This is a genomic window from Amycolatopsis camponoti, assembly GCF_902497555.1.
GTDB lineage: Bacteria > Actinomycetota > Actinomycetes > Mycobacteriales > Pseudonocardiaceae > Amycolatopsis > Amycolatopsis camponoti.
In genome coordinates this window covers 502,512-559,284 of record NZ_CABVGP010000001.1, presented here as the reverse complement: position 1 = coordinate 559,284, position 56,773 = coordinate 502,512, and the positions used below count along the sequence as shown (strand labels likewise).

Here is a 56,773-nt window from a genome sequence, read left to right as displayed (position 1 = left end):
GACTGACAGCCAGTGCCCGGCGAACCGCGGCACCCGGCCTGCCAGCACCCCGACCCGCCGCAGCGCCTGCTCGGCCGCCTCGCGATAGCGCGTCGCGGAGTCGTGCCCGGCCAGCGCGGACGCCGTCAGCAAGGCCCCGGCCAGCGCGGACGCTCCCGCCGGGCTCGCGTTGTCGCCCGGGTCGGCCGGACGCTGGACCAGCGCCTCGGCGTCGTCCGCGGTGTCGAAGTACGCGCCCGGGACGTCCGGGGACGCGAAGTGCGTCAACGCCAGGTCGAGCAGCCGGGTCGCTTCGGTCAGCCACTTCGCCGAGCCGGTCGCCTGGTGCAGGGCCAGGAACCCGTCGGCGACGCAGGCGTAGTCCTCCAGCACCCCGGCCGACTCCCCGACGACGCCGTCGCGCGAGCTGCGGCGCAACCGGCCGTCGACGACGTGGACGCGCAGCAGCAACTCGGCCGCGGAGACCGCCCGCTCGATCCACTGTGGACGATCGAACGCGACCCCGGCCTCGGCCAGCGCCGTGATCGCCAGGCCGTTCCAGGACGCGATCACCTTGTCGTCCCGGCCCGGCTGCGGCCGCTTCGCGCGAGCCTCCAGCAACTTGACCCGGAGCGGTTCCGGCAGGTCCCCGAACAGCCGCAACGTCGACGCGCCCTCCTCGAAGGTCCCCTCCTCGGTGACGCCGAACAACGCGGCCGCGGAGTCGTCGCCGAGCACCTCACGCAGCTGCGCCGGCGTCCAGACGTACGTCAGGCCTTCGACGCCGTCGGTGTCCGCGTCCAGCGAGGACGCGAAGCCGCCTTCGGCCGTCCGCAAGTATCCGAAAAGGAACTCCGCGGTCCCGGAAGTGACGCGCGACGCCGTCGCCGAGCCGGTGCGCCGCCACAGGTGAGCGTAGAACCGCAGGAGCAACGCGTTGTCGTACAGCATCTTCTCGAAGTGGGGCACGATCCACGACGCGTCCACGGAGTACCGCGCGAAGCCGCCGGCGAGCTGGTCGTACAGACCGCCGCGGGCCATCGCTTCGGCCGTCGACTCCACAAGGGACAGTGCGTCGGCGGATCCCGTCCGCTCGTGGTGCCGCAGCAGGAACTCCAGCACCATCGACGGCGGGAACTTGGGCGCGCGGCCGAACCCGCCGTTGACCGGGTCCGCCTCCTGCCGCAGCTTCTCGACCGCGGCTGCGAGCACGGCCTCGTCCACCACGGACTCCTGCAGCGGGCCCGTCTGCTCGGCGATGTGCGCGACGATCTGCTTGGCCCCGTCCAGCAGCTCGTCCGGCCGCTCCCGCCACGCCTCGGCGACCGCGGCGAGCAGCTGCCGGAACGACGGCATCCCCGGCCGCGGCGAGGGCGGGTAGTAGGTGCCGCAGTGGAACGGCTCGCCGTCCGGGGTCAGGAAGCACGTCATCGGCCAGCCGCCCTGCCCGGTCATCGCCTGCGTGGCGGCCATGTACACGGCGTCGATGTCCGGCCGCTCCTCGCGGTCGACCTTGATGTTGACGAAGTGCTCGTTCATCACCGCGGCCGTCTCGGGGTCTTCGAACGACTCGTGCGCCATGACGTGACACCAGTGGCACGCCGCGTAGCCCACGGAAAGCAGGATGGGCACGTTCCGCCGTCGCGCCTCGGCGAGCGCGTCGGCCCCCCACTGCCACCACTCGACCGGGTTCTCCGCGTGCTGGAGCAGGTACGGGCTGGTCGCGCTGGCGAGACGGTTCATGCCGCCCAGCGTAGGTCGGGGCTCAGGTTTGGCGCTGGGTGGCGTCCATCGCGACGCCCACGACGTTGCCGGTGCCGGACGTCCGGCGGTAGTTCACCGCGACCCGCACCTCACCGGCGTAGGGCGGCCCGGGCAGGGCGTACGGGCCCCGCCGGTTGCGGCCGAGGCCGGGCCCCATCGACCACGAATCGGCGACGCGGGACTGCCCGGCGGCGTCGGTGATGACGATCTGGCCCTCGCCGTTGGTCGCGCTCTCGCACCCCTCGACGGTGAACAGCTGGATGAACGGGTGGGTCTTCTGGAAGTTGGCCTCCCACACCGTTTCGAACGAGGCGTTGGTGATCTTCGGCCAGTCGCCGAACCGGACCTTCTCGAACGACACCGGGATCCACGGCCGCGCCAGGCCGGTGCCGGACGCGGCGTCGTCGGAGGCGACGATGTCGCTGGCGCCGTCGGTCAGCGCCCAGAACTGGCGTCCGCTGTCGGTCGTGTAGGTGTACATCACGTCGGCGCCGCCGTCGCGGCGGATCCGGATGATCTGCTTGCCGTCGCCGCCCGGCCCGAAGTACAGGATGAGGTGACCGTCCGGGTCGACCATCCGGATCACGCCGTTGTCCTGCACGGTGAACGTGCCGCCGGAGATGGTCGCGTTGCCGATGCCGACGCGCTTGCGGAGCTCGTCGACCTCCCGGCGCAGCGCGACCACCTGGTCGACGATGCTGGACGGCTGGTTGATCTGTGCCATCAGGCCGCGTCCTCCAACAGGGGGTTCATGGTCAGGACCACGCCCTCGCGCCCGTCGTCGCCGACGGTGACGTCGAGCGCGACGATCCGCATCAGCGTGTCGATCCCGCCGGCGTGGAAGTCGTCCTTGATGATCACCCGCGCGTCGTCGCCCACCCCGATCTCGGCGACGGTCGGCGGGAGTCCACCGTGGACGGTCAGGGTCGGCAGCACGACGGGCAGCCGGCTCACCGCCTGGTCCGAAAGCGCGTGCGAGGCCAGCTGCCCCGGGTCGGTCACCGAGCTGTAGCCGTACTCGGTCTCCAGCATCGGCCAGCCGTCCGGGTACCGGTCGCGGTCCTCCGCCACGGCGACGAGCATGCCGCTCTCGATCCCGTCGCCGGAGGCGAACGTCCGGGTGGCCATCCGGGTGCCGTCCGAGGGCCAGCCGTAGCCGAGCAGGTTCCCGCCGTACTCCCAGACGTGCGCGGAACCCTCCTGCCCGAGCCGCGGCGTGCCGAGCCGGAGCAGCCGCGTCGGCCGGCCGTTGCGGTCGGGAGGCCCGACGTCGAACATCACGTCCGGGCCGTCGTAGAGCTGGGAAAGCTTGCGCAGCGCGTCGCCGACGCTGACGTTCTGGTAGCCGAAGTACGTCCGGTCGAGCCGGATGCCGGAGAGGCCACGGTCGGGGAAGGTGACGCCGATGTTCCCGCCCGGGTGGGACTGCGCCAGCTCGACCAGGTTGCGGGCGATCGTGTTCTGGTCGGTGTTCTTCCACTCGACCTTCTGCTTCGCCACGAAGTGCGGGTCGGTGAACGCGGCCGCCGGGAGCACCGGCAGCACCTTGCGGTGCTCGAAGTAGGACCAGAAGTCCCCGCACCCCAGCGAGATCTGCTGCGAGCCCGAGTCGAACTTCCGCGTCCACACGAGCCCGCCCCAGACCGGGCGGCTGTCGCGCAGCACGTAGACCACGCGGCGGCCCGGCGTGCTCAGGTCGTACGGATCGATGGCGCTGATCCGGGCGTCGCCCAGGCTCAGCGTCGCGGACAGCGTCCCGGACGCGCCGAGCTTCTTCGAGTACTTGACGCCGGTGAGCGGGACCTCGGCCAGCGTCCGGTTCGTCATCAGGTCGGAGATCAGGTAGGTGTGGACCGGGTCCTGCGCCATCTCAGGCCCGCAGCCAGGTCAGCGAGACGTGGTTGACGTTGGCCCAGCCCGCGTCGTGGACCCGGCCCGCGTTGTCGGTCCAGAAGATGACGCTCACCGTGGCCCCGGCGTTGAAGAAGTTCGTCGTGGCGCAGCTCATCGTGCCGGGTGAGGTGTTGAGCCAGCGCGACATCGTGTGGGTGTAGCGGATCCCGGTGTTCACGCCGTCCGTGATGGCCATGTACGTGTGGTACTCGCCGCTGCCCCCGGGGGCGACCATCCGGAAGGCGGCGTCGATGCTCCAGATCCCCGCCCGGTTGAGCGTGAACGTATCGTTGGTCGCCGACGGCGTGATGTCCGGGGACGCGTAGACCGTGGTGGGGAACCGGCTGCGGGTGTCCGTCCCGGACGGGAAGCTCTGGACGTTCCCGCGCGTCTCGTAGCGGGCCTCGTGCCGGGTGGGTGTCGCGGTGGTGCCGACCGCGCCGCCGCCGGTCGCCAGCGAGCCGACCCAGTCCGCGCCGTTCCACCGGTAGACCAGGTTGTCCTGCGTGCTGAACACGAGCTGGCCGGGCAGCGGGTCGGTGACCATCGCGCGGATGTCGGCCAGCGACGTGCACACGGGGATGCTCGGCACCCGCCACTTCTCGCCGTCGTTGATCTCCAGCCAGCGCCGGTCCTGCCGATAGGTGGTGATCCCGTTGTAGGCGTGCACGGCGTCGCGCTCGCCGACCCCGCGGCTCGGCATGACCCCGCCGAGCCCGACCACCCAGCCGGGGCGGCGGTCTTCGACCAGGTCCGGCGTGATGGTCTTGGTCCCGGCCGGGACGCGCACCCGGGCCAGCTGCATGTAGTCACCGGTGGGCGTGGGCTCGGCCGGCGTCGACGACGGTTCACCGACGAGCTGCCGGACCACGAAGCTGTTGGTGGTGTCGCCGTAGAACTCGTCCGACTGCTGGGCGACGATCAGGTCGATCCGCGCGTTGGCCGAATGCGCCGGGTTGTCCTTGAGCAGGTCCAGCGTCTTCACCGCGTCCAGGGTCTGCACGTAGCTGCCCACCCCGCGGCTCGCGCGCATGAACATCTGGAACGGCTGGATCGTCACCGTTCCGTCCGGGGTCGGCGACGCCGCGGCCACCTTGCCGGGGTCGCCGAGCGCCGGCCGGATGCCGTTGCGGGACAGCACCGGGCCCGGGCCGGACTGCACGACCGCGCTCAGCGCCAGCCGCGCGTCTTCGGTGGTGATGACGCCGTTCGGCGAGTCGGACACGGCCCACGAGTTGCGCTCGGCCATGGTGTTCCCCCTCAGGATCAGATGATGGCGTGTCGCCAGCGGCCGGTGAGCGACGCGTTCGGGTCGTAGGACGCGGCGGTGAAGTCGACCTGGACCGCGCCGTTCGCGGGGATCGGGAACCAGCCGCGGGTGAGCAGCTTGTCGCTCTGGTTGACGCCGTTGAGCAGCACCGTCCGCGTGTCGGTGTCGATGGTCAGTGTCTGTCCTCTTTGGATGGTGAAGGTGCCGTCGAAGACCAGCCGCTCGCCGGTGTCGCGGTTGGCGATCACCGGGCCGGTGACCGGGCCGCGGACCTCCCACACCGGCCAGCTGGCCGCGCCGCCCGCGTTGACCGCGCGCAGCCGGCCGCCTTGCTTGCCGGTGCCGAACACCAGCGGGAAGGTGAGCGGGTACGGCAGGCCGTCGGCCGGGGGCGAGGGCAGGGCGGTGACGTCGCGTTGTTCCGCGACCGAGTACAGCCGCGGATCCGTGGCCTGCCACTGGATCGCGCCGGTGGTGTACCCGAGCGCGTAGTACTTCTCGACGTTGATCGTCCGCCGGACGCACCGGGCGTTCGCCAGCCAGCTCTCCCCGTCGAGCCGCACGACGAGCGGCTCCTCCAGCGGCCGTTCCGACGGCGCGGTGATCTTCCGCAGGGTCGTGACGACCGCGCCGAAGTCCGCCGCCGGCACGCCCTTGACCAGGTAGGACAACGTGACCGTGCGCTGGCCGGCCAGCTGGTTGCCCTGGAACCCGCCGTGGCGGCCGGGCCGGTCGGGGTTGTCGGCGCGCATCTCCGGCAGGTCGAGCCAGCCGTCGAGCTTGGTCATCCGGAACGGGCTGCCCGAGCCGAGCAGCGTGCCCCGCCACTCCAGCTGGCCGTCGGCGGTGATCAGGTCCCCCGCGCTCACTCAGCCACCCCCTCGGGACATCCAGTCCAGGTCGCCCGCGATGTCGCGCGGGGTCTGGCTGGGTGTGGCGTAGAAGTTCTCGATGTGCACCACGGCCCGGTCCGGCTGCGGCCCGTCCGCGGCGAACCCGGCACCGGCGAAGGCCGGCGCCCGCGGCTGGACGGTCGCGAGGTCACCGAGCCGGTTCGTCACCAGGCCGGCCAGCTCGGTCGACGCCCGTGACACGGCGGTGCTCGTCTGCTCGATGCCCTGGGCCAGCCCCAGCGGCACCCAGCGGCCGAGCTCGGCGGCCACCTTCGACGGCGAGTTGATGCCGAGGATCGACTTGATCGGGCCGGGGATGATGTCCTTGATCAGCCCGATGATCTTGTCCTTGATCCAGTTCGCGGCGTTCTTGATGCCGTTCCACAGGCCTTCGAGGATCGAGCTGCCGACGTCGAGCAGCAGGTTGCCGAGGTTGCCCAGCGCGCGCAGGATCATCCCGGGCAGGCCGCCGAGCCACGACAGCAGCTCGCCGAGCTTCCCGACGGCACCGCTGACGATCGAGCCGAACCAGCCGATCACCATGCCGGGCAGCTGGCCCAGCCAGCCGATCGCGGCGATGACGCCGTTGATCGCGACCTGGATCGCCGAGACGATCGCGCTCCACACCATCTTGAGGAAGTCCCAGATGGCCTGGAACGCGGCCTTGGTCCACGCGACGATCGTGTCCCAGTTGGCGATGATCAACGCCACGAGCGCGACCACGGCCGCGATGATCAGCGGGATCGGGCCCATCGCGAGCAGCCACGCCGCGGCCATCTTGGCGCCGGCGATCAGCGATTCGACGCCCATCATCACCCAGGCGGCGACGACTTGCGCGGCGGTGGCGAGCGCGGCCCAGCCCATCAGTCCCCACTGGATGACCTGCTGGATCATCGTCGCGAGGGAGATCGCCCCGGAGATGGCCGCCTGCACCGACATGGCGATCCAGGAAGCCACCGTCGAGGCCGCCGAGACCACCGCCGAGGCCGCCATCGTGGCGAACGAGGCGACCATCCCGGCCGCGGCGATCGCGGCCTGGATCCCGACTTGGACGAGCGCGGGCAGGAAGAAGGTCAGGAGCACGCCGCCCACGATCATGATCGGGGTCTTGTTGGCCTCGATCCAGCTCGCCAGCGCCTGGAACACCGGCACCACCGTGCCGGAGATGAAGCCCGACACCGCGGCGAGCGCCGGCTGGAAGTTCTGGGAAATGAAGCCCAGCGCCGCGTTCAGGCCCGCTTGTATCCCTTCCCCGAGCAACGCGATGACGGGTCCGCTGAGGATGGACAGCAACCCGCCGCCCAGCGCCGTCGCGGCCTGGATCCCGATGTTCGCCGCGGTGCCGACCACCGGGCCGTGCGCCGCGCTCAGCCGCTGCGATACGCCCGCGCCCCATTCGTCGGCGCTCTTGAGCATCAAGCCCTTGGCTTCGTCGAACTTCTTCTGCATTTCGCCGAGCACGGCCTTGAACTGCTCGTCGTTGATGCTCAGGTTCGCCGTGAAGTCACCGATCGTCAACGCCATCGCACACCCCCTCCCTACAGGTTGCCGATCACCGAGCGGGCCGTCTCCCCGTCGACCTCGATCGGCTCGTCCTTGATCACCTGGCGCCACACGCTGTCCGGGGACAACCCGGAAACGAGCGCGGCGAACTCCCACCAGGACAGGCCGTCGTCGAGGTCGGCCATCAGGTCGCGGCCGTACTCGCGCCGCCAGTCCGCGTAGAGCAGCCGCCAGTGGCGCAGGATCAGGCGGATGGTGTGTTCGCCGTCGCCCCCGCCACGCTCGCCGCGGGGGCCTTCCCGTTTCCCGGGGCCTGCTGGCGGTTCTGGTAGAGCTGCTGGCAGGTGCCGAGCACGTCGGGCAGGTCGTCGATCTCCAGCCCGCGGTTGAGGATGTCGACCAGGTTCTGCTCGCCGAGCAGCGCCGACAGCATGTCGAACGCCTCCTCGGCGTTGACCTCTTCCGTGGCCGCCCGGCCGTTCTTCTTCGCCGACACCGCGAACAGGATCAGCTTGGCGGGCAACGAATGCGGCAGCGTGTAGACCTTGCCCAGGATGCGGATGCGCGGCGCCACGCGGGCCGCCTTGCGCTCGCGCCAGGCCTCGTCGAAGTCGTAGTCGACGGTGAGCTGGTCGTCGGAGACGCCGTTCGGCTCGGTCATTCGCCGTCCTCCGCGACGCTCGCGCTGACGGCGGCGGCGGTCGACGGCCCGGACCGGGTGACGGTGGCGACCCAGGCGTACTTGTCGTTGTTGCCACCGCCGTGCTCGCCGAGGCTGAAGGTCGCGTTCCAGACCTTCCACTGCGTGTCCACCGGGTGCCGGAAGCGGATCTTGCCGACGCTGGCGAACCCGACCTGCGTGGCCAGCGCTTCGACGCGGGCCTGGCCCGGGTCCTGCGCGCCGTTGGCCGGGTCCTTCAGCAGGAACCCTTCCAGCGCGAGCGTCGCGCCGCGCTGGATGACCTCCTGCTCGTAGTTCCCCGCCGAGTCGAACGTCGTGGTGTCGACGACCTCTTCGTTCTCGCCGGCGTTGGGCACGGCGGAGTTGAGGCCCCCGATCGGCGTCCAGGTGGTGCCGTTGGTCTCGGCGACCTGGATGATGATGTCGCGGGCGTTGATCTTGACAGTGGGCATCGACGCTCCCCTCCTCGATACTGCTTGTGCGGTGCGGAAAAGCGGGTCTCAGGCGCGGTTGCCGACGGGGCGGTGCAGCTCCATCCGCAGCGCGACGGACCATTCGTCGCGGTCGCCGGCGTCGCGTCCGACGTAGACCGGACCGGCCTGCGTGCCGACGCTGGAGACGAGCCAGGTGTTGCCGGGCAGCCGCCGGTTTCCCAGCCCGTGCACGGCGTCGTAGACGGCTTGCGCCTTCGCCTCGGCTGCGACGGCGTTCTTCGGGGTGCCGCGCACGCGGATCTGGACCACGGGTTCGTCGTAGGGAAGCCGCGCGTCGGACTCCGCGCCGGGAAGCCGGCTCAGCACGAGGGCCGCGTCCGGAGTGGCCGGCATCGCGAGCAGGAAGATGTCGCCGCCGGTACCGCCGGATTCGTAGTTCCCCAGCCCCAATTCCTCAAGCAGCGCAGCGACTTCTTCGAGAATTGTCACATTGGCCCCCCGGCCGCTCCCCCAGTGCTGACGCCAGCTTGCCCGACGTCCGAAGGATCGTCAACTGTCCGTTTTTGCCAAATTCGGACGCGCCGACGAGGGTTCTCGGCCACACTGGGCAGGTGCTGCTGACGATCACGACGACCCGGAACCCCGCCACCGACTTGGGTTTTCTCCTGCACAAGCATCCGGAGAAAGCCCAGTCGGTCGCGCTGTCGGCCGGGACCGCGCACGTCTTCTACCCGGAGGCGACGCCGAATCGTTGCACCGTCGCGTTGTTCGTCGAAATCGACCCGATCGCGCTGGTGCGCGGGGGCGGGACTTCGTTGACGCAGTACGTCAACGACCGGCCGTACGCCGGCGGCTCGTACCTCGCGGTCGCGCTGCGGGCGGCGTTCACGACGGCGCTGGCGGGCCGCTGCGCCACGCGCCCGGAACTCGTCGACGAGCCCTTCGGACTGGAGATCCGCGTGCCGTCGCTGTCCGCGCGGGGCGGCGCCGAAGTCGTGCGCAAGCTGTTCGAACCGCTCGGCTGGCGCGTGGCGACCGCGCCGATCCCGCTCGACCCGCGATTCCCGGAGTGGGGCGAGAGCCGGTACGTCGACTTGACGCTCACCGGCACCCATCGGGTCGCCGAGGCGCTGCGCCACCTCTACGTGCTGCTGCCCGCGCTCGACGGCGACAAGCACTACTGGGTCGGCCAGGACGAGGCCGACAAGCTGCTGCGCGCCGGCGACGGCTGGCTCGCCGCGCACCCCGAGCGGACGCTCATCACGAACCGGTACCTCGAGCGGCGCCGGCCGGTGGTGACCTACGCGCTTTCGCGGCTGGCCGAATCCGACGACGTCCCCGCGGACGCCGAGGCGGTCGTCACCGAGCTGCCGGACAAGCCGGAGAGCCTCGCGTCGCAGCGCCACGGCAGCGTGCTCGCCGCGTTGCGGGCCGCCGGCGCGCGGCGCGTGCTCGACCTCGGCTGCGGGAGCGGCGCGCTGCTGCGCGTCCTCGGGAAGGACCGGTCGTTCACCGAGATCGTCGGCGTCGACGTCTCCGCGCACGCCCTGGACATCGCCGAGAAGCGGCTCAAGGACAGCTCGCGCGTCACGCTCCGGCAGTCCGCGCTCACCTACGCCGACCCGGCGCTGGCCGGGTACGACGCCGCCGTGCTCATGGAGGTGGTCGAACACGTCGACGAGGAGCGGCTCCCGGCCCTGGAACACGCGGTGTTCGGGGTCGCGGCGCCGCGTACGGTGCTCGTCACGACGCCCAACGCTGAGTACAACCGGCTGTTCGAGTTCCTGCCGATGGGGCATTTCCGGCACGCCGACCACCGGTTCGAATGGACGCGAGCCGAGTTCCGCGCCTGGGCGGACGGCGTCGCGACCCGGCGCGGCTACGACGTCCGGTATCTGCCGATCGGACCGGAGGACCAGGCAGCAGGACCGCCGACCCAACTGGCGGTCTTCACCACCCAAAAGGAGGTGGCCGCGTGAAGCTGACCGTTCCCGACATGTCGCTCGTCGTGCTCGTCGGCGCTTCCGGCTCCGGGAAGTCGACGTTCGCGCGCACGCACTTCGCGCCGACGCAGGTGCTCTCCAGCGACTTCTTCCGCGGGCTCGTCGCCGACGACGAAAACGACCAGTCGGCGTCGGCCGAAGCGTTCGACGCGCTGCACTACGTCGCGGCGAAGCGGCTCGCGGCCGGGCGGATGACCGTCATCGACGCGACGAACGTCCAGCGCGCTTCGCGGGCGAGCCTGGTGAAGCTCGCGAAGGAGCACGACGTGCTGCCCACGGCGATCGTGCTCGACCTGCCGCTCGGCGTCTGCGTCGAGCGCAACGCTTCGCGCCCCGAGCGCGACTTCGGCGACCACGTCGTCCGGCGCCAGCGCGGCGAGTTGCAGCGGTCGCTGAAGTCGCTGGAGCGCGAAGGATTCCGGCGCGTGCACGTGCTGCGGTCCGAGGCCGAGGTGGCCGAGGCGGAGATCGCCGTCGAGCCGCTGCGCAACGACAAGCGCGACCTGACCGGGCCGTTCGATGTGATCGGCGACGTCCACGGCTGCGCGGCCGAGCTCGAGGAGCTGTTGGGCGAGCTGGGGTACGTCGACGGCGTCCACCCGGCCGGGCGGACAGCGGTGTTCGTCGGCGACCTCGTCGACCGCGGCCCGGACACCCCCGGCGTGCTGCGGCGCGTGATGGGGATGGCCGCGTCCGGCGACGCGCTGGTCGTGTGCGGCAACCACGAGCAGAAGCTGGTGCGCGCGCTGCACGGCCGGAAGGTCAACGCCGCGCACGGGCTCGCGGAGTCGCTGGAGCAGCTCGCCGCGGAAAGCGAGGAGTTCCGCCGGCAGGCCCACGAGTTCTGCGACGGCCTGATCGCGCACTACGTCCTCGACGGCGGCGACCTGGTCGTCGCGCACGCCGGGCTGCCCGAGCGCTACCACGGGCGCGCGTCCGGGCGGGTCCGCAGCATGGCGCTCTACGGCGACACGACCGGCGAGACCGACGAATACGGCCTGCCGGTGCGGCTGCCGTGGGCGCGCGACTACCGCGGGTCGGCGATGGTCCTGTACGGGCACACGCCGACGCTGGAGCCGGAGTGGGTCAACAACACGATGTGCCTCGACACCGGCGCCGTGTTCGGCGGGAAGCTGACCGCGCTGCGCTACCCGGAGCGCGAAGTCGTCTCGGTGAAGGCCCACCAGGTCTGGTACGAGCCTTCACGGCCTCTCGACGCTTCGCGGCCCCTCGGCGGACGTGAGCCGGCGGTCCTGGAGCTGGCCGACGTCACCGGGAAGCGGATCGTGCAGACCGCGCACCACGGCCGCGTCGGCGTCTCGGCGGAGCAGTCGGCGGCGGCGCTGGAGGTGATGAGCCGGTTCGCGGTCGACCCGCGGTGGCTGGCCTACCTGCCGCCGACGATGGCACCGTGCTCGACGTCGGCCCGGGACGACTACCTGGAGCACCCGGAGGAGGCGTTCGCCGAGTACCGGGCGGCGGGCGTCGAGTCGGTGCTGTGCGAGGAGAAGCACATGGGCTCGCGGGCCGTGGTCCTGGTGTGCCGGAACGACGCCGGTTCCCGGCGGTTCGGCATCGAGGGCGGCGGCGCGGTGTACACGCGGACCGGGCGGCCGTTCTTCTCGACCGCGCAGAACGCGACGCTGCTGGACGACGTGCGGTCGGCGGCCGGCGGGCTGTTCGACGAGCTGGAGTCGGACTGGCTGCTGCTCGACGCCGAGCTGCTGCCGTGGAGCGCGAAGGCGGGTGGGCTGATCGCGGACCAGTACGCGTCGGTCGGCGCGGCGGCCCAGGCGGTGCTGCCGGCGGCGGTCTCCGCGCTGACGACGGCGTTCGCGCGCGGCATCGACGTCTCGGACCTGTTGCGGCGCACGGCAACGCGTTCGTCCACAGTGGAGTCCTATCGGGACGCCTACCGGCGGTACTGCTGGCCGACGGCGGGACTGGACGGGGTGCGGCTGGCGCCGTTCCAGCTGCTGGCTTCGGAAGGGGCGACCTACCACGACCGGCCGCATTCGTGGCACCTCTCGGTGCTGGACGGCCTCGCCGGCCCGCGCTTCCAGCGCACCCGGACGCGCTCGGTGGACCTGCTGGACGCCGCGTCGGTGGCCCAGGGGGTCGCGTGGTGGGAGGAGCTGACGGCCGCGGGCGGCGAGGGCATGGTGGTCAAGCCGTCGGCGAACCTGACCCGGGGCGCGCGCGGGCTGGTCCAGCCGGGCGTGAAGGTCCGCGGGCGCGAGTACCTGCGGATCATCTACGGGCCGGACTACACGCTGCCGGCCAACCTCGATCGGCTGCGCAAGCGCGGGCTGAACCGGAAGCGCATGCTGGCGCTGCGCGAGTACGCGCTGGGGCTGGAGGCCCTGGAGCGCGTCGCGCGGGGCGAGCCGCTGTGGCGGGTGCACGAGTGCGTGTTCGCCGTGCTCGCCCTGGAGTCCGATCCGGTGGACCCGCGGCTCTAGCTAACTGTCGGCCTTGGTGGTCGAGGAGTCCTTCGCGGGCTTCTCGGCCGCCTCGTCCTTCTTCTCTTCCGCCTCGACGGCCGGCGCCGGCTCTTCGGCCGGCGGGTCGTCGAAGCTGGCCGGGACGCGCTTCAGGTGCTTCGTCATCGAGCGGACCAGGAACGCGACCGCGATGAGGAACAGGATCAGCACCAGGAAGCCGACCGGAGAGGACTTGCCGAAGTCCTCGCCCTGCCCGCCGTTGTCGCCGTCACCCGGCTGCTGCGTCAGCACCAGAACCGACGCGGTCACCGGAAGCGCCACGCCGGCCGGCAGCGTCAGACTCATGTGTTCACCTTCTCCTCGATGCCGATGCCGGCGAACAGGTCGTCCTCCGGCAACGTGCTGTCGACCTGCGACTTGACCAGCTCGTACTCCTCGGTCGGCCAAGTCTGGCGCTGGATCTCCAACGGGACGGCGAACCAGCGGCTGGTCGGGTCGATCTGCGTGGCGTGCGCCTTCAGCGCCTCGTCCCGCACCTCGAAGTATTCACCGCACTCGACACGGGTCGTCACCCGCTCCATCACATCGGCGCGATCGGGGTCCCACTTCTCGAGCCACTCGGTGTACGGCGACTCGAGCCCGGCCTCCTTCAGCGCGGCGTCGAAGGCCATCATCCGGGCCTTCGAGAAGCCGTGCAGGTAGTACAGCTTCAGCGGCTGCCACGGCTCGCCGGCGTCGGGGAACCGGTTCGGGTCCGGCGCCGCGTCCCACGCCGCCATCGACACCTCGTGGGTGCGGATGTGGTCGGGGTGCGGGTAGCCGCCGTTCTCGTCGTACGTCGTGATGACGTGCGGGCGGAACTCCCGGATCACGCGCACCAGCGCCTCGGTCGACTCCTCCAGCGGCACGACCGCGAACGAGCCCTCGGGCACCGGCGGCAGCGGGTCGCCCTCCGGCAGGCCGGAGTCGACGAAGCCCAGCCAGCGCTGGCTCACCCCGAGGATCTTGGCCGCGCGGGCCATCTCCTCACGGCGGATCTCGTGCATGTTCGCCAGCACCTCGGGCCGGTCCATGGCCGGGTTGAGGATGCTGCCCGCCTCGCCCCCGGTGCACGTGACGACCAGCACCTCGTGCCCTTCGGCGGCGTAGCGCGCCATCGTGGCGGCGCCCTTGCTCGACTCGTCGTCCGGGTGCGCGTGCACGGCCATCATCCGCAGGCGCGGCGCGGCGGTCTTCGTCAACTGGTCCACCATGCTGCGAACGACTCCTTCTCTACCCGTATTCCGCGACCCACCTGCGGGCCGCCCACCCAGCGGGCGGATACTCGAAGCCGTACCCGCCCCACCATTGTCCCCAGGGGTACGACAAGAACGAGCAGGAGGCCCCGCGTTGGCAGGCGGACCGGCGGAAACGGCAGCGCCCGTGCTGCCCGAAGGCCGGTACGGCAGCACGCGGCCGAAGGCGCCCCGGCGCTGGCGGCGGTGGCTCTTCCTGGCCATCGCCCTGCTGGTCAGCGGCGTGATCGCGTGGGTCGCGTACGTCAACCTCGGGTCCGCGCCGATCGACGCCGAGCGCGTCGCCTTCCGCGGTGAACCGGGCAACGCGATGGAAATCACCATCAACGTGACGCGGGACGACAACAACCGGGCGGGCGTCTGCATCGTGCGCGTCCGCGACAAGACCGGCGCCGAGAGCGGCCGCAAAGAGCTCCTGATCCCCGCCGGCGCGAAGTACAGCAGGATGACCACGACGATCAAGAGCATCGGGGAACCGGTGACGGCCGACGTGTACGGCTGCTCGTACGACATACCAGACTACCTGTCAACCCCATAGCGGCCAACGGGGTGAACCGCGCGCCCAACGCCCACGGCGCGCGGAAATAACGGGCGTCGGCCTGTCGCGCCGTGATAGTCTGACCCTTCAGCACGGCCCGCGACGGGCCGTGTTTTTCCTTTATCTCAGCCACGCGGGCACCTACGCCCGTGTGGGCCGGCTTGAACACGCAAGCCTGGCAGGCCCGACGAGGAGATGGTGACCGTGAGCGACACCAAGGTGACCTGGCTGACCCAGGATGCCTACGACCGGCTCAAGCACGAGCTCGACGAAATGATCGAGAATCGTCCGGTCATCGCCGCGCGCATCAACGACAGCCGCGAAGAGGGCGACCTCAAGGAGAACGGCGGCTACCACGCCGCCCGTGAAGAACAGGGCCAGGCCGAGGCGCGCATCCGGCACCTGCAGGAGCTGCTGCGCTCGGCCAAGGTCGGCGAGAAGCCCGCGAACGACGGCACCGCCGGCCCCGGCAAGGTCCTCACGGTCCGCTACGAGGGCGACGACGAGGACGAGAAGTTCCTCCTCGCCACCCGCGAAGAGGGTGCCGAAGGCGACCTCGACGTGTACTCCCCGGAGTCGCCGCTGGGCAAGGCCCTGCTCGGCGCCAAGGAGGGCGAGTCGCGCGAGTACGAGCTGCCCAACGGCAAGCTCCAGAAGGTCACCCTCGTGAAAGCGGTTCCGTACACCGACGCCAAGTGACCAATCCGGCCAAAAGCAGGCCGCCCGCACGCGGCAAGTAGTGCTTCCACGAAGCCTTCGGCCGTGGCTGTGGCCGGATTGGTCACCATCGGTACAGGACAACGGCTAGCGTGTCCTCCCAGGAATCACGTTCTGGGAGGACATCGCCGTGAGCACCGAACCCCTCTGCCAGGCCTGCGGCATGCAGTACGCCGTGGCCCGTGACGACTGCCCGGTCTGCGAGGACGAACGCCAGTACGTCCCGGCGGCCGGGCAGCAGTGGACGAACCTCGAAACCCTGCGCGCGAGCGGCACGTACACACCGCGCATCGAAGAGCAGGGCCGCGGCATCATCGGCGTCGGCTCGAACCCCGGCTTCGCGATCGGCGAACGCGCGTTGCTCGTGCAGGCGCGGTCCGGCAACTTCCTGTGGGACTGCGCGGCCTACCTCGACGACGCGCTGGTCCAGCAGGTCCGCGACCTGGGCGGCATCACCGGCATCGCGATCAGCCACCCGCACTACTACACGACGATGGTGGAGTGGGCGCACGCGTTCGACGTGCCGATCTACCTGCACGAAAGCGACCAGCAGTGGATCGGCCGGCCCGACCCGGCGGTGAAGCTGTGGTCCGGCACGACGCTGGACGTCGCCGACGACCTGCGCCTGATCAACCTGGGCGTCCACTTCACCGGCGGCACGGTCCTGCACTGGCCGGACGGCGAAGACGGCCAGGGCGCGCTGCTGTCCGGCGACATCGTGCAGGTCATCCCGGACCGCACCCACGTGGGCTTCATGTACAGCTACCCGAACCTGGTCCCGGAGCGCCCGCACATCGTCCGGCGCGCGGCGGAGCTGCTGGCGGGCTACCGCTTCGAGGCGATCTACGGCGCCTGGTGGGACGCGATCGTGCGGACCGACGGCTTCGAGGTCGTACAGCGCTCGGCGAAGCGCTACCTGGCCCAGGTGGCCGACGAAGGCTGAGCGTCAGCCCCGCGCGGTCCGTTCGAGCAACGGGCGGACCCGCGGCGGCACCGGGGTCGACAAAGCGATCGACGTCGACGTCCGCAGCACGTCCGGGACCCCCACCACCTCGTCGATCACCCGCTGCAGGTCGTCGTTCCCCCGCGCCACCATCCGCACGAACAGGTCGCCCTGGCCCGTCGTCGCGTGGACCTCGCACACCTCGTCGATCGCCGAAAGCGCTTCCGTCACCTCCGCGCGGCGGCCCTGGGCGATCTCCAGCCACGCGAACGCCGTCAGGCCGTAGCCCATCGCCGCCAGGTCGAGCTCCGGCGGGAAGCCGCCGAGGATGCCGCGGTCGGTCAGGCGGTCCAGGCGCGCCTGGACCGTCCCGCGCGCGACCCCCAGCCGGCGCGCGCTCTCCAGCACGCCCAGCCGCGGGGAGTCGGTGAGCAACAGCAGCAGGCGCGCGTCCAATGCGTCGAGGTTCTCCGACATTGCTCTCTCTCCTGCACAAGTTGTCCACGTTGACAGCCGATGTCCGGCCACCGCCAAGCATATTGCCCAGCGAAAACAGAGACCATTGCACATCTTGCCTCATAGGGTCGATCCTTCGAGGTATGACCCAGACTGCCGAACCCCAGAGCGGCCTCGACGACGTCAGCTATGACCAGCTGCGTCAGCTCGTCGGGCTTGTCGACCACGACGCCTCGACCGACCCGTTCCCGGTCAAGGCCATGGACGCGGTGGTGTTCATCGCGGGCAACGCCACCCAGACGGCCTGGTACTACCAGATCGCCTTCGGGATGCAGCTCGTCGCGTACTCGGGCCCCGAGACCGGCGACTTCGAGCGCAAGTCCTACGTCCTCAAGTCCGGCTCGGCCCGGTTCGTCATCACCGGCGGCGTGAAGCCGGACTCGCCGCTGCTCGACCACCACCGCAAGCACGGCGACGGCGTCATCGACCTGGCGCTGGAGACCACCGACGTCGACAAGTGCGTCGAGCACGCCCGCGCGCAGGGCGCGACCGTCCTCGAAGAGCCGCACGACGTCTCCGACGAGCACGGCACCGTGCGCGTCGCCGCGATCGCGACCTACGGCGAAACCCGCCACTCGCTGGTCGACCGGTCGCGCTACACCGGGGTCTACCTGCCCGGCTACGAGCCGCGCGAGAGCACGGTCAAGCGGCCGGAAGGCGCGCCGAAGCGGCTCTTCCAGGCCGTCGACCACTGCGTCGGCAACGTCGAGCTCGGCAAGATGGACTACTGGGTCGACTGGTACCACCGCGTCATGGGCTTCGTGAACATGGCGGAGTTCGTCGGCGACGACATCGCGACCGAGTACTCGGCGCTGATGAGCAAGGTCGTCTCGAACGGCAACCACCGCGTCAAGTTCCCGCTGAACGAGCCCGCCGTCGCGAAGAAGAAGTCGCAGATCGACGAGTACCTCGAGTTCTACGGCGGCGCCGGCTGCCAGCACATCGCGCTGGCCACCAACGACATCATCGCCACGGTGACGGCGATGCGCGCCGCCGGCGTCGAGTTCCTCGACACCCCGGACTCCTACTACGACGACCCCGAGCTGCGCGCCCGGATCGGCAACGTCCGCGTGTCGATCGAGACGCTCAAGGAACACAGCATCCTCGTCGACCGCGACGAGGACGGCTACCTGCTGCAGATCTTCACGAAGCCGATCGGCGACCGCCCGACCGTCTTCTACGAGCTGATCGAGCGCCACGGTTCGCTGGGCTTCGGCAAGGGCAACTTCAAGGCGCTGTTCGAGGCCATCGAGCGTGAGCAGGAGCGCCGAGGCAACCTGTAGCTTCACGAAACGGCGAAGGCCACCATGGCGGACCTGCGGGTCCCCTATGGTGGCCTTTGACGTGTTCCGGGAACCGATGGCGGCCCGGGACCGTCAGTGTGGAGAAGCAGAGAGAAGGGGCCGGGATGCCGGACAGCATCGACGCCAGCGACGCGATGATCGACAACTGGACCAAGCGGCTCGAGGAGAACGCCGCCCGGTACCAGGCGCTGGCCGATCGCATGCAGGGCCAGTCGGTCACCGAGCGGTCGAAGGACGGCACGGTCCAGGTGACCGTCGATTCGCGCGGCCTGCTGAAGAACCTCGTCATCGCCGAGACCGCGGCCGGGAAGCGGATGGCCGAGGTGTCGGCGCAGGTGATGCAGCTGGTGCAGCGCGCGCAGGCGCGCATCCCGGAACTGCTGCAGCAGGCCATGACCGAGACCACCGGCACCGGCGACCAGGCCGCGGCGGAGATCGTCCGCGAGGCGCAGAGCACCTTCCCGGAACCGCCGCCGGAGCCCGAGCCCGCGTTCCCGGAGCCCGACCGCGTCCGCCGGTTCCTGCCGGAGGACAACGACGAGCAGCCGCCGCGCACCCCGCCGCCGCCCGCGCCTCCGCAGCCGCAGCAGCAACCGCCGCGACGCCGGCGTCCGGCCGACAACGACGATGACGACGACTTCGGCGGTCCGATTCTTTCCTGAGGGGGAAACCGATGACGGATGTGGAACTCAGCACCGACCTGACGGCGCACGCCCACCAGCTCGACGCCATCGGTGACGGGCTGCAGCAGGCCGTCGACGCGGCGAACCAGGTCAGCATGCCGACCGACGCGTACGGCATCCTCTGCCAGCCGTTCCGGATGATGCTCGACCCGGTGGAGCAGTACGGCATCGACGCGCTCAAGGACGCCGTGCAGGCGATGACGGCGGTGTCGGGCAAGGTCCGCGAAGCCGCGGCGGCGTACCACAAGTACGAGGCCGGGGTGGCCGACGACCTGAACAAGTCCGCGGGCGGTGCGTGATGCCCGAGGGGAACCCGCTCGTCGTCGACGCCAAGAAGGACCCGGACGGGCCCGGCGCGTTCACCGCGGGCAACGGGGACTACGGCTGGGCCGGCGGCATCGGCATCGCCGAGTCGTCGATGGACGCGTTCAACGGGATCAAGGACGGCGACTGGGTTTCCGGCGGGCTGGGCATGCTCAGCCTGGCCGGGGAGATCGCGGGTGCCGCGATCGACCCGTTCGGCTACCTGATGTCGTCGGTGGCGTCGTTCCTGATGGAGCACATCCAGCCGCTGAAGGACATGCTCGACTCCATCGCGGGCAACCCGCCGGTGATCCAGTCCTACGCGGACACCTGGGGCAACGTCTCGAAGGCGCTGGGCGAACGCAAGACCGACTTCGACAACGCGGTCAAGAACGGCACCACCGGCTGGACCGGCGAGGGCGCGGACGCGTACCGCAAGTTCGCCGCCGAGCACAGCGAAGCGCTGTCCGGCGCGGCGACGGTGGCCGGCGCGATCAGCACGGTCACGATGATCATGGGCCAGGTCGTCTCGTTCGTGCGGGAGACCGTGCGGCAGCTGATCGCGGACCTCGTCGGCAAGCTGATCGCCTGGGTGATGGAGGAGGTCTTCTCCCTCGGCTTCGGCACGCCGGTCGTGGTGGCGCAGGCGTCGGCCGCGATCGCCAAGTGGGGCAAGAAGATCGGGGAGCTGCTCAAGAAGCTCACCGACACGATCCGCAAGGTGTCGCCGCTGCTGTCGAAGCTGGTCGACGTCTTCGAGAAGATCGCGAAGGTCTTCGGCAAGGTACTGGGCAAGGTCAGCGGGCTCGACGGGCTGAAGGTCAAGGAAGGCGGTTTCGTCCACAAGGTCCCCAAGGAGGGCGGCGGGGTCCACACCCGCGCCCACGGCGGGGACGGCGCCGACGGTTCCCACAGCGGCGACGGGGATTCCTCGCACAGCGGGGAAAACTCGGGCGACGCCGGTCACACCGACGGGGATTCGCCGAGTTCCGATCCGATGAACACGGATCCGGGATCCCGCCGGAGCTCGAGCCGGGAGGGATCCGGTTCGCCGGACGGGGACAGCTCGCCGTCGCGCACCGGGGACGGGGATGGTTCGCCCTCGGGTGACAACTCGCCGTCGCACACCGGGGACGGTTCTTCCGCGCACACCGGCGACAGTTCTCCTTCGCGCGCGGGCGATTCGAGCCCTTCGCCGACTCGATCGCCTTCGGGCGACGGCAGTCCTTCGCCTACCCGCGGCGCCGACAGCACGCCCTCGCACACGGGCGACAGCAGCCCGTCGCCTGCCCGCGGCGCCGACAGCACCCCGTCCCACGCGGGTGACAGCAGCCCGTCGCCCACACGAGGCAGCGACAGCACCCCGTCGCACACCGGGGACACCAGCCCTTCGCCGACTCGTGGCGCGGACAGCACGCCTTCGCACGCCGGGGACAACGCACCGTCGCGGGCCGGCGACAGCAGTCCTTCGCCCACCCGGGGCAGCGACAGCACCCCGTCCCACGTGGGTGACACCAGCCCCTCACCCACCCGAGGCACCGACAGCACGCCGTCGCACACCGGCGACACCAGCCCCTCACCCACCCGCGGCACCGACAGCACGCCCGCGCAGACCGGTGGCGGCTCGCCGTCCCGTGGTGGGGACGGCGGCTCGCACCCCGACACCGAGACGCCCAGCAGCGCCACGCCGCCGCGGGCCGAGGGCACCACCTCCGCCAGCGGTACCGCGCCCACCGCTCCGCGCACCGGTGAACCCGGCGCGGTCCCCTCTCCACGCGGTGGCGACGGCGCCTCCGTCCCGGCGCAGGGTGGCGCGCCGATGATGGGCGGCGGCGGTGGCATGCCGCCCGGTGGCGGACCCGCCGGCGGCGGCGGCCTCGGCGGTGGTTCCCCGCGCACCGGCGGTGGCGGCTGGACCGGCACCCCGGGCAGCCCGGGCGCGCACAGCCCGCACGTCGACGCGCCCGGCCGGCCCCGCACCGGCGGCGACCTGCCCGGCGGCGGCCGTCCGCGCACGCCGGACGCACCCGCCCCCGCGGCCCGCGGCTTCGGCCCCGGCACGCACGCACCTGGCACGCACGCACCCGACACCCACGCGCCGGGCACCCACGCGCCGGGCACCCGCCCGCACGAAAACGGTCCCCACGACGGCCCCGGCCATCACGACCCCGACGGCGGCACCCCGCACCACAACGAGCCGCTGACCCCCGACGAGGTCAACGCCCGGCACTCCGAAAGCACGCCGTCGGGCAGCTCGTACCACGCCGGCGACCCCGAAATGGGCGACCTGCCGCACCGCGTGCAGCCCGACCCGGACGGCCGCTACACCGTGGACGTGCACGTCACCCCGGACGGTCACGCCCGCATCGGCGACCGGCTCTACACGCCGGAGGAGTTCGCGGACATCCTGCGCCGCAACGGCGACTACGACGGCCGGCCGGTCCGCCTGATCGGCTGCGACGCCGGCTCCAACGACTTCGCGCACCGGCTTTCGCGCGAGCTCGACACCGAGGTCATGGCCCCGACGAAGCCGGCCTGGACGGACTCGCACGGCCGCGTTTTCTCCTCCGACTACGAAATCGGCCCCGACGGCCGCATGCGCCCCCGCATCCCGCCGGACGGCGAGTGGAACACCCACCACCCGGACGGTTCGACGCACCGGGCGGGCGACGACGGCTTCGCGCCGGATTCGCACCACGGCGACCAGCACGACGTCGACGCGGACAGCGCCCGCCACCGGGGCGACGGCGACGACGACGGGTCGCCCTCCCACGCGGACGAAGACGACGAAGAACTCTTCGACAGCAGCACCTGGGACCAGCACGAGGTCCCCCGCTCGGACCCGACGTACGACGACAAGTTCGTCAACTACGACCGGCCGGGGAGCGAGCACCCGCACGACTCGCCGGACAACCCGTACCACCGGCCGCCGGATTCGCCGCAGACGATCGAGTCCGGGCCGCGCCCGCGGGACCGCACGGAGCCGGGCGACTTCTCGACGCCGGTGCCCACCCACCCCAAGGTGCTGGCCGGGGTCGAGCTGACGCCGAACACCGAATACCACGTGGTCAACCGGACCCGGGGCGGCGACATCGCGTCCGAGACGCGCTTCTACACCGACGCCGAAGGCAAGATCAAGTGGGTGGAGTGCAGCCCCGGCGGCGGCCGGACGCCCGAGGGCGTCAAGCTGCCAGCGAACCCGGACTTCAACTACCCGCTGCTGCCCGACTGCCACTACCGCGTCGACAACTTCAACGACCCGTCGAAGAAGCTCGACTACCACACGGACAGCCGTGGCCAGACGGACGCGGCCACCGGCCAACCGCACTACGGCCCGTCGAACGAGGACTTCCGCGACGCCGGCGGCAAGTACACCGGTCAGGGCCGGGCCGGGCACGAAGGCCAGAACGCCTACCGGGGGGACCCGAACCACGGCGAAGTCCGGTGGGCGGGCGGTCACCTCATCGCGACCGAAGCCGGCGGCGCGCCGGGCTACGGCAACATGCACGGGCAGATGGCCGCGTCGAACAGCGGGCACGCGCGCGACGGCTGGGACCCGCCGGAAACCTGGCGGCGCCAGGAGGAACAGCTCGCCGCCTACCACAACCCGCCCGACCGGGAGGTCGAGCTGCTGCAGGTGAGCACGCCGCGGCGGGCCGACGGTCTGTCCGAAGAGGACGTCATGCGGTGGCGGGTCACCGAGGTCGACCCGGCGACGGGTGAACGGGTTTCCCGCGTGTACGAGAGGGTGTTCGTCAACGTGCCGGAGAACATCGACCCCAACGCGACGGTGAGGCGTTATGGCGAGCCCTGATGAGCTGATCCCGCAGATCTTCGACGCCGTCGAGCGGGTGCTGCCGCCGAAGTGGCGGCACGCGACGTTCCGGGTCTGGGCGACCGTCGTGGCGTACCAGACGGAACTGACGGTCGTCATGACCGACGGCAGCTCACCCGAGGTCGCCCCGCCCGCGGTGACGAACCTGCTCGCGGCGCTGCGCGAGGCGATGTACCAGCCGGGGCGCGGCACCTGGTTCTCCGCGGCCTTCCTGCTGCGCGCGGGCGAAGAGCCGGAGGCCACGTTCAACTACGACCAGGACCCGCGGTGGTTCCCGGAGCTCCCGCCGGTGGCGTTCGCGCGCGACCTCGCGGCGTTCCCGCGCGCGGACGAGTGGATCCCGGAGTGGCTGCGCCGGGTGCTCGCCGACGCGGCGGCCATGGTGCCCGCACCGGAAGACTAGGGTCGGATCGACGAAACTTCGCACCGGTGAACGAAAAACGGAGGACCGGACCGCATGACGCTGAACCCGATCGAGCAGAACGAACTGCTCGGCGAGATCGCGAAAACGCTCATCGAAGCGGCGCCGCCGAACTGGCAGCGGCTGTTCTTCGAGTTCATGTCCGTCGGCAAGCACGCCAGCGTCGGCATGGCCGCGACGCTGGAGAACGGCACTCGGCAGCAGGTGCCGGCGCCGCGGGAGCTGTCCAAGCCGCTTTCGAAGCTGCGTCGCGGGATGTACGCCGACGGCCTCGGCACGTGGTACTCGATGGACATGGTGATCGACCGGCCCGACCGGTACCAGGTGCGCTTCAACCGGGACGAAGAGCCGCCGTTCCCGACGCCCGCGGCCCCGGAGCAGTACGCGTTGGACCAGGAGCGCTTCCCGCGTGCGCCGGAGAACATGCCGGACTGGTTCCGGGCGAAGCTCCCGTCGTGAGCCGCTGAGCGAACCGGAGGGGATGAACCGTGAGCCAGCCACCGGGGCCGCTGCGCCCGGACCAGCAGCAGGAGATCGTCCGGCAGATCGGCGCGGTGCTGACGGCGCAGGTGCCGCCGGGGTGGCAGCAGCTGCGCGTCGAACACCGCGCCGCCGGACGGCACGTCGAAACCGAACTGCTGGTGACCGGCCCGGACGGCCTGCCCCGGCCGGCCCAGCCGCACCCGGAAGCGGTGCGGCTGCTCGGGGTGCTGCGGTCGGGCATGTACCAGCCCGGACTCGGCACCTGGCTGGGCGCGATCTTCGTGTTCGCGCCGGCGCAGCCGCCCGACGTCGACTTCGTGCGGCCGGACCTCGAACCGCCGTTCCGGCAGCAGCCGCCGCCGATCGGGTTCCAGGACGAGCTGCGCTTCTTCCCGCGCGCCGACGAGCACGTCCCGGGCTGGCTGCGTGAGCGTGCCGGCCTGACCCCGCCGGTCGCCGGCGGAGAGGTCCGCACCCCGCGGATCTACGACGGCGTCGACGCGTCGGGCAAGCCGCTCGTCCGGCGCCGGCCGCTCGTCCCGGCGGAGATCGAACGGGTGCTGGCGTACCTCGACGCGGCCCCGGTCATCCTGGCCTCGCGCAGCAACGGCCCGGACGCGTTCGCGCCGGACCGCACGGACGCGGTGCCGATGAACTTCCGCACCGACGGCGCCTGGGCGTGGCCCGGCGCGGTGGCGTACTACCTGCGCGAGCACGGGGTGCCGCCGGACCCGGACCTGGTCGCCCACATCCGGGCCCGCCGCTTCACCGCACCGTCGGACGTCCCCGAGCCGGCGAAGGACCTGGCCCTCGCGGCGATCACCGGGGAAACGCTGTGACATCCGGGGCTCCGCCCCGGGCCGGGGGCTCCGCCACCCGGAACCCCCGAAGAGCGCCTCAAACAACCGTGTAACCCGCGTCCGTCAACGCGACTTCGAGGTCCTTGCAATGCTCGGGACCGCGGGTTTCGAGCGCCAGGACGATATCCGCCTCGCCGAGGTCGAGGCTGCCGGAGATCCGGGAGTGTTCGACGTCGAGCACGTTGGCGCCCAGCTCGCTCACGCGGGAAAGCACGCCCACGAGCGAACCCGGGCGGTCCGGGACCCGCAGGTGGAGGCGCAGGTAGCGGCCGCCGGCCGTCATGCCGTGCTGGATGATCTGCAGGAGCAGCACCGGGTCGACGTTGCCGCCCGAGAGGATCGCCACCACCGGGGGCTCGAAGATGCCGGGGTGCTGCAGCAGCGCCGCGACCGTCGCCGCGCCGGCCGGCTCCACCACCAGCTTGCGGCGTTCCAGGCAGAGCAGCACCGCGCGGGAGAGGGACTGCTCGGAAACCGTCACGACGTCGTCGACCAGCGACGCGACGTGCGCGAAGCTGACCAGGCCGGGCTCGCCGACCGCGATCCCGTCGGCCATCGTCGAGGTCGAGCTCAGCCGCACCGGCGCGCCCTTGGCCAGCGACGGCGGGTACGCCGCCGCCTCCTCGGCCTGCACGCCGACGACGCGGACGTCCGGGCGCACCGCCTTCACCGCCGACGCGACCCCGCCGACCAGCCCGCCGCCGCCGGTCGCGACCAGGATCGTCTTCACGCCCGGCACCTGCTCGAGGATCTCGAGGCCGACGGTGCCCTGGCCGGCGATGACGTCCGGGTGGTCGAAGGGGTGGATGAACACCGCCCCGGTCCGCTCGCCGAACTCGATCGCCGCGGCGAGGGTCTCCTCCAGCAGCGCGCCGTGGAGGTGGACGTCGGCGCCGTACCCGCGGGTGGCGGCGAGCTTCGGCAGCGGCGCCCGCAGCGGCATGAAGACGGTGGACTTGGCGCCGAGCAGCGACGACGCGAGCGCGACGCCCTGCGCGTGGTTGCCGGCGCTGGCCGCGACGACCCCGCGTTCGCGTTCGGCCTGGCTCAGGCCGTGGATGCGGGTGTAGGCGCCGCGGATCTTGAACGACCCGGTGCGCTGCAGGTTTTCGCACTTCAGGTGCACCGGACCGCCGTGGAGCCGGCGCAGGTCGCGCGCGTGCTCCATCGGCGTCACCCGGGTTACTCCGCGTAGGAGTTCCCGGGCGGCCTGGATCCGCTCGATGGTCACGAGTTCCATGGCCCGGATGATGCCACTCAGGAACTCCACAGGTTGACAGGGCGGGGAGCCGGGTACCCTGGGGCGTGTCAACGCACGGTAAACAGGGAGCAACCATGGCACGGGGGAACGACGCGGACGCCGCTCGACGGAGCCGCGCGACCCGGTCGGCCGGCCTGCTCCCGCTGGTGATCGGCGTGGCCTCGGCGGTCGCGCTGACCGGTGCCGCGTTCTTCACGGTCGACAGCGCGTCCTGCGGGTCGCCGGCCCAGTACATCCGCCACGACAGCCACGTCGAGCTGGTCGGTGGCTGCGTGGACGGCGCCACCCTGCCGGCGACGGGCACCCCGAAGTCGGGCGGCGTCGTGCACGGCAACTACAACCCCTGAGCCGCGGCGGGCTCGCGTCCGTGACCAGGGTTGTTACCCCGATGTGCCCCTGGGACAGGAAAGTGCCTTCTTCCGCGGCCTCCGCCGGTCCCCGATGATCAAGCGCATGACACAGGCACCTGAAACCGGCTACGAGCCGGGCCGCGGTCCCGGACCCGCCAAGCCCACCGAAGAGGCGCTGAGCCGCTTGCTCGGCGCGCACAGCTTCGGCGCGCTGGCCACGGTCAACCGGGCCGGCTACCCGCACCTGTCGACCATCGCCTACGCCTGGGATCCGGCGGAGCGCGTCGTGCGGATCGGGTCCGCCCTGGGGCGCGCCAAGGTCCGCCAGCTGGCCGCCAACCCTCGCGCGGCGCTCTACGTGAGCAGCGCGGACCACCTGACCTTCGCGGTCGCCGAAGGCCTCGGCGGAGTGTCGCCCGTCAGTTCCGTGCCCGGCGACGAGACGGGACGGGCGCTGCTCGCGATGCAGGCGCCGTTCACGGACCCGGAGGACGAGGCCGCCTTCTTCCGCAACATGGTCGAAGACCGGCGAGTCGTGATCACGCTCCGCGTGGACCGCCTCCACGGAGGCGGCCTCGACGTGCGCTGAGCGGCGTCAGCCCAGGGCGGCCAGCAGGTCCGCGACCAGGTCACGGCCGTCTTCGATGCCGACCGACAGGCGCAGCAGGTCCGCCGGGACCTGGAGCGTCGAGCCCGCCGTGCTCGCGTGGGTCATCTTGCCCGGGTGCTCGATCAGCGACTCGATGCCGCCGAGGGACTCGGCCAGGATGAACAGCTTCGTGCGGGACGCGACTTCCAGCGCCGCCTGCTCGCCGTCCGCGTGGCTGAACGACACCATCCCACCGAAGCGGCGCATCTGCTTGGCCGCCGTCTCGTGGCCCGGGTGCTCCGGCAGGCCGGGGTAGTAGACCTTCGCGACCTTCGGGTGCTTGACCAGCGCCTGCACGATCAGCTCGGCGTTGTCGCTGTGCCGCTCCATGCGCAGGGCGAGCGTCTTGATGCCGCGCAGCGTGAGCCACGCGTCGAACGGGCCGGGCACCGCGCCCGCGGCGTTGCGCAGGTAGAACAGCTGCTCACGCAGCTCGTCCTCGTTCGTGATGACCGCGCCACCGACGACGTCGGAGTGGCCGCCGAGGTACTTCGTCGTCGAGTGCAGCACGATGTCCGCGCCCAGCGAGAGCGGGTTCTGCAGGTACGGCGTCGCGAAGGTGTTGTCGACCACCAGCCGGGCACCGGCGTCGTGCGCGACGCCCGCCAGCGCGGCTATGTCGGCGATGCCGAGCATCGGGTTGGTCGGCGACTCGCACCAGATCAGCTTCGTCTCGGGCCGGATCGCCGCGCGCACCTCGTCGAGGTTCGCCAGGTCGGCGACGGTGTGCTCGACACCCCACAGGCTGAGCACCTTGTCGATCAGGCGGAACGTGCCGCCGTACGCGTCGTTGCCGAGCACGAGGTGGTCACCGGGGCGCAGGGTACTGCGCAGCACCACGTCGGACGCCGCCATGCCGGACGCGTAGGCCAGCGCGTGCCGGCCGCCTTCCAGCGAGGCCAGCGCCTCTTCCAGCGCCGAGCGGGTCGGGTTCGCGGTGCGCGAGTACTCGTAGTCGCCCTCGCGGGTGCCGCCCACGCCGTCCTGCGCGTAGGTCGAAGTCTGGTAGATCGGCACGATCACGGCGCCGGTGCGGGGGTCTGGCTTCTGACCGGCGTGGATCGCGCGAGTCTCGAATCCCAGTACGGAGTAGTCGTCCACCATGGGGTCAGCGTACGGCGGGGCTCCGACATTCCCGTCAGGTGGGACGGATCTCAGCAGCGCACCACCGCGCGGTGGGCGCGGACACCGCGAGCAGCAGCGTGACCAAGGCCGGCGGCGCCACGAGAGCCAGCGCGGTCAGCCCGCCCATCGCCAGGTCACCGGGACCGCCGAGGTCGGCGAAGGTGAGCCCGGCGGCCGCGAGGCCCGCCGACGTCAGTGTCGCGAGCAGCGCCGCCGAGCTCCCGGCGATGCAGCCGATCCGGCCGGCGGGCTGCCGGCGCGACAGCAGGACGCCGCCGGGCATCAGCGTCGAGGCCAGCACGGCGTTCACCGCGGCGTGCACGGCCACCCGGCCGGCGTCACCGGGGAACCGGACGAGCGCGACGACGTCCAGGACGAGCCCGGCCAGGTAGAGCAGCCCGCCGAGCAGGGCGAGCGCCGCGGCGGCGAGTGCCGTCCGGCCTTCGGTACGGGTCACGGCAGCCGAGGATACGGCCGGTCACCACGAGTGACCGGCGTGGGTCACCAGCTTCGGGACGAGTAGGCCTCCTGGCCCGCCCACAGCGGCATCGCCGGCGCGCGGTAACGCAGGTAGCGGAAAGTCGGCGGCAGGAGCGCCAGGATCAGCACCAGCACCGCCAGGGCGGCCAAGCCCACCCGGTCCACCATCGCGAACCCGCCGTGGGTGAACATCGCGTCCGCGAACCGGGCCAGCGGGACGCCCACCGACAGCGGCTCCATCAGCAGCGCCCCGATCGCCAGCAGAGCGCCCAGGCCGAGCAGGATCGCGCCCGCCGTCGCGCGGAACAACGTCGTCAGCGCGCCCAGCAGGAGCACGAGCCCGGCTCCGAGGTAGGCGGCGAGGTCCACGAGCACCCAGCCCGGCAGAGCGCCGAGGCTGAATTCGGCGGGCATGTCGAGGAAGATCTTGACCGGCACATAACCGGCGGCGACGGCGGCCGCGAGCCCGAGCAGGCCGGCGAGGATCGCCGTTACTCCGGACGGCCGAGCCGATGAATACGAATGCGAATGTGAATGGGCCACCGGATATCCGCGTTGACCGGTCACGACTCCCCCATCAGCAGAACGCAGGACTACGACGTTCACCCTAGTCGGGAAAGGAGGAAGTGACTCCGAAAGAGAACGGAATTGGGCCGGACGGCGGAACCCAAGATCATTTTCCTGCGCTAGCGGCAGAAATGCTGTCACGGGATCCGGATGACCCGCGATAGCGCGCAATTGTCCTTTTCGGACAATTAAGTACTGGGTGCTCAATGCAGCGTGCCCCGGAGCCGAATGGGCTCCGGGGCACGAATGCGGTCCTAGTTCACCACTGCTGCTGCGGCGGCTGGCCGGGCTGGCCGAACCCGCCGCTCGGCGGTCCCTGCTGGCCAGGGGGCTGGCCCCAGCCCTGCGGCGGCTGCCCCGGCTGCTGCGGGTAGCCCTGGTGCTGGCCCGGCTGGCCGTAGCCGCCCGGCTGCTGGCCCGGCTGCGGGAAACCCCCGCTCGACGGCTGCGGGAACCCGCCGCTGGACGGGTTGGGCCCGCCCGGCTGGCCGTAGCCCGGGGGCTGGCCGTAACCCTGTCCCGGCTGTCCGTAGCCGCCAGGCTGACCAGGCTGGCCGAACCCGCCCGGCTGACCGGGCTGACCCGGCTGGCCGAACCCGCCCTGCTGCTGCGGGGCACCGAAGCCGCCCTGCGGCGGCCCGCCGAAGCCCTGCGGCCCGCCCGGCGTGGCACCGCCGTCACCGAGGCCGACGAACTGCTGCGTCGCCGGGATGAACCCGAGCACACCCACGATGAGGATGAGCACGCCGAGGATCAGCGGCGGCAGGCCGAGGCCGAAGGTGTCCCGCTCGGACGCGGAGGCCTGCGAGAGCGTCTCGGCGTTCGGCGTCATCCCGATCTTGAGCAGCAGCGCGAAGACCGTGAGGAGCGCACCACCCGCGACGATCGCGATCGGGACGAACTTCTTGATCCCGCCCAGCTTGCCCACGAGCGCCAGCCCGACGCCGCCGGCGAGGGAGATCAGCGCGCCCAGCAGGATCATGACCACGTAGAACCAGACGAGGCCCGGGCCGATGATCCCGGCCGCGTCGAGCACCTTGTCGATGGCCGCCTGGTCCGGAGCGAGGTCGAAGATCTTCGAGTAGTCGCTCGCGTCGCCCATGTAGCTGAACGCGATGATCAGCGCGATCAGGCCCAGCAGGGCCACCACGCCACCGGCGATGTAGCCGAACAGGCCGTTGCCCCCGGCGGACGGGCCGCCGAACTGCGGCGGCTGACCGCCGAAACCGGGCTGCTGCGGTCCGCCGAACCCGGGACCGCCGAAGCCCTGCTGCGGCTGACCGGGCTGCTGGCCCGGCTGGCCGTAGCCCGGCTGCTGGCCGAACCCGCCGGGCTGACCGGGCTGCCCCGGCTGACCGAAACCGCCCCCCGGCTGGCCGTAGCCGCCCGGCTGCTGGCCGAACGCCGCGGCCGGGTTGTCGGCCGCGCTCGGCGGCGGGGTGTACGGGATCGCCGGCGGCTGGGAGCCCGGCGGGACCAGCTGCGTGGAGTCCGCGACCGGGGCGTCGCCGCCGCCCGCCGGGTTCACCCACTGCGTCGCGTTCGCGTCGACCGGCGGCATCGCCTGGGTCGCGCCCGCCCCGCCGTCACCCGGGTGACCCGGCTGGACGACCTGCGTCGGTTCGGGCGTCTCCCCGAACGGGGAACCGCCCTGTGGCTGGGCGGGCTGCACGACCTGGGTCGGTTCCGGGCTGCCGAACGGGTTGTCCTGCTGCGGCTGGGCGCCACTCGGCGGGCCCTGAGGTGGCTGGCCGCCACCCCACGGCTGGTTCGGTGGCTGCGGTGCACTCATGTGGGTCTTGAACCCCCTTGACGAGGACGCGAAAGTGTTCTATTTGCGCTCACGCTATCGGATCACCCGGCAGGGCGCTCGTAACGCCCCGGCCCGGTGCGCCGATGAAGGACTTTCACAGCTCCTGCTCAGCGGCCGGCGAGGAAGCCCAGGAGGTCGTGCCGGGTGACGACCCCGGCCGGCTTGCCGTCGACCAGCACGAGCGCGCCGTCGGCACCCTCGAGCGCCGTCATCGCGGCGCTCACCTGCTCACCGCCGCCGATCGTCGGCAGCGGCGGGGACATGTGCCGCTCGAGCCGGTCGGCCAGCTGCGCCTTGCCGGTGAACAGCGCGTCGAGCAGGTCGCGCTCGTTGACCGCGCCGACGACCTCGGCCGCCATCACCGGCGGCTCCGCGCTGACCACGGGCATCTGGCTGACGTCGAACTCGGCCAGGATCGCGATGGCCTCGGCGACCGTCTCGTTGGGGTGCGAGTGCACCAGCGACGGCAGCGAGCCGCTCTTCTTCGTGAGCACGTCGGCGACCGTCGCGCCCGAGGAGTCGGGGGGCAGGAAGCCGTAGGAGGACATCCAGGTGTCGTTGAACACCTTCGTCAGGTAGCCGCGGCCGCCGTCGGGCAGCAGCACGACCACGACGTCGTCCTCGGTGAGCCGCTCGGCGAGCTCCAGCGCGGCGGCGACGGCCATCCCGCAGGAGCCGCCGACCAGCAGGCCCTCCTCGAGCGCGAGCCGCCGGGTGATCTGGAACGAGTGGGCGTCGGAGACCGGGATGATCTCGTCGGCGACCTTGCGGTCGTAGGTGTCCGGCCAGAAGTCCTCGCCGACGCCCTCGACCAGGTACGGCCGGCCGCTGCCGCCGGAGTAGACCGAGCCCTCCGGGTCGGCGCCGACCACCCGCACGCGGCCGTCGCTGACCTCCTTGAGGTAGCGGCCGGTGCCGGAGATCGTGCCGCCGGTGCCGACGCCCGCGACGAAGTGCGTGATCTTGCCGTCGGTCTGCTTCCACAGCTCGGGGCCGGTGGAGAGGTAGTGGCTCTCCGGGTTCTGCGCGTTGGCGTACTGGTTGGGCTTCCAGGCGCCGTCGATCTCGCGGACCAGGCGGTCGGAGACGTTGTAGTAGGAGTCCGGGTGCTCGGGCGCCACCGCGGTCGGGCACACCACGACGCGGGCGCCGTAGGCCTTGAGGACGTTGCGCTTGTCTTCACTGACCTTGTCCGGGCAGACGAAGACGCAGTGGTAGCCCTTGCGCTGCGCGACCATGGCCAGCCCGACGCCGGTGTTGCCGGACGTCGGCTCCACGATCGTGCCGCCGGGGCGCAGCTCGCCCGAGGCTTCGGCGGCTTCGATCATGCGCAGCGCGATGCGGTCCTTGACCGAGCCACCCGGGTTCAGGTACTCGACCTTGGCCAGCACGAGCGGCTTGAGCCCCTTGGTCAACGAGTTCAGCTTGACCAGCGGGGTGTTGCCCACGAGGTCTGCGATGTGCTCTGCGTACTCCACGACCGCCAGCCTAAACGGCGCACCGGTGGCGTTGTCCACCTCACGCCGGATCGGGGTCCGGGGGCCTCCGGGTGCGCGTCGGCGATGCCGGGCAGCGGTGGCGAGGTCGGACCGCCCGGCGAAGAGCTCAGGCCGCCACCAAGCAACCCGTCCACGCCGGATTCGGCCCGAGGGCCGCCGCACGCTGAGCCGTCATCCCGTCCCGGAGGGTCCGCCCGGCGCCGATCGGCACGCGGCAGCCCGTCCGCAGCACCAGGGACGCCCCGCGGGCGGCCCATCCGGTCATCATCGCCAGTTCACCTCCCGTGTCGTGGAACGGCGACTTCACTGAGGACACGATGCTATCGGGCGGGCGGTTGCCCGGGATCACCCTTTCGTGTCAATTCCGCCTGGTCGGGCTGGTCCGCGAGCGGCCGTTCTTCCCAATCCTGGGGCCAGGTCCGGGGAAACCCCCGTTGAGCCCGCGCACCCGCGAGCCGCGCGGCGGACTTCTTGCCGAAATCGGCCGGACCTGCGAAAACGGCGCCGTTGAAGGAATCGCGTTCGCCGCCGAAAACGGTTCCGCGGAAATCGACGCGGTCCGTGAACCAGGCCTTGTTGAAATCCGCTTTGGTGCGGAATTCGGTGCCGCGGAAGGACGTCAGTTCGGAGAACGTGGTCTCGTAGCAGACGATCGAGCGGATCACGCAGTGCGTGAGGTTCAGCCCGACCAGCTCGGCGCCCGAGAAGTCGAGGTCGACGTCGGGCCAGAAGGCACCGCTCGGCGCCTCGGGCGGGCCGGGCCGCAGGTGCAGCAGGAGGATGCGCTGCGCGGTCTTGCGGACCTGCAGCTCCTCGAGGTCTTCGTCGCCGGGCGCGTACGGCATCCGCAGGTAGGCGCAGAGGACGTTGACGATCGTCTGCCGGTTTTCGGCATACCCCGCGGCGAGCCGTTCGAGGGAGTAGAGGCCGGCGAGGCGGACCGGCGCCTTGTCGCTGCCGAGCTGGTCGGCGGCCTTGCCGTAGATCTCGGTGATCCGCCGTTCGGTGGCGTCGTGGTCTTTCTGCACGAGGTCCAGCTCGGCCGATCGTTGCCGGCGCGCGGCGAGCAGCAGCGCGGCGGCGCCCCCGGTGCCGACGACGATGTTGGCGGCGGTCCTGAGGGCGTCCAGCCGGGCGGAGTCCTCCGGGCGGCCGCCGCCGAGGAGGGTCAGCAACAGGGTGGCGGCGAGCGCGGTGACCACCAGCAGCCCGGCGCCCCACAGCAGGATCGTCCTCGTCCGCAGCACCCGCGCTTCGGTCCCCATGGCCGGCGATCTTGCCAGCGGCGGACGTCAGCCGATGTAGTGAACGGGCGTTTTCGCCTGAACCGCGCAGTCCGGCCGTGCGAGTCACCCCCGGCGGGCCGGAACCGCCGGGCGCCGCGGAGAAGCTCACACCGCGTTCGGCTTTTCCGGCGGCGCCCGGCGCGGCAGTATGGTGAGCAACCGCTTAGCACGCTTAGCTCGCGATACGAGGATGTGTCACGTCATGCCTGAAGCCGTCATCGTCTCCACCGCTCGCTCGCCGATCGGCCGCGCCGGGAAGGGCTCGCTGGTCAGCATGCGGCCCGACGACCTGACCGTGCAGATGATCCAGGCGGCACTGGCCAAGGTGCCGCAGCTCGACCCCACCGACATCGACGACCTGATGCTGGGCTGCGGCCTGCCGGGCGGCGAGTCCGGGTTCAACATGGGCCGTGCCGTCGCCGTCGAGCTGGGCTACGACCACCTGCCCGGCTGCACCATCACGCGCTACTGCTCGTCCAGCTTGCAGACCACCCGGATGGCGTTCCACGCGATCAAGGCCGGCGAGGGCGACGTCTTCATCTCGGCCGGTGTCGAGACCGTCTCGCGGTTCGCCAAGGGCAGCTCGGACTCGTGGCCGGACACGCACAACCCGCTGTTCGCCGACGCCGAGAAGCGGACCGCGGCGACCGCCGAGTCCGGCACCGACAGCTGGACCGACCCGCGCACCTCGGGGGACGTCCCGGACGTCTACATCGCGATGGGCCAGACCGCGGAGAACCTGGCGCGGCAGAAGGGCGTCACGCGCGAGGAGATGGACGAGTTCGGCGTCCGCTCGCAGAACCTGGCCGAGAAGGCCATCGCCGACGGCTTCTGGGCCAAGGACATCACCCCGGTCACGCTCGCGGACGGCACGGTCGTCTCGAAGGACGACGGCCCGCGCGCGGGCGTCACCATCGAAGGCGTCTCCGGCCTCAAGCCGGTGTTCCGCCCGGACGGCCGCGTGACGGCGGGCAACTGCTGCGCCCTCAACGACGGCGCGGCGGCGCTGGTCATCATGTCCGACACGAAGGCGCGCGAGCTGGGCCTGACGCCGCTGGCGCGGATCGTGTCGACCGGCGTGACGGGCCTTTCGCCGGAGATCATGGGCTACGGCCCGGTGGAGGCGTCCAAGCAGGCGCTGTCCCGCGCGGGGCTGTCGATCGGCGACATCGACCTGGTGGAGATCAACGAGGCGTTCGCGGCGCAGGTGATCCCGTCGTACCGCGACCTGGGCATCGACCTCGACCGCCTGAACGTCAACGGCGGCGCGATCGCGGTGGGCCACCCGTTCGGCATGACGGGCGCGCGCATCACGTCGACGCTGATCAACTCGCTGCAGCACCACGACAAGCAGTTCGGCCTGGAGACGATGTGCGTGGGCGGCGGCCAGGGCATGGCGCTGATCATCGAACGCCTCTCCTGACCTGCTGAAGCCCTGCGCGAAGGCCACCTCGAGGCGACTCGAGGTGGCCTTCGGCGCTAGTGGACCATCACCGGCGGGGTGACCTCGTCCCCTTCCGAGGACGACGGCACGGCCGGGCGGGACTTCGGCAGGAACAGCGCCGGGATCACGCACAGCACCACCAGGACCAGCGACCACACGAACGTCGTCGAGAACGCGTCCGCCGCCAGGCCGGTCGCCGCCGTGTGCGTCTCCGGGTTGAAGATCGCCGCCGTCGCCGCCAGCTGGCCCTGGGCCGTCGGGACGCCGAACTTGCCCGCCAGCAGGGCCGCCAGGATCGTCGCCATCACCGCCGAACCGATCGCGCCCGCCGTCTGCTGGACGATGTTCGTCGCCGTCGAGGCCCGGGCCATGTCCTTCGGCTGGAGCGTCTGCAGGGCCGACGTCGTGATCGGCATCATCGTGCAGCCCATGCCGAGGCCCATCACGAACAGCGCCGACAGCAGGATCCAGTACGGCGTGGTCGCCGTGACCTGGGTCAGCATCGCCATCGAGCCGACGAGCAGCACCATGCCCGGCAGCACGATCCGGCGCGCGCCCACCTTGTCGGCCAGGCGGCCGGTGATCGGCATCATGATCATCGCGCCGAAGCCCTGCGGGGCGAGCAGCAGCCCCGCGTGCAACGTCGTTTCGCCGCGCACCAGCAGGAAGTACGTCGGCAGCAGCATCATCCCGCCGAGGAACGCGACGAAGAACAGCGACATCGTCACCATCGCGATCGTGAACGACCGGTTCTTGAACAGCCGCAGGTCCACCAGCGGGTTCGGCACGCGGAGCGCGCGCACGACGAACGCGACCAGCAGCACCACCCCGGCCAGCACCGGCAGCCACACCTCGACCGCGCCGAACCCGCCCGCGGACGGGATCTTCGAAACGCCGAAGATCAGCGCCGCCAGCCCCGGCGAAACCATCAGCATGCCGATGAAGTCGAAGCGCCCGGCGGCTTCCGGTTCGTCCTTCGGCAGCAGCCGCCACGACAGCAGCAGCGTGACGATGCCGATCGGCACGTTGATGAAGAAGATCCAGCGCCAGCTGACCGCGTCGACCAGCCAGCCGCCGAGGATCGGGCCGCCGATCGGGCCGAGCAGCATCGGCACGCCCAGCACCGCCATCACCCGCCCGATCCGCTGCGGGCCGGCCGCGCGGGTCAGGATCGTCATGCCGCACGGCATCAGCATGCCGCCGCCGAAGCCCTGCAGGACGCGGAAGACGATCAGCGTTTCGATGTTCCAGGCCGCCCCCGCGAGCATCGAGCCGGCCAGGAACAGCACGATCGCGAGCATGTAGAGACGCTTGGTGCCGAAGCGGTCGGACGCCCAGCCGGTGACCGGGATCACGGTCGCCAGCGCCAGCAGGTAGCCCGTGGCGACCCACTGGATGACGTCGAACGAAGTCGAGAACTCGATCGTCAGCTTCTGCAGCGCGACGTTGACGACCGTGGTGTCCAGGATCGCCATGATGGCGCCGAGGACGACCACGGAGGCCACCTTGAGCACACCGGCGTCGAGCGCGTCACCGTTCGGCGCCGCGCCGGTTCTTTGCGTAGTCATCTGGAGAATTCCCCCGGTTTCGTGGATTCGTCCGCGAGGCTACCGGGGGCCACCGACAAAACGCGTCTCAGCGGATGCTGTCGGCCGGCACCGGGTTCGTGAGGCCGAACGGCGGCCGCAGCTTCAGCCCGATCCGAGTGCCGAGCTGGTTGGTGATAGACCACCCGAGTCAAGATCACAAGAGTTGTTGACAGCCCGGTCAGGCCGAAATAAGGTCGAGAGGTGCGCACATTCTTGTGCGCACATTCGAGAAAAGGGTCAAGAAATGAGGGGTTTCTTGAAGACTTTCCTTCGGCGCACCGGGGCGGTAATCGCCGCCACCACCGGCGCCCTCGCATTGCTCACCGGCGTTTCGGACGCCGCCGGCGCCGACGCGGCTTTCCGGCCGCCACCGGGCGCGATCCCGCCACCGAAGTGCGACCCGGTCAACCAGGTTCAGACGCCGCTCCAGTGGGAGTTCCACTCGGAGTACAAGCACGTCGTACCGAGCGGGATTCCCGCGCCGTACCACTACTTCCGCACGTACTTCGTGTCCTGGGCCCCGGCCGAGTGGGACGACGTGTCCACGAAGGTGGTCTGTGACGTCTACTCGTTCTAGTTCCACCTGAACACCGGCGACGGCGAATCCAGGGGAATCCCGGCCCCGACGCCGGGATTTCCCTGGACCACGCGTCACCCGGCCCGGGTCACTTCTTCGTCTTGAAACAGAAAGTCGTCGGCGGGGTCGAATAGGCGAGCACACCGTCGGCGTCGGTTCCGTCGCACTGGGCCCGGTCGTTCACCGCCGCGACCTTGACGAACTCGGCCGAGGCCGACGGGTCGGTGCACGCCACGCGGCTGAAGGCCTTCGGCCCGTCCGGGAAGTTCGTGAAGCACTCACCCTGCTTGACGTTCGGGATCATGCACATGGTGCTCGCCGGGCGGTCGACGGTGAGCTCGATGTAGCCGTCGCCCGGGCACTGGGCGCCCGTGCCGTTCTGCTTCGCCGCGACCAGCACGTTCGCCGACTGATCGCCGCAGGCGACCTTTTCCGGCATGTTCTTGCTGGTGATCTCGGTGAACTCGGCGACGCTCAGGCATTCGCCCACCGCGGCGTTTTCCGGCGCGCTCGTGAACTTGACGACCGCCACGATGCCGCCGACGATCACGATGAGCGCGACGATGCCGAGGCGGATCCACAGCGCCTTCGACTTCTTCGGCGGAACCGGCGGCGCGGGCGGGAAGCCGGGCTGTCCGGGCGGCGGGCCGTACTGGCCGGGCATGCCCTGCGGCGGAGTGCCGGGCGGGGTGCCGTACTGGCCCGGCTGGCCGTACTGCTGCTGCGGCTGACCGCCGGGAGGCGGCCCATAGGGATCGGGCTGACCCACCGGCTGCTGGCCCCCGGGGGCCGGAGGGGGAACGCTCACTGTGAACCTCACACATGTGAAATTGAGAACCGACCGGCATATCCAACACGGAGGGTGAGCACACTCCGCACCGGGGTCCCCATATGCACGAATTACCCACAGAAAAGGCGCCCCGTTGGTTACGGAGCGCCTTCACTGAGTAATCAGCCGGAAACGGTGAGCCAGGTCAATCGCGGAGGTAGGACAGCAGCCGCAGGATCTCCAGGTACAGCCAGACGAGCGTCGTCATCAGGCCGAACGCCGTGTACCAGGCCCACTTCGACGGCATGCCCTCGCGGATCATCCGGTCGGCCTGGTCGAAGTCGAGCAGGAAGCTGAACGCCGCGATGCCGATGCACAGGATGCTGAAGGCGATGGCGAGCGGGCTGCCGTCGCGCAGCGGGTTGAACCCGAAGGCGAACGAGCTGATCAGGTTGAACAGCATCAGGACCGCGACGCCGACGACGGCCCCGACGATCCACTTGGTGAGCTTCGGCGTCACCTTGACCGCGCCGGTCTTGTAGACCACCAGCATGCCGATGAAGACACCGACGGTGCCGATGATCGCCTGCAGCGCGATGCCCGGGTAGATCGCCTCGAACACGCCGCTCAACGCGCCGAGGAAGAGTCCTTCGGCGGCCGAGTACGCCAGCGTCAGCGGGCCGCTCGGCTTCTGCTTGAAGATGATCACCAGCGAGATGACGAGCCCGACGATCAGGCCGCCGATCATCGCGCCGATGAGGGCACCGGAGAGCCGGCCGGTCTCGGCCAGCTGGTTCTGGGCCCAGATCGCGGTGACGACCCCGACGAGCAGCGCGACGCCGAGGCTCATGCCGGTCTTGACGACGACGTCGTCGACGGTCATCGGGCGGTCGTCGTCGCCGGAGGTGACCTGCCCGGGTCCGTACCCGGGCACGCCGCCCTGGGTCTGGTTGAAGCCCACCGGGGGCCCGTACTGCCCTTGAGTCTGGGTTCCGCCGTGGGGCAGGTTGCGGAACGCCGGGTTGCTACTGGAACGCACCTGATCCTCCTGGATCTGCTGCTTCGTGGATCGACGCTGCATCGGGTTCAACGACCGCCGGGTACGTGCGGTTCCCGTCGAGTAAAGACAACTTTACTCGACGGCAGGCCCGTGGCCACGGCAGACACCGTATGCGACCGAGATCACGACCGCTCGACCGCCGCCACCCGAAGGGCGGTAGACAGTCCGGCCCTCTCGGCGCGACGCTCACTTCGCGTGCCCGGTTGTTCACCGAACGCGCGTCGGGGAGTTGATCAATCGTGTGACCTGCGGAGACGCATTCGCCGTCGCCGCGCGTCCCGAACAAGGAGCCTGCACATCATGAGGTGGTCAACACGCCCGCGCGCGGGCCGCCGCGCGCTCACCGGCCTGGTCGCCGCGACCCTGCTCGGCGCGCTCTCCATCACCACCGGTGCCCCCGCCGCGTCCGCCGCGAGCCGGGAAGGCATCGGCCACGCGGTCGAGCCCGGCCAGGACGGCACCGGGTCCCGCAACTGGCTGGGGTCCTACGTCGTCGGCGGCCAGCAGGTGTTCTGCGTGAGCTTCCAGCTGAAGGCGCCGGACACCGACGAGAAGTACAAGCCGGGCGACGAGCTGCTCACGAAGTGGGGCACGAAGCTGCCGTCCGGCCAGGCGGCGGACATCTCCTACCTGCTGCTGCGCTACGGCGGCACGAAGGACCCGGACGAGGCCGCGGCGCTGGCCCACCTGCTGCACTCCTGGACCTCGGCGCCGCGCACGCCCGCGGACCTCGACCCGTCGCTGCCCGCCGCGAAGCTCGGCTACGACGCGCCGTACCACCTGACGCACCTGCCCGCGGGCGCCCAGGCCGCCGTCGGAAAGCTGCGGACCGAGGCGGAAGCCGGCCGCGGCCCGTGGACGGCCTCGGTGACCACCCCCGAAGGCGAGCAGCACCTCGGCGAACCCGCCGCCTGGACGGTCACCGTCAAGAACGCGAAGGGCAAGGGCGTCCCGGACGTCCCGGTGAAGCTGACGGCCACCGCCGCGACGGCCGGCGAGGACCCGGCCGCCACCGCGGGGAACTCGAGTCCGCAGGCCGCCGCGAAGGACGTCACGCTCAAGACCGGCGCCGACGGCACCGTCCAGGTGAAGCTGACCCCGACGGGTGAGCGGCCGAAGCTCGTCGCGTCGCTGGCCGCGCCGGCCGACCGGCCGTACGTGCGGGCGCCGGTCGACACCGCGAAGCAGCGCGTCGTCTCCACCGGCGGCGAGAAGGAGCTGACCGCGCAGGGTGTGGTCAGCGTGGCGAAGCCGGGCCAGGTGAAGGTGACGAAGACCGACGCGACGACGGGCAAGGGCGTCGGCGGCGCGGTCCTGCGGATCACCGGCAAGGACAAGGCGACGGCCGCGCTCGGCCAGGACGGCAAGCCGCTCACCGGCGCCGACGGCAAGCCCGCGGTCGTCACCACCGACGGCACGACCGGCGGTGTGACGGTCGAGAACCTCCGCGCGCCGCAGGAGATCTGCGTCGTGGAGGCCGGGCCGCCGCCGGGGTACACGAACGCGTACGACCCGAAGAACCCGCCATCGGCGTGCGGCACGGTGAAGCCGGGCGAGACGCTCGCGCTGACGGTGGTGAACAAGCCGAACGAGGTGCCGCGCGCGATCCCGGCCGGCGACGCGCCGGTCGTGCGGGCGCGGGGCGTGGTCGAGACGAGCTACTCCACGCCGGGCCTGGCCGGGCTCGGCCTGCTGGTGCTGCTGGGCGCCGGACTGGCCGGCTTCGCCGCGCGGCGGGCTTCGCGCAGGTAGTCCGGGATGGCGAGCGAAGACTGGCAGGGCGACAGCTGGTTCATCGACGAGTGGCATCGGGGGGTGGGGCACGCCGAGGAGGCCCGGCCCGGTGCCGACTGGCGAGCCGACGGCGGGCAACCCGACGCCTACTGGCAAGCCGACGGCGGACAACCCGGTACCGACTGGCAAGCAGCCGACAGCGGACAACCCAGCGCCGACTGGCGAGCCGACGGCGGACAACCCGACGCCTACTGGCGAGCAAGCGACCCGCGAGCGGGCGACGGCAGTCGCGCGACGGCAGCCGACAGCACAGGTGGCCGGACCAGCGGCACCGACGGCTGGGCCGGACCCGGACCGGTCCCGGCGGCGAGCGGCCGTGCCGACCCGTGGGCGCGGCCGAAGCCGAAGCGGGGCCGGCTGGTCGCCGGCTTCGCGCTCGGGGCGGCCACGGTGCTCGCCGTCCAGTTCGGCTCCACCGTCGTCACCTCGCCGCCGGTCGCCGTCGTGGGCGGGACCGCGCTGCCCGCCGCGGGCGCTGCCGCTCCGGCGGCCCGCCCCTCGACACCCGCGCCGCCGCCGGCGGCCACGAGCGCCGCGCCCGCCGCGCCGGCCGCCGAGACGTCGAAACCGCCGCCGGCTCCGCCTCCGCAACAGCCCGGCACCGTCCGGCTGCCCGCCGGGGGCACCGCCGCGCTCGTGCGCAAGGACCTCGGCCCCGGCGGTGAGCTGCCCATCCCGGACGACCTCGGCCAGGCGACCTGGTGGGGCGCCGGGCTCGATGCCGCCGGTGGGGCGAGCGTCTTCGCCGGGCACGTGAACTGGCGGGGCGCCACCGGGCCGTTCGCCGAGCTCTGGAACGCGGGGATCGGCGGCGTGGTGACCATTGTGGACAGTGCGGGCAAGACCTGGCGGTACCGCGTCTCCCAGCTGGTCACCGTGCACAAGGACGACCTGCCCGGGCGGGCCGACGACCTGTTCGGCCAGTCCGGCCCGCACCGCGTGGTGCTGGTGACGTGCGGCGGCCGCTGGGTGGGCGGTTCGGACGGCTACGAGGAGAACCGCGTCGTCATCGCGGACCCCGCATAAGTTACTCGTGGGTAACATCACGTTTCGGCACGGTGGTCAGTGACGTCGCCATGCAGCAGAATGCCCAGGGTCAGGCGACGGCGGTGAGAGGTGTGGAGACGATGGCGACGTTCTTGGTGACCGGGGCGACCGGACTGATCGGGCGCCAGTTCACCCGGCTGCTGCTCTCCCGTCCCGACGAGGACCGCGTCGCGCTGCTCGTGCGCGCGTCGTCGAAGGCGAAGCTGGCCGCGCTGGTCGACCAGTGGCCGCACTCCGACCGCGTCACGCTGGTCACCGGCGACCTCGGCGAGCCGCTGCTCGGCGTGTCCGAAACGGACCGCGACGCGCTGCGCGGCGGCGTCGACCACGTCGTGCACCTGGCCGCGCTCTACGACCTCACCGCCGACGACGAAGAAAGCATCAAGGCCAACGTGGACGGCACGCGCGAGGTCGTCGGCCTCGCCGCGGACCTGCGCGCCGGCTGCCTGCACCACGTGTCTTCGGTGGCCGTCGCGGGCGACCACGAAGGCGTCTTCACCGAGGAGATGTTCGACGCCGGGCAGCGGCTGGTCACGCCGTACCACCGGACCAAGTTCGAGGCCGAGAAGATCGTCCGCGAGCAGGACCAGGTGCCGTGGCGGGTCTACCGGCCCGCGGTCGTCGTCGGGCACTCCGAGACCGGCGAGATGGACAAGATCGACGGCCCGTACTACCTCTTCCCCGCCATCAACCGGCTCGCCGGGCTGCCGGACGTCCTGCCGCTCGTCGGCCCGGACCTCGGCGACACCAACATCGTGCCGGTCGACTACGTCGCCAAGGCGCTGCTGGAGCTGGTCGTCAAGCCCGGGCTGGACGGCCACGCCTTCCACCTGGTCAACCCCGAGCCGCAGCCGGTCGTTTCCGTCTACAACGCCTTCGCGAAGGCCGCGGGCGCGCCGACGATCACCGTGCAGCTCGGCGAGGGGCTCTCGAAGCGGATCGTCGGGCTGGTCAAGCTGACCGAGCATATCCCCGGCGTCACCATCGCCCGCGACGCCGTGATGGAACGGTTCGGCATCCCGCCGGTGCTGCTGGAGACCATGGCGTTCCCGTCGGTGTTCTCCTCGGCCGAGACGCGCAAGGCGCTGGCCGGCAACGTCGAAGTGCCGCGGCTGGAGGAGTACGCGCCGACGCTGTGGCGCTACTGGCGCGAGCACCTCGACCCGTTCCGCGCGCGCAAGCACGGCCCGCGCGGCGAGCTGGACGGCCGCCGCGTGATCATCACCGGCGCGTCCTCGGGCATCGGCCGGGCGACGGCGTTGAAGGTGGCCGCCGCGGGTGGCGTCCCGCTGCTCGTCGCACGCCGCCAGCACGAACTGGAGGAGGTCCGCGACGAGATCGTCGCCGCCGGCGGCACGGCGTCGGTGTACCCGGCCGACCTCACCGACGAGGACTCGGTGCACAAGGCCGTCGACGCGATGCTGGCCGAGCACGGCCGGATCGACATGCTGGTGAACAACGCCGGCCGGTCGATCCGCCGGTCGATCCGGCTGTCGTACGACCGGATGCACGACTACGAGCGCGCGATGGCGATCAACTACTTCGGCGCGGTCCGGCTGATCCTCGCGGTGCTGCCGCACATGTCGGAGCGGAAGTTCGGGCACATCGTGAACGTGTCGTCGATCGGCGTCCAGGGCATCGCGCCGCGCTTCTCGGCGTACGCGGCGTCGAAGGCGGCGCTGGACTACTTCTCGCGGATCGCGGCGACCGAGACGCACGGCGACGGGATCACGTTCACCACCATCCACATGCCGCTCGTGCGCACGCCGATGATCCGCCCGACGAAGATCTACGACGCGTTCCCGACGAAGTCGCCGGAACAGGCCGCGGACATGGTGATGAAGGCGCTCGTCGAGCGGCCCAAGCACATCGGGACGCCGGCCGGGCAGGCGATCGGGCTGGCGTACACGCTCACGCCGGGCCTCACCGACGCCGTCGCGTACCAGGGTTTCCGGATTTTCCCGGATTCGACCGCGGCGGGCGGTTCGGGCGGGCTCAAGATCGGGCGTGGCGAGAAACACCTCTCGCGCGCGGCGATGGCTCTCGCCCGGCTTTCGCGCGGCTTTCATTGGTGACGCAGAGTTTTCCGGGTACGGCCATTCCGGCGACGCGCCGCCCGGCCCGCGACACGTGTTGGTGATTTGTTAAGCCGACCGGCGTAAGCGGACGGTGCCCGGGTACGGTCGGGCGCATGGTTCCTGAGCGCGACCCCGCCGCAACCGCCCTCAACGGCCTCCTCCCCCTTCGTCGTGAATACACGCAGGCCTGGCACGGCTTCGACCGCAACGAGGTCCGCCAGTACCTCGACCACGTCGAGGCCCAGCTGCGCCGGGTGCTCAGCGACCGCGACGCCGCCGTGGCGCAGGCCGCCGCCGCGACCCGCGAAGCCGAGTCGATCCGCGCGCAGATGGCTTCGCTGGAAGCGCGCGTCGAGGAGCTGAAGAAGCCGCCGGAGCGGCTCGAGGACCTCGACGAGCGGATGCAGCGGACGGTCACGCTCGCGCAGGCCCGCGCGGACGAGATCATCAAGCGCGCCGAGGCCGCCGCGGAGAAGACGTGGGCGGGCTCGACCGAGGCGTCGACGAAGCTGCGTGAGCGGTACACGAAGCTCGTCGCGGAGCTGGACAAGCAGGCCGACCTGCTGCACTCGGAGCACGAGAACGCGCTCGCCGAGACGCGCGCGGAGGTGCAGCGGCTGACCGTCGAGGCGGCCCAGCGGCGCGAACTGCTGGACAACGAGGCCGAGCGGAAGCGGCGGAAGCTCGAGCGCGAGTTCGAGGCGTCCCTGGCGGCCCAGAAGGCGGCGCTGGAGAAGCACGTCGCCGACCAGCGCACGGCGAGCAAGAACCAGGCCGAGCGCCGGCTCGCGGAGGCGACGGCGGAGGCCAAGCGGCGGCTCGACGAGGCCACGGCGGAGGCCCGCCGCCGGCTCGACGAGGCGACGACCCAGGCGGCCCAGCGCACGACGGCGGCGAACCGCAAGGTCGAGCGGCTGGCGGAGATCCGCGAGCAGGCCCGCAAGAGCCTGGCGGCGGCGGAGGACATCCTCAACCGCAGCGAGACCCAGCTGGCGACGCTGCCGGAGGAAGCGGTGATCCCCCAGGCGTCCAAGCTGGTGGGCGGCGACTCCCCCGAGTCCGCGACCACGCCGTCGGCCCCGGTGGTGCCGGTGGTCCAGCCGTCGATCCCGGCCGCGGCGAAGCCGGCGGTGAAGCCGGCGGCCCCCAAGCCCGCTCAGGCCGCGAAGCCGGCCAGCGCCCCGAGGCAGCACGGCCCGGCGACCAAGCCGGCGAACGGCAACGGGAACGGCGTGAAGCCGCTGTCACCGACGGCGAGCAAGCCGGGTTCCTGAGGTTCGGCATGAAGGCCGCCCCGAGGTTTCGGGGCGGCCTTCGTCGCGTTCCGGGGCTGAGCAGCCCCCGTTTTCCACGCTACCGGCGGGCACCGACAGTTCCGGAGCCCCGGCGCGAGTTGTCCACAGCGCGCCAGCTGGCCTTCGTTGCGTTGAACGCAACCAGGGCCACATCGGGGCGCTCAGCCGCGGGCGGTCCTCGGCCAGGGGTTCGCGGCCTCCAGCTGGGCCGCCAAGCCCAGCAGCAATGACTCGCCGCCCGGTTTCGCCACCAGCTGGACCGACGTCGGCAGCCCCGACCTGACCGAGCGGCCCACCGGGACCGTGATCGCCGGGTAGCCCGCCAGGTTCCACTGGCCCGTGAACCCGGCCAGGCGCGTCGACGGCAGGACGTTCGTCAGCCAGCGCTTCTCGTGCCAGCGGCCCGCCTTCACCGGCCAGTGCGACAACGTCGGCGTCATCAGGACGTCGTGGGACTCGAAGTACTCCGCGGCCCGCGCGATCCACCGGTCACGCGTGCGCGAGCGGATCAGGCCGGCTCGCTCGATCAGCCGGCCCACCCGCACATGGGTACGCGTCCGCCGCTGGAACCGCCCGAAGTCGAAGTCGCGAGCCTGCTCGGCCGGGCCCGCGCACCAGCGGGCCGTCATGCCCAGGACCATCGTCGCCGGGTAGCGCGGTGCCGCCGGGGAAACCGCGTGACCGGCCGACGTCAGCAGCTCGGCCGCCCGCGAAACCGCCGCCACCAGCTCGCGGGGCACCGGTGTGCGCAGCAGCGGCACCGTCGTCGACATCCCGATCCGTGAAGCCGGCGGCGGCGAAACCACGGCCAGCGAAGGATCCGACGCCAGCACCGAGACCAGCAGCGCCGCGTCGGCGACCGTCGTGGCCAGCGGGCCGTGCACCGACATGCCGAACCAACCGCCCTCCGACAGCACGCCCGCGCCCGGCTTCAGCCCGACCAGCCCGCACATCGCCGCCGGCAGCCGGACCGAGCCCATGCCGTCGGTGCCGTGCGCCAGCGGGACCAGCCCGGCCGCCACCGCCGCCGCGCTGCCGCCCGACGAGCCGCCCGAGGCGTACGTCGGGTCCCAGGGGTTGCGGGCGATGCCGTCCGGGGTGTCGCTCATCGGCCAGACGCACAGTTCCGGCACCCGCGTCAGCCCGACGAGCACCGCGCCGGCCGCCCGCAGCCGCGCCGCGATCACGCCGTCTTCCTCGGCGGGCGAAGACGGCCCGGCCAGCGAACCGTGCGACGCGTACTCGCCCGCGATCTCCGTGACGTCCTTGACCGCGACGGGCACCCCGGCCAGCGGCAACGAAGCGAGATCGGGCCGCGCGGCCACCGAAGCGGCCTCCGCGAGTGCCTCCTCCACACGCACCCGGCGGAACGCGCCGACGACACCGTCCGCCGCGGCGATCCGGTCGAGGGCTTCCTTCGTCACCTGGACCGGGTCAAGCTCCCCGGCGCGGACGGAAGCCGCGATCTCTGCTGCGGTCGACACCATGATCGCGACCCTAGCCCACCAAAAGGTGACAGTGGCAAAGAAAACGTCTCAGATCGCGCCCGCTCGCAGCGCGTAGGCGACGGCGTGGGCGCGGTTGTTGAGGCCGCAGCGCGTCATCAGGCCGTAGAGGACGTTCTTCACGGTCCGCTCCGAGTAGCACAGCTTCGCGGCGATCTCCTCGGTCCCGAAGCCCTCGGCGACCAGCCGCAGCACGTCGCACTCGCGCGCGGCGAGCCCCGAGAGCGTGAGCCCGTTCGGCTCCAGGACGTCCTTGCGCATCCGCTGGACCTGCGAAAGGAGCGCTCCCTGCAGCCGCGGCGGCAGGTTCGCCGTGCCGTCGCCCGCGGCGAGCACCGCCGTCACCAGCTCGGCGCCACCCGTCTCACGACGCGGCAGGATCGCCACCACGCCGCTCTCCAGCACCGACATCAGGTCGCTCTCGCGGAAGTGCTCGACCACCAGCACGACGTGCGACGCCTTCGCCGCCCGGATCTCGCCCAGCACCGCCTCGGTGACGTGCTCCTCCATCACCAGCAGCACGTCGGGCACCAGATCGGTGATCCGGACGTCCGGATGGCTCTCCAGCAGGGTCACCGCGCCGGCGTGCGTGATCGGGTCCGAGGCGAGGACGGTCACTTCGACGGGCTTCATGGCAGCAGTGTGGACGGCCGGTCTTCACGCCTTCCCTATTCCGTCTTCACGCGCGTGAAGACGTCACCGGCCGCCGCGGGCCAGCTCCCCGACCGCCTCCCGCGCCCGCTCCAGGCACCCCGGCATCCGCTCGGCCGCCCGGCCCCAGTCGCGCTTCGCGCGCAGGTACTCCTCGCGCGCCTCGGCGGTCCAGCCGGCCAGCTCCGGCTCCACAGTGGACTCCAGCTCGGCGAGCAGGTCGCCCAGCTCGCCGGTGATCGCCCCCATCCGGTCCAGCACCAGATCGGCGAAGCCGAACTCGAGCTCGCGGCGGGTCATGACCGCCGCTGCCTCGGCACGCCGCCGCCCGTCAGCTCGAACAGCCGGACCAGCCGCGAGTGGATCACGTCGAACTCCTGCTCCCAGTCACTCATCGCCTGGCCGAACCGCACCGACGCCTCGCCGCGCCACGACGCCTGGGCCGTCGCCATCTCGCTGTTGACGTCACGCAGGTGCGCACCCGCCGCTTCGATGGCGTACGCGATGCGGACGGCGGCGCGTTTCATGTCCTCCGTCGGCTCGGCTGCGGCCATTTCGGGGCCTCCTCGAGGTCTCGGCGGACCGAGGGTCGCGCACGCCGCGGCCATGCGGAACCCCGCTCGTCCGCCGTTGCCCGAATGTCCGCCATCCTTGCCTGGCGGTTCACGGTGGCCGCGTATGCTCACGTCAGGCATCCGGCGCGTGACGGTTCGTCAGCGCACGAAGGGAGACCGATGTCGGCTGCGGACGGCTCCGCACCGAGACTCCAGCTGCTGGGCCCGGTCAAGGCGTGGCAGGGCGATACGGAGCTCGACCTCGGCTCCGCGCACCGTCGGACGGTTCTCGCCGTACTGGCGATGAACCCGAACCGCACGGTTTCGCGCGAGGAGCTGATCGACGCCGTCTGGGGCGAGGCGCCGCCGCAGAGCGCCCAGGGTTCCATCTACACCTACGTCTCCGGCCTGCGCCGCGCGCTCGAACCCGGCCGCGCCAAGGGCGAGGGCCCGCAGCTGCTCGCGTCGATCGGGTCCGGCTACTCGCTGCGCCTGGACGCCGGCGCGATCGACGTCCACCGGTTCGAATCCCTGCGCGAACTGGCCCAGCGCAAGCAGTCGGCCGGCGACCCGCGCGGTGCGCGCGAAGTCCTCGACGAAGCCCTCGACCTCTGGCACGGCGTCCCGCTGTCGGGCCTGCCCGGGCCGTTCGCCGCCGCCCAGCGCGCCCGGCTGGCCGAGGTGCGGCTGGCGACGATCGAGCGTCGCGCCGAGATCGTGCTGGAGTCGGGCGGGCACGCCGAACTCATCGCCGAGCTGACCGCGCTGACCCGCGAGCACCCCTTCCGCGAGACGCTGCGCGGCCTGCTGATGCGCGCGCTGGCCCGCTCCGACCGGCGGACCGAGGCGATCGCGGTCTACGCCGACGTCCGGGACAGGCTCGTCGAGTCCTCGGGCACCGAGCCGGGCCCCGCGCTGCGGCGGCTGCACGACGAGCTGCGGGACAAGCCGGCGCCGAAACCGCCGCCGACCGTGCGCGTGCCGCGCTCGCCCGTCACGTCGATGCCGGACCGCGCCGACGTCTTCGTCGGCCGGGAAGCCGAGCTGGCCCGGCTGCGCGAAGCCGTCGACGAGCTCGGTGCGGGCACCGGGCATTCGCTGTGGCTCGAAGGCGAACCGGGCAGCGGCCGGACGGCGCTGCTGGCCGAGCTGCTCGCCATGACCCAGGACTTCCGGCCCGCCTTCGCCGCCGCGGACGCGCTGGACCAGCGGTTCGCCCTCCGGCCGCTGCTCGACGCGCTGGGCGTGCACCCGCGGGCCACCGACGAGCGCCGCGCGAACCTGGCCGCCCGGCTCGCCGAGCGGACCGGCGAGGACCCGGTCGACAGCCTGCTGGGGCTGGTCCGCGAGCTGTGCGCGGAGGCGCCGCTGGTGCTCGCGGTCGACGACCTGCAGTGGGCCGACGACACCACGTTGCGCGTCTGGCGGTACCTGAGCCGGGAGGCGCGGGAGCTGCCGCTGCTGCTGGTCGGCGCGTGCCGGCCGGTGCCACGACCCGCCGCCCTCGACGAGCTGCGAGCCGAACTCGACAACGATGTCACATCCGTGCTCGCGCTGCCGCCGCTGGCCGAGGCGGAGACGCTCGAGCTGGCCGCCGAGCTGGCGGGCGCGCCACCCGGGCCCGGGCTGCGGGCGCTGGTGTCCTACGGCTCCGGAAACCCGCGCTACGTCAGGGAAATCGTCGAAACGCTGCTGGCGCAGTCGATGATCGTGCTCGACGGCGTCCACGCGCACCTGGACGGCAACTCGTTCCGGACCATCCCGGCGCCGCTGGCGTCGCGGATCACGCTGTACCTGAGCTTCCTCTCCAGCGGCACCCGCGACACGCTGCGCTGGGCCGCGCTGCTGGGCCGCGAGTTCTCCCTGTCGGACATCGCGATCGCGACCGAGCGGCCGCCGACGGCGCTGGTCGGCGCGGTGGACGAGGCCATCACGTCCGGCGTGCTCGTCGAATCGGGCGACCGGCTGACATTCCGGCATTCGCTGCTGCGCCGGGTGCTCTACGAAAAGACGCCCGCGGCGATGCGGGTGGCGCTGCACCGGCAGCTGGCCGAGGCGTTCGCCGCCGCGCGCGCCCCCGCCGACCGCGTCGCCGAGCAGCTAGCCGCCGCGCCCCCGCAGGTCGACCCGTGGGTGACGACGTGGCTGCTGGACAACATCGGCGCGGTCGCCACCGAGACCCCGCGCGTCGCCGTCGACCTGCTGCGCCACGCCGTCACGCAGGGCACGCTGCCGCCGGACGCGCGGGAGACGCTGACGGCGACGCTCGCGCGGCTGCTGTTCTGGCTCGGCCGCGAGCCCGAGGCGGAGGCGCGGTCGGTCGTCGCGCGGACGTCCGACAGCAGGCGCGCCGCCGAGATGCGCTGGATCCTGGCCTACGTCTACTACCGCCGCGGTGACTTCGCCGAGGCGACGGCCGAGCTGAAGCGGACGCTCGACGACACCGAGGTCCCGGAGATGTGGCGCGGGCGCCACGAGTCGCTGCTGGCCACGCTCGAGCGGCTCGGCGAGGAGACGGCACTGGCCCCGGCCGGGCTGCACCCGCTGGACGACGCCGCGCTGTCCGTGCCGACCCTCGACAGCCTCGACGAGGCCACCGAGCCCTTGGAAGCCGCCCGGCGGATCGCCGCGACGCGGGCGGTACCGGGTGAGATGCACCTGGCCGGCGCGGTGCACTACTACTGGCTGGGCCGGTGGCCGAAGGCGCTGGCCGAGCTGGACGCGGTGATCCGCGACGGCGCGGAAACGGCGTCGTACGTCTTGCGCAGCCCCGGTTCGGCGTTGCTGGTGCACGGCGTCGGCGCGCTGATCGCCGGGCACCGCGGCGAGCGGGTCCTGGCCGGCACGCACCTCGACGCGGCGGGCCGGCAGCAGTGGCCCCCGGGCCTGGAGCCCGACGGCGGCGACTTCCTGCTCGCGGCCCGCGCCCTGCTGGCCGAGCAGGACGGCCGGCCCGAGGCGGCGCTGGCCGCGTTGCTGCCGCTGCTGGAGGAGCACTACCCGCCCGCGGCCCGCCACCAGTGGCTGCCCGACCTGGTGCGGCTCAGCCTGTGGCTCGGCGAGACCGACCTCGCCCGGCAGGCGGTGCGCCTGCTGACCCCGGAGGGCGAGGTCCCGCCGGCGCACGCGGCCGCGGCCGCGCACTGCCGCGGGCTGGTCACCGGGGATCCGGAACCGGTGCTGACGGCGGTTTCGCACTACCGGGTGGCGGGCCGGTTGCTGAAACGGGCCAAGGCGACCGAGGACGCGGCGATCCTGCTGGCGGAGACGGGCCGGCTCGACGACGCGCGGACGGCGTTCCGCGTGGCCTTGACGGCCTACACGGGGATGGGCGCGACGTGGGACCTGCGGCGCGCGGAGACGCGGATGCAGCCGTTCGGGATCCGGCGGGCGGGCGCGGTGCGGTCCCGGGCGGTCGCCGGGGAGTGACGCCGGCCCGGACCGGCTCTCGTCCGGGCGCGCGGCGCAGGTCCCTACCGAAGTCGTGACCCACCCCGGGACCGGGCAACCCGGTCCGGGCTTGCCACGTCAGTAAGCTCGCCGGAGTAGTCGGCAGCGAAGATGTCCGCCGGGGTCCTGGGGGCCCGCCCCCGGCGGGTTCGTCCCCTGAAGAACGGCAGGGACATGCGAGGGGAAGCGGACACCGGTCTGCGAGTGGGCTTGCTGGGACCTCTGCGGGCCTGGCGCGGGGCGGCCGAAATCGGCCTGGGCCCCGCTCGTCAGCGCGCGATCTTCGCGGTGCTCGCGGTCAACGCCGGCCGTCCGGTCCCGCGGGCCGAGCTGATCGCCGGCGTCTGGGGCGACTCCGCGCCCGCGAGCGTCGAGGGCAGCGTCCACACCTACGTCTCGGGGCTGCGGCGGGCGCTCGAACCGGACCGGTCGCGTTGGTCGGCCGCCAGCGTCCTCGTGTCGGACCCCGCCGGGTACTCGCTCCTGCTCGACGAAGACGCGCTCGACGCCGCCGTCTTCGAACGCCACCGTGAACGCGCGCAGCAGCACCTGGACCGCGGGGATCCGCGGGCGGCCGTCACCGAGCTCGACGCCGCCCTCGCGCTCTGGCAGGGGGAAGCGCTCTCCGGCGTGCCCGGCGGGTTCGCCGAGCGGCACCGCGAATACCTCGCCGAGCTGCGGCTGAACACCCTCGACCGGCGAGCCCAGGCGCTGCTGGCCCTCGGCGGGCACCTCGACCTCGCGCCGGAGCTGGCCGTGCTGGCCGGCGAGCACCCCCTGCGGGAGTCGCTGCGCGAGTCGCTCATGCTCGCCCTCTACCGCAGCGGCCGGCACGCCGACGCCCTCGACGTCTTCCGCGACGCCCGCGCCACCCTCGTCGAGGAGCTCGGCGTCGAGCCCGGCCCCGCGCTGCAACGCCTCCACCAGCAGATCCTCGCCCAGGACCCGGGCCTCGACGCGCCCGCGGCGCCGGTCGAGGTCAGCGGGCACCGGCTCTTCGGCCGGGAAGCCGAGACGACCCGGCTCGCGGAGCTCGTCGCCGACGTCCGGGCCGGGCGCGGCCGGGCCGTGTGGATCGAGGGCGAAGCCGGCATCGGCAAGTCGGAGCTGCTCACCAGCACCCTGCCGGACGGCCCGGGGTTCCAGCGGCTCTGGGCCGCCGCCGACGAGCTGAGCACGCGCTTTCCGCTGCAGGTGATGCTGGAGTGCCTGGCGATCGACGCGCATTCGGCCGACCCGCGCCGCGCGAAGGTGGCCAAGGAACTCGCCGGTGAAGGCCCGGTGCGCCGCGGCCTCGGCCCGGCCGACCCGGTGCTCGGCGCCGTCGACCGGCTCCTGGCCCTGGTCGACGAGCTGTGCGCGCGCTCGCCGCAGGTACTGGTGGTCGACGACCTCCAGTGGGCGGACGAGGCGTCCGTGCTGGTCTGGCACCGCCTCTGCGCGGCGACCCGGCAGCTGCCGCTGCTCCTGGTGGCCGCGACCCGGCCGGCGCCGGACCGCGCCGAGCTGGCCCAGCTGCGCCGCGGCGTCCAGGCGCGCGACGGCGTGGTGCTCGACCTCGCTCCGTTGACCGGTGCGGACGTCGGACGGCTGATCGAGGACCAGATCGGCGCCGTCCCCGGGCCCGGGCTGCGCGAGCTGGCCGCTCGTGGCGCCGGGAACCCGTTGTACGTCAAGGAGATGGTCGACGTCCTGCTGCGCGCCGGCGCCGTCGAGGTCTCCGGCGGCGAGGCCGACGTCGACGACCCGGCGGAGTTCGAAGCGCCGCGGTCGCTGGTCGCCGCGGTCGACCGGCGGCTCGACTTCCTCCCCGCGCGGACGCAGGAAGTACTGCGCTGGGGCGCGCTGCTGGGCATGGAGTTCGCCGTCGGGGACATCGCCGCGGTACTCGGCACGCGGCCGTCGGACCTGCTGGAACCGCTGGAAGAAGCCGTCGCCGCGAACGTCCTCATCGACACCGGGACGCAGCTCGCGTTCCGCCATCCCCTGCTGCGCCAGGCCCTGTACGACCGGCTGCTGGCCGGGACCCGGGCGGCCTTGCACCGGCAGGCCGCGGAAGCGCTCGCCGGGATCGGCGCGCCGGTCAAGCGCGTCGCCGAGCAGCTGGTCGCCGCACCGGCCACTGTGGACGAATGGGTGCTGGACTGGCTGGCCGCGCACCACGCGGCCGTGTCCAACCGGGCGCCGCTGATCGCCGTCGAACTGCTCGAACGAGCACTGGCCGCGGGTGCCGGGCCACGGCGCGAAGTCCTGCTCGTGGCGCTGGTCAAGGTGCTGTTCCGGCTGGAACGCAACCCGGAGTCCCTGGCGCAGCAAGCTCTCGACGTGGCCACCGACCCGGAGTCCGCCGAGGAGATGCGGCACGTCCTCGCGGCGCTGAAGCACCGCCGAGGGGACACCGAGGGCGCGGTCGCGATCCTCGCCGCGTCGGCCGACGACCCGGCCGTGCCGGAGCTCTGGCGGGTCAAGCACCGGCAGCTGCTGGCGAACTTCCGCCGTGGCGATCTGTCCGATTTGGACACCGCGGAGAAGGCCGCGTACGAGACCAAGTCGTTCGCCGGCGGCGACCGGTACCTGACCGCGCACGCGCTGCAGTCGCTGTGGCTGGTGGAGTCCGTGCGCCGCCAGCACGACTCCGCGCTGACGCACATCGACGCGGCGATCGAGGCCGTCGGCGACGAGCACGAGCTGGCCGACCTGCACCTCGACCTGCTCGACAACCGCGTGTTCACGCTGCAGAACCTCGACCGGCTCGCCGAGGCGGACGCGGCGTTGCGGGCGGCGGGCGACGTCGCGGCCCGGCACTCGATGCCGGTGGGGCTGCAGGTGTCCGTCGCGGTGCACCGGTACTGGGAGGGGCGCTGGGACGAGGCGCTGGTCGAGCTGGACACGGTCACCGAGGACGGCCCGGCGATCACGTTCTACGGCCTGCGCGAGCCCGGCCCGGCGGCATTGCTGCTGCACGGCGTCGCGGCGCTGATCGCGGGCCGCCGCGACGACCGCGCGCAGGCGGCGGCCCACCTCGACGCGGCGGAGGAGTACGCCCCGGCGACCGGCGCCGAGCGCGAGAGCTTCGACTTCCTGCTGGTCGCGGACGCGCTCGCGGCGGAGCAGCGCGGCGACCGGGCCCGCGCGATGGCCGTCCTCGAGCCGATCCTGAACCCGACGTACGCGCAGATGATGCTGCGCCACCAGTGGCTCCCGACGTTCGTGCGGCTGGCGATGGAGCAGGACGACGTCGTCCGCGCCCGCCGGGCACTGGAGGTCTGCGAGGAGGAGGCGGCGAAGGAGCGACGGCCGGCGCGGGCGCACGCGGCGGTGTCGTGGTGCCGCGGCCTGATCGAGGAGGACCCGGCGGCGGTACTGGCGACGGCGGAGCACTTCCGCGCGGTCGGCCGCCGCCCGGAGCTGGCATCGGTCCTCGAGGACGCGGCGGACCTGCTGGCCCGCGCGGGCCGCCTCGACGCGGCGCACGCGGCGTTCGAGGAGGCGGCGGAGATCTACACGACGCTGGGAGCGCGCTGGGACTTGCGCCGGGCGGAGACCCGCCTCCGCCGGCTGGGTGTCCGACGCGGGGCGCTGTTCTCCGCGGTCCGGCCGGGCCACGGCTGGGAGTCGTTGACGCCGATCGAGATCCGGATCGCGGCCTTGGTCGCGGAGGGCCGCTCGAACCCGGACATCGCGGCAGAGCTGTCGCTGCCACGGCGGACGGTCCAGGCCCACGTCACCCGCCTCCTGGGCAAGCTGGAGACGCCGTCCCGCTCGGGCGTCGCCGACGCCTTCCGCCACCGCCCCTGACGCCGTGTCGACCCTAAAATCACGCGTGTCGACCCTCCCGTCACACCCGTCCGGCGGTCGGCCGCGGCGCCCACGTGCGGGAAGGGTCGACACGCGTGATCAGGAGGTCGACACGCGTGATTCAGGGGTCGACACGGCTAGTCCGTCAGTGCGTTGGCCTTCGCGACCCGGCCCAGGAACCGGCCCGAGTCCTTGACCGTCCGGACCTGCGTCTCGAAGTCCACGTGCACCAGGCCGAAACGCTGCGAGTACCCCATCGCCCACTCGAAGTTGTCCAGCAACGACCACGCGAAGTACCCGCGCACATCCGCGCCCAGCCGAATCGCCTCGTGGACCGCGCGGATGTGCTCCAGCAAGTAGTTCACCCGGGCCGCGTCGTGCACCCGGCCGGACACCACCTTGTCCACAAAGGACGCACCGTTCTCCGCCACCACCAACGGCAAGCCGGACCGCGACGAGATCCAGCCCAGCAGTGACGTGAACACCTCGGGCGCCTGCTCCCACCCGAACGCTGTCAGCGGGCCGACGGCCGGCAGCACGTCCACGCCCCGCAACCCCGGCAGCGGGCAGTTGCCGTGCACCGAAAGGTCCTCGAGGGGCGTCACCCGCGCCGGCGCGTAGTAGTTCACGCCCAGCCAGTCGATCGCCGCCGCGATCGTGTCCGTGTCACCATCCAGCACAGAAGCCGCGAACCGGCCTCCGTGGTGGGCCACATCGGCGACGACGTCCTCCGGGTAACCGCGCCCCAGCACCGGGTCCAGGAAGAACCGGTTGTGGATCCCGTCGAACTTCCGGGCCGCCTCGAGGTGCGCCGGCGACGTGCCGTCCGGCAACGCCGGTGCGAAGTTCAACGCCAGCGAGAACTCCTGCCCCGGACGCGCCGCCGAAGTCAGCGCCCGGGTCGCCAGCCCGTGCCCGAGCAGCAGGTGGTGCGCCGCCACCAGCGCCGTGTCGTAGTCCTGGACGCCCGGCGCGTGCACCCCGCTGCCGTACCCCAGGAACGCCGCGCAGAACGGCTCGTTGATCGTCGTCCACTGCTCGACCCGGTCGCCCAGAGCGTCGTGGACGTGAGCGGCGTAGTCCGCGAACCGGTAAGCCGTGTCGCGCGCGGGCCAGCCGCCCGCGTCCTCGAGAGCCTGCGGCAGGTCCCAGTGGTACAGCGTCAGCACCGGCACGACGTCGCGGCGCAGCAGCTCGTCCACCAGCCGGTCGTAGAACGCCAGGCCGGCGGACGACGGCGTCCGGCCGTCCGGCATCACCCGCGGCCACGCCACCGAAAACCGGTACGCACCCAGCCCCAGATCCGCCAGCAGCCCGATGTCCTCGGGAAAGCGGTGGTAGTGATCGCACGCTACCTCGCCGGACGCGC

Annotated in this window: 51 protein-coding genes (2 of these 51 only partly in view); 22 read left to right on the top strand and 29 right to left on the bottom strand. The window is 71.8% G+C overall.

Features of this window, described 5'->3' with window-relative positions:
- The 10 genes in view from AA23TX_RS02735 to AA23TX_RS02690 are tightly spaced (at most 59 nt apart) and all read right to left on the bottom strand, a layout consistent with a single transcriptional unit that may run on beyond the window.
- Positions 1–1,722: the 5' portion of a thioredoxin domain-containing protein gene (locus AA23TX_RS02735; protein ID WP_155541018.1), read on the bottom strand. It extends 246 nt beyond the left edge of the window; only the first 1,722 of its 1,968 coding nucleotides appear in the window; the start codon lies at positions 1,720–1,722; its stop codon lies beyond the left edge, outside the window.
- Positions 1,723–1,744: 22 nt separating this feature from the next.
- Positions 1,745–2,467 carry a hypothetical protein gene (locus tag AA23TX_RS02730; RefSeq protein ID WP_155541017.1) on the bottom strand — a complete coding sequence of 241 codons (723 nt, stop codon included), beginning with the start codon at positions 2,465–2,467 and terminating at the stop codon, positions 1,745–1,747.
- Positions 2,467–3,612, bottom strand: coding sequence for a hypothetical protein (locus AA23TX_RS02725; RefSeq protein WP_155541016.1), 1,146 nt, complete (start codon positions 3,610–3,612; stop codon positions 2,467–2,469). The genes AA23TX_RS02730 and AA23TX_RS02725 overlap by 1 nt, the downstream gene beginning before the upstream one ends.
- Position 3,613: 1 nt before the next feature.
- Positions 3,614–4,885, bottom strand: a complete 1,272-nt coding sequence (locus AA23TX_RS02720; protein WP_155541015.1) for a hypothetical protein — start codon at positions 4,883–4,885, stop codon at positions 3,614–3,616.
- 17 nt (positions 4,886–4,902) lie between these two features.
- The gene (locus AA23TX_RS02715) at positions 4,903–5,775 is read right to left on the bottom strand and encodes a phage distal tail protein (protein WP_155541014.1); all 873 of its coding nucleotides are present in this window, start codon (positions 5,773–5,775) and stop codon (positions 4,903–4,905) included.
- Positions 5,776–7,323 carry a phage tail protein gene (locus AA23TX_RS02710; RefSeq protein ID WP_155541013.1) on the bottom strand — a complete coding sequence of 516 codons (1,548 nt, stop codon included), beginning with the start codon at positions 7,321–7,323 and terminating at the stop codon, positions 5,776–5,778.
- A 14-nt stretch (positions 7,324–7,337) separates the two neighbouring features.
- Entirely contained in the window at positions 7,338–7,487 is a 150-nt protein-coding gene (locus AA23TX_RS02705) for a hypothetical protein (protein ID WP_155541012.1), read from the bottom strand.
- A gap of 59 nt (positions 7,488–7,546) precedes the next feature.
- Positions 7,547–7,963 carry a hypothetical protein gene (locus AA23TX_RS02700; protein ID WP_155541011.1) on the bottom strand — a complete coding sequence of 139 codons (417 nt, stop codon included), beginning with the start codon at positions 7,961–7,963 and terminating at the stop codon, positions 7,547–7,549.
- Positions 7,960–8,436, bottom strand: a complete 477-nt coding sequence (locus tag AA23TX_RS02695) for a phage tail tube protein (RefSeq protein WP_155541010.1) — start codon at positions 8,434–8,436, stop codon at positions 7,960–7,962. The genes AA23TX_RS02700 and AA23TX_RS02695 overlap by 4 nt, the downstream gene beginning before the upstream one ends.
- Positions 8,437–8,484: 48 nt before the next feature.
- Positions 8,485–8,907 (bottom strand): minor capsid protein, encoded by a 423-nt coding sequence (locus tag AA23TX_RS02690; protein ID WP_155541009.1) that lies wholly within the window; start codon positions 8,905–8,907, stop codon positions 8,485–8,487.
- Positions 8,908–9,029: 122 nt separating this feature from the next.
- Here AA23TX_RS02690 and AA23TX_RS02685 point away from each other — a divergent pair, with 122 nt between their 5' ends.
- Positions 9,030–10,397: a 3' terminal RNA ribose 2'-O-methyltransferase Hen1 gene (locus tag AA23TX_RS02685; RefSeq protein WP_155541008.1), complete on the top strand. Its 1,368-nt coding sequence runs from the start codon at positions 9,030–9,032 to the stop codon at positions 10,395–10,397.
- Positions 10,394–12,883 carry a polynucleotide kinase-phosphatase gene (locus tag AA23TX_RS02680; protein ID WP_155541007.1) on the top strand — a complete coding sequence of 830 codons (2,490 nt, stop codon included), beginning with the start codon at positions 10,394–10,396 and terminating at the stop codon, positions 12,881–12,883. Before AA23TX_RS02685 ends, AA23TX_RS02680 begins: the two co-directional genes overlap by 4 nt.
- Here AA23TX_RS02680 and AA23TX_RS02675 read toward each other — a convergent pair whose 3' ends face one another.
- Positions 12,884–13,210 carry a preprotein translocase subunit SecG gene (locus tag AA23TX_RS02675; protein ID WP_155541006.1) on the bottom strand — a complete coding sequence of 109 codons (327 nt, stop codon included), beginning with the start codon at positions 13,208–13,210 and terminating at the stop codon, positions 12,884–12,886. It abuts the gene before it with no gap.
- Positions 13,207–14,118 (bottom strand): mycothiol conjugate amidase Mca, encoded by a 912-nt coding sequence (mca, locus tag AA23TX_RS02670; RefSeq protein ID WP_155541005.1) that lies wholly within the window; start codon positions 14,116–14,118, stop codon positions 13,207–13,209. Before mca ends, AA23TX_RS02675 begins: the two co-directional genes overlap by 4 nt.
- A gap of 136 nt (positions 14,119–14,254) precedes the next feature.
- Here mca and AA23TX_RS02665 point away from each other — a divergent pair, with 136 nt between their 5' ends.
- The 3 genes from AA23TX_RS02665 (at position 14,255) to AA23TX_RS02655 (ending at position 16,358) form a co-directional block, all read left to right on the top strand.
- Complete coding sequence (locus AA23TX_RS02665) at positions 14,255–14,698, top strand: DUF4307 domain-containing protein (protein ID WP_155541004.1); 444 nt, start codon at positions 14,255–14,257, stop codon at positions 14,696–14,698.
- 195 nt (positions 14,699–14,893) lie between these two features.
- Positions 14,894–15,397 carry a transcription elongation factor GreA gene (greA, locus tag AA23TX_RS02660; protein WP_155541003.1) on the top strand — a complete coding sequence of 168 codons (504 nt, stop codon included), beginning with the start codon at positions 14,894–14,896 and terminating at the stop codon, positions 15,395–15,397.
- A gap of 148 nt (positions 15,398–15,545) precedes the next feature.
- The gene (locus tag AA23TX_RS02655) at positions 15,546–16,358 is read left to right on the top strand and encodes an MBL fold metallo-hydrolase (protein WP_155541002.1); all 813 of its coding nucleotides are present in this window, start codon (positions 15,546–15,548) and stop codon (positions 16,356–16,358) included.
- 3 nt (positions 16,359–16,361) lie between these two features.
- Here the strand turns inward: AA23TX_RS02655 and AA23TX_RS02650 are convergent, their stop codons facing one another.
- Complete coding sequence (locus tag AA23TX_RS02650) at positions 16,362–16,835, bottom strand: Lrp/AsnC family transcriptional regulator (RefSeq protein ID WP_155541001.1); 474 nt, start codon at positions 16,833–16,835, stop codon at positions 16,362–16,364.
- A 122-nt stretch (positions 16,836–16,957) separates the two neighbouring features.
- Here AA23TX_RS02650 and hppD point away from each other — a divergent pair, with 122 nt between their 5' ends.
- The 7 genes from hppD (at position 16,958) to AA23TX_RS02615 (ending at position 24,742) form a co-directional block, all read left to right on the top strand.
- On the top strand, positions 16,958–18,157 hold the full coding sequence (hppD, locus tag AA23TX_RS02645; RefSeq protein WP_155541000.1) for a 4-hydroxyphenylpyruvate dioxygenase: 1,200 nt from the start codon (positions 16,958–16,960) through the stop codon (positions 18,155–18,157).
- A 125-nt stretch (positions 18,158–18,282) separates the two neighbouring features.
- Positions 18,283–18,840 (top strand): YbaB/EbfC family nucleoid-associated protein, encoded by a 558-nt coding sequence (locus AA23TX_RS02640; protein ID WP_155540999.1) that lies wholly within the window; start codon positions 18,283–18,285, stop codon positions 18,838–18,840.
- Between the two features lie 11 nt (positions 18,841–18,851).
- Positions 18,852–19,160 (top strand): type VII secretion target, encoded by a 309-nt coding sequence (locus tag AA23TX_RS02635; protein WP_086679876.1) that lies wholly within the window; start codon positions 18,852–18,854, stop codon positions 19,158–19,160.
- Positions 19,160–22,978 (top strand): DUF8616 domain-containing protein, encoded by a 3,819-nt coding sequence (locus AA23TX_RS02630; protein ID WP_230862314.1) that lies wholly within the window; start codon positions 19,160–19,162, stop codon positions 22,976–22,978. Before AA23TX_RS02635 ends, AA23TX_RS02630 begins: the two co-directional genes overlap by 1 nt.
- A complete protein-coding gene (locus tag AA23TX_RS02625; RefSeq protein WP_155540998.1) occupies positions 22,965–23,402 on the top strand; it encodes a hypothetical protein in 438 nt (145 codons plus the stop codon). The genes AA23TX_RS02630 and AA23TX_RS02625 overlap by 14 nt, the downstream gene beginning before the upstream one ends.
- A gap of 54 nt (positions 23,403–23,456) precedes the next feature.
- Positions 23,457–23,879 carry a hypothetical protein gene (locus AA23TX_RS02620; protein ID WP_155540997.1) on the top strand — a complete coding sequence of 141 codons (423 nt, stop codon included), beginning with the start codon at positions 23,457–23,459 and terminating at the stop codon, positions 23,877–23,879.
- Positions 23,880–23,908: 29 nt separating this feature from the next.
- Complete coding sequence (locus AA23TX_RS02615) at positions 23,909–24,742, top strand: ferredoxin (protein ID WP_155540996.1); 834 nt, start codon at positions 23,909–23,911, stop codon at positions 24,740–24,742.
- Between the two features lie 58 nt (positions 24,743–24,800).
- Here AA23TX_RS02615 and ilvA read toward each other — a convergent pair whose 3' ends face one another.
- Positions 24,801–26,003 carry a threonine ammonia-lyase gene (gene ilvA / locus AA23TX_RS02610; protein ID WP_155540995.1) on the bottom strand — a complete coding sequence of 401 codons (1,203 nt, stop codon included), beginning with the start codon at positions 26,001–26,003 and terminating at the stop codon, positions 24,801–24,803.
- A 95-nt stretch (positions 26,004–26,098) separates the two neighbouring features.
- Between ilvA and AA23TX_RS02605 the strand changes: the two genes are divergently transcribed.
- On the top strand, positions 26,099–26,371 hold the full coding sequence (locus AA23TX_RS02605; protein WP_155540994.1) for a hypothetical protein: 273 nt from the start codon (positions 26,099–26,101) through the stop codon (positions 26,369–26,371).
- A 106-nt stretch (positions 26,372–26,477) separates the two neighbouring features.
- A complete protein-coding gene (locus tag AA23TX_RS02600) occupies positions 26,478–26,963 on the top strand; it encodes a pyridoxamine 5'-phosphate oxidase family protein (RefSeq protein ID WP_155540993.1) in 486 nt (161 codons plus the stop codon).
- Between the two features lie 6 nt (positions 26,964–26,969).
- On the opposite strand, the gene AA23TX_RS02595 is transcribed toward AA23TX_RS02600, so the two are convergent.
- The 7 genes from AA23TX_RS02595 to AA23TX_RS02565 form a co-directional block, all read right to left on the bottom strand.
- Complete coding sequence (locus AA23TX_RS02595; protein ID WP_155540992.1) at positions 26,970–28,127, bottom strand: cystathionine gamma-synthase; 1,158 nt, start codon at positions 28,125–28,127, stop codon at positions 26,970–26,972.
- A 34-nt stretch (positions 28,128–28,161) separates the two neighbouring features.
- Complete coding sequence (locus tag AA23TX_RS02590; protein WP_155540991.1) at positions 28,162–28,605, bottom strand: hypothetical protein; 444 nt, start codon at positions 28,603–28,605, stop codon at positions 28,162–28,164.
- Between the two features lie 44 nt (positions 28,606–28,649).
- Positions 28,650–29,171, bottom strand: coding sequence for a hypothetical protein (locus tag AA23TX_RS02585; RefSeq protein WP_230862313.1), 522 nt, complete (start codon positions 29,169–29,171; stop codon positions 28,650–28,652).
- A 283-nt stretch (positions 29,172–29,454) separates the two neighbouring features.
- Positions 29,455–30,987: a hypothetical protein gene (locus AA23TX_RS02580; RefSeq protein WP_230862312.1), complete on the bottom strand. Its 1,533-nt coding sequence runs from the start codon at positions 30,985–30,987 to the stop codon at positions 29,455–29,457.
- Positions 30,988–31,115: 128 nt separating this feature from the next.
- Complete coding sequence (locus tag AA23TX_RS02575) at positions 31,116–32,486, bottom strand: cystathionine beta-synthase (protein ID WP_155540990.1); 1,371 nt, start codon at positions 32,484–32,486, stop codon at positions 31,116–31,118.
- A 127-nt stretch (positions 32,487–32,613) separates the two neighbouring features.
- On the bottom strand, positions 32,614–32,775 hold the full coding sequence (locus tag AA23TX_RS02570) for a hypothetical protein (RefSeq protein ID WP_155540989.1): 162 nt from the start codon (positions 32,773–32,775) through the stop codon (positions 32,614–32,616).
- Positions 32,776–32,827: 52 nt separating this feature from the next.
- A complete protein-coding gene (locus AA23TX_RS02565; RefSeq protein WP_155540988.1) occupies positions 32,828–33,772 on the bottom strand; it encodes a pentapeptide repeat-containing protein in 945 nt (314 codons plus the stop codon).
- A gap of 223 nt (positions 33,773–33,995) precedes the next feature.
- Between AA23TX_RS02565 and AA23TX_RS02560 the strand changes: the two genes are divergently transcribed.
- Positions 33,996–35,216 (top strand): acetyl-CoA C-acetyltransferase, encoded by a 1,221-nt coding sequence (locus AA23TX_RS02560; RefSeq protein ID WP_155540987.1) that lies wholly within the window; start codon positions 33,996–33,998, stop codon positions 35,214–35,216.
- A gap of 56 nt (positions 35,217–35,272) precedes the next feature.
- Here AA23TX_RS02560 and AA23TX_RS02555 read toward each other — a convergent pair whose 3' ends face one another.
- Complete coding sequence (locus AA23TX_RS02555) at positions 35,273–36,805, bottom strand: DHA2 family efflux MFS transporter permease subunit (RefSeq protein ID WP_155540986.1); 1,533 nt, start codon at positions 36,803–36,805, stop codon at positions 35,273–35,275.
- Positions 36,806–37,082: 277 nt separating this feature from the next.
- Between AA23TX_RS02555 and AA23TX_RS02550 the strand changes: the two genes are divergently transcribed.
- Positions 37,083–37,403, top strand: coding sequence for a hypothetical protein (locus AA23TX_RS02550; RefSeq protein WP_155540985.1), 321 nt, complete (start codon positions 37,083–37,085; stop codon positions 37,401–37,403).
- A gap of 88 nt (positions 37,404–37,491) precedes the next feature.
- Here AA23TX_RS02550 and AA23TX_RS02545 read toward each other — a convergent pair whose 3' ends face one another.
- Together AA23TX_RS02545 and AA23TX_RS02540 are read right to left on the bottom strand one after the other, a co-directional pair.
- The gene (locus AA23TX_RS02545) at positions 37,492–38,211 is read right to left on the bottom strand and encodes an LppU/SCO3897 family protein (RefSeq protein WP_155540984.1); all 720 of its coding nucleotides are present in this window, start codon (positions 38,209–38,211) and stop codon (positions 37,492–37,494) included.
- 166 nt (positions 38,212–38,377) lie between these two features.
- On the bottom strand, positions 38,378–39,211 hold the full coding sequence (locus tag AA23TX_RS02540; protein WP_155540983.1) for a Bax inhibitor-1/YccA family protein: 834 nt from the start codon (positions 39,209–39,211) through the stop codon (positions 38,378–38,380).
- A 321-nt stretch (positions 39,212–39,532) separates the two neighbouring features.
- Between AA23TX_RS02540 and AA23TX_RS02535 the strand changes: the two genes are divergently transcribed.
- From AA23TX_RS02535 to AA23TX_RS02520, 4 genes are all read left to right on the top strand, one after another.
- Positions 39,533–40,984, top strand: a complete 1,452-nt coding sequence (locus tag AA23TX_RS02535; RefSeq protein ID WP_155540982.1) for a collagen binding domain-containing protein — start codon at positions 39,533–39,535, stop codon at positions 40,982–40,984.
- Positions 40,985–41,383: 399 nt separating this feature from the next.
- Positions 41,384–42,052: a class F sortase gene (locus tag AA23TX_RS02530; protein ID WP_155544206.1), complete on the top strand. Its 669-nt coding sequence runs from the start codon at positions 41,384–41,386 to the stop codon at positions 42,050–42,052.
- A 101-nt stretch (positions 42,053–42,153) separates the two neighbouring features.
- Entirely contained in the window at positions 42,154–44,148 is a 1,995-nt protein-coding gene (locus tag AA23TX_RS02525; protein WP_155540981.1) for an SDR family oxidoreductase, read from the top strand.
- A gap of 116 nt (positions 44,149–44,264) precedes the next feature.
- Entirely contained in the window at positions 44,265–45,425 is a 1,161-nt protein-coding gene (locus AA23TX_RS02520; RefSeq protein WP_155540980.1) for a coiled-coil domain-containing protein, read from the top strand.
- A 182-nt stretch (positions 45,426–45,607) separates the two neighbouring features.
- Here the strand turns inward: AA23TX_RS02520 and AA23TX_RS02515 are convergent, their stop codons facing one another.
- The 4 genes from AA23TX_RS02515 to AA23TX_RS02500 form a co-directional block, all read right to left on the bottom strand.
- Positions 45,608–46,933, bottom strand: coding sequence for an amidase (locus tag AA23TX_RS02515; protein ID WP_155540979.1), 1,326 nt, complete (start codon positions 46,931–46,933; stop codon positions 45,608–45,610).
- A gap of 48 nt (positions 46,934–46,981) precedes the next feature.
- Entirely contained in the window at positions 46,982–47,584 is a 603-nt protein-coding gene (locus AA23TX_RS02510; RefSeq protein WP_155540978.1) for a helix-turn-helix transcriptional regulator, read from the bottom strand.
- Between the two features lie 63 nt (positions 47,585–47,647).
- Complete coding sequence (locus tag AA23TX_RS02505) at positions 47,648–47,902, bottom strand: WXG100 family type VII secretion target (RefSeq protein WP_155540977.1); 255 nt, start codon at positions 47,900–47,902, stop codon at positions 47,648–47,650.
- A complete protein-coding gene (locus tag AA23TX_RS02500) occupies positions 47,899–48,156 on the bottom strand; it encodes a WXG100 family type VII secretion target (RefSeq protein WP_155540976.1) in 258 nt (85 codons plus the stop codon). The genes AA23TX_RS02505 and AA23TX_RS02500 overlap by 4 nt, the downstream gene beginning before the upstream one ends.
- A gap of 180 nt (positions 48,157–48,336) precedes the next feature.
- Between AA23TX_RS02500 and AA23TX_RS02495 the strand changes: the two genes are divergently transcribed.
- Both AA23TX_RS02495 and AA23TX_RS02490 read left to right on the top strand, forming a co-directional pair.
- Positions 48,337–51,585, top strand: a complete 3,249-nt coding sequence (locus tag AA23TX_RS02495; RefSeq protein ID WP_155540975.1) for an ATP-binding protein — start codon at positions 48,337–48,339, stop codon at positions 51,583–51,585.
- A 195-nt stretch (positions 51,586–51,780) separates the two neighbouring features.
- Positions 51,781–55,404 carry an ATP-binding protein gene (locus AA23TX_RS02490; RefSeq protein WP_230862311.1) on the top strand — a complete coding sequence of 1,208 codons (3,624 nt, stop codon included), beginning with the start codon at positions 51,781–51,783 and terminating at the stop codon, positions 55,402–55,404.
- 137 nt (positions 55,405–55,541) lie between these two features.
- Here AA23TX_RS02490 and AA23TX_RS02485 read toward each other — a convergent pair whose 3' ends face one another.
- Positions 55,542–56,773, bottom strand: partial view of a GH1 family beta-glucosidase gene (locus AA23TX_RS02485; RefSeq protein WP_155540974.1) — the 3' portion only. 133 nt of this gene lie beyond the right edge of the window; only the last 1,232 of its 1,365 coding nucleotides appear in the window; the start codon falls outside the window, past its right edge; it ends in the stop codon at positions 55,542–55,544.

What these genes read in the sequence shown, in the direction of transcription:
- greA (WP_155541003.1), top strand. Translation starts at nt 14,894, where the DNA reads ATGGTGACCGTGAGCGACACCAAGGTGACCTGGCTGACCCAGGATGCC.
- AA23TX_RS02510 (WP_155540978.1), bottom strand. Translation starts at nt 47,584, where the DNA reads ATGAAGCCCGTCGAAGTGACCGTCCTCGCCTCGGACCCGATCACGCAC.
- AA23TX_RS02675 (WP_155541006.1), bottom strand. Translation starts at nt 13,210, where the DNA reads ATGAGTCTGACGCTGCCGGCCGGCGTGGCGCTTCCGGTGACCGCGTCG.
- AA23TX_RS02605 (WP_155540994.1), top strand. Translation starts at nt 26,099, where the DNA reads ATGGCACGGGGGAACGACGCGGACGCCGCTCGACGGAGCCGCGCGACC.
- AA23TX_RS02710 (WP_155541013.1), bottom strand. Translation starts at nt 7,323, where the DNA reads ATGGCGTTGACGATCGGTGACTTCACGGCGAACCTGAGCATCAACGAC.
- AA23TX_RS02630 (WP_230862314.1), top strand. Translation starts at nt 19,160, where the DNA reads ATGCCCGAGGGGAACCCGCTCGTCGTCGACGCCAAGAAGGACCCGGAC.
- AA23TX_RS02695 (WP_155541010.1), bottom strand. Translation starts at nt 8,436, where the DNA reads ATGCCCACTGTCAAGATCAACGCCCGCGACATCATCATCCAGGTCGCC.
- AA23TX_RS02700 (WP_155541011.1), bottom strand. Translation starts at nt 7,963, where the DNA reads ATGACCGAGCCGAACGGCGTCTCCGACGACCAGCTCACCGTCGACTAC.
- AA23TX_RS02650 (WP_155541001.1), bottom strand. Translation starts at nt 16,835, where the DNA reads ATGTCGGAGAACCTCGACGCATTGGACGCGCGCCTGCTGCTGTTGCTC.
- AA23TX_RS02640 (WP_155540999.1), top strand. Translation starts at nt 18,283, where the DNA reads ATGCCGGACAGCATCGACGCCAGCGACGCGATGATCGACAACTGGACC.
- AA23TX_RS02555 (WP_155540986.1), bottom strand. Translation starts at nt 36,805, where the DNA reads ATGACTACGCAAAGAACCGGCGCGGCGCCGAACGGTGACGCGCTCGAC.
- hppD (WP_155541000.1), top strand. Translation starts at nt 16,958, where the DNA reads ATGACCCAGACTGCCGAACCCCAGAGCGGCCTCGACGACGTCAGCTAT.
- AA23TX_RS02600 (WP_155540993.1), top strand. Translation starts at nt 26,478, where the DNA reads ATGACACAGGCACCTGAAACCGGCTACGAGCCGGGCCGCGGTCCCGGA.
- AA23TX_RS02535 (WP_155540982.1), top strand. Translation starts at nt 39,533, where the DNA reads ATGAGGTGGTCAACACGCCCGCGCGCGGGCCGCCGCGCGCTCACCGGC.
- AA23TX_RS02560 (WP_155540987.1), top strand. Translation starts at nt 33,996, where the DNA reads ATGCCTGAAGCCGTCATCGTCTCCACCGCTCGCTCGCCGATCGGCCGC.
- AA23TX_RS02720 (WP_155541015.1), bottom strand. Translation starts at nt 4,885, where the DNA reads ATGGCCGAGCGCAACTCGTGGGCCGTGTCCGACTCGCCGAACGGCGTC.
- AA23TX_RS02505 (WP_155540977.1), bottom strand. Translation starts at nt 47,902, where the DNA reads ATGACCCGCCGCGAGCTCGAGTTCGGCTTCGCCGATCTGGTGCTGGAC.
- mca (WP_155541005.1), bottom strand. Translation starts at nt 14,118, where the DNA reads ATGGTGGACCAGTTGACGAAGACCGCCGCGCCGCGCCTGCGGATGATG.
- AA23TX_RS02515 (WP_155540979.1), bottom strand. Translation starts at nt 46,933, where the DNA reads ATGGTGTCGACCGCAGCAGAGATCGCGGCTTCCGTCCGCGCCGGGGAG.
- AA23TX_RS02565 (WP_155540988.1), bottom strand. Translation starts at nt 33,772, where the DNA reads ATGGGGACCGAAGCGCGGGTGCTGCGGACGAGGACGATCCTGCTGTGG.
- AA23TX_RS02500 (WP_155540976.1), bottom strand. Translation starts at nt 48,156, where the DNA reads ATGGCCGCAGCCGAGCCGACGGAGGACATGAAACGCGCCGCCGTCCGC.
- AA23TX_RS02725 (WP_155541016.1), bottom strand. Translation starts at nt 3,612, where the DNA reads ATGGCGCAGGACCCGGTCCACACCTACCTGATCTCCGACCTGATGACG.
- AA23TX_RS02490 (WP_230862311.1), top strand. Translation starts at nt 51,781, where the DNA reads ATGCGAGGGGAAGCGGACACCGGTCTGCGAGTGGGCTTGCTGGGACCT.
- AA23TX_RS02525 (WP_155540981.1), top strand. Translation starts at nt 42,154, where the DNA reads ATGGCGACGTTCTTGGTGACCGGGGCGACCGGACTGATCGGGCGCCAG.
- ilvA (WP_155540995.1), bottom strand. Translation starts at nt 26,003, where the DNA reads ATGGAACTCGTGACCATCGAGCGGATCCAGGCCGCCCGGGAACTCCTA.
- AA23TX_RS02730 (WP_155541017.1), bottom strand. Translation starts at nt 2,467, where the DNA reads ATGGCACAGATCAACCAGCCGTCCAGCATCGTCGACCAGGTGGTCGCG.
- AA23TX_RS02495 (WP_155540975.1), top strand. Translation starts at nt 48,337, where the DNA reads ATGTCGGCTGCGGACGGCTCCGCACCGAGACTCCAGCTGCTGGGCCCG.
- AA23TX_RS02705 (WP_155541012.1), bottom strand. Translation starts at nt 7,487, where the DNA reads ATGGCCGACCTCGACGACGGCCTGTCCTGGTGGGAGTTCGCCGCGCTC.
- AA23TX_RS02635 (WP_086679876.1), top strand. Translation starts at nt 18,852, where the DNA reads ATGACGGATGTGGAACTCAGCACCGACCTGACGGCGCACGCCCACCAG.
- AA23TX_RS02580 (WP_230862312.1), bottom strand. Translation starts at nt 30,987, where the DNA reads ATGAGTGCACCGCAGCCACCGAACCAGCCGTGGGGTGGCGGCCAGCCA.
- AA23TX_RS02520 (WP_155540980.1), top strand. Translation starts at nt 44,265, where the DNA reads ATGGTTCCTGAGCGCGACCCCGCCGCAACCGCCCTCAACGGCCTCCTC.
- AA23TX_RS02570 (WP_155540989.1), bottom strand. Translation starts at nt 32,775, where the DNA reads ATGATGACCGGATGGGCCGCCCGCGGGGCGTCCCTGGTGCTGCGGACG.
- AA23TX_RS02620 (WP_155540997.1), top strand. Translation starts at nt 23,457, where the DNA reads ATGACGCTGAACCCGATCGAGCAGAACGAACTGCTCGGCGAGATCGCG.
- AA23TX_RS02625 (WP_155540998.1), top strand. Translation starts at nt 22,965, where the DNA reads ATGGCGAGCCCTGATGAGCTGATCCCGCAGATCTTCGACGCCGTCGAG.
- AA23TX_RS02595 (WP_155540992.1), bottom strand. Translation starts at nt 28,127, where the DNA reads ATGGTGGACGACTACTCCGTACTGGGATTCGAGACTCGCGCGATCCAC.